At 37.1% G+C, this 54,657-nt stretch carries 57 protein-coding genes (2 of these 57 cut by a window edge); all 57 read left to right on the forward strand.

The window, feature by feature from the left end; translation table 11 throughout:
- A protein-coding gene (locus EUBELI_RS03830) for a DUF5057 domain-containing protein (protein WP_012739043.1) crosses the window boundary here: on the forward strand, nt 1-947 show its 3' portion. Its footprint begins 3,067 nt before the window's first position; 947 of the gene's 4,014 nt are visible here — the last part of the coding sequence; its start codon lies off the left edge, out of view; the stop codon is at nt 945-947.
- A gap of 179 nt (nt 948-1,126) precedes the next feature.
- Entirely contained in the window at nt 1,127-1,723 is a 597-nt protein-coding gene (locus EUBELI_RS03835; RefSeq protein ID WP_012739044.1) for an Rpn family recombination-promoting nuclease/putative transposase, read from the forward strand.
- Nucleotides 1,724-1,862: 139 nt separating this feature from the next.
- The gene (locus EUBELI_RS03840) at nt 1,863-3,410 is read left to right on the forward strand and encodes a YifB family Mg chelatase-like AAA ATPase (RefSeq protein WP_041688035.1); all 1,548 of its coding nucleotides are present in this window, start codon (nt 1,863-1,865) and stop codon (nt 3,408-3,410) included.
- 8 nt (nt 3,411-3,418) lie between these two features.
- Nucleotides 3,419-4,558, forward strand: a complete 1,140-nt coding sequence (gene dprA, locus EUBELI_RS03845) for a DNA-processing protein DprA (protein ID WP_012739046.1) — start codon at nt 3,419-3,421, stop codon at nt 4,556-4,558.
- A 15-nt stretch (nt 4,559-4,573) separates the two neighbouring features.
- Complete coding sequence (topA, locus tag EUBELI_RS03850; protein WP_012739047.1) at nt 4,574-6,649, forward strand: type I DNA topoisomerase; 2,076 nt, start codon at nt 4,574-4,576, stop codon at nt 6,647-6,649.
- 39 nt (nt 6,650-6,688) lie between these two features.
- Nucleotides 6,689-7,459, forward strand: coding sequence for a GTP-sensing pleiotropic transcriptional regulator CodY (codY, locus tag EUBELI_RS03855; RefSeq protein WP_012739048.1), 771 nt, complete (start codon nt 6,689-6,691; stop codon nt 7,457-7,459).
- A gap of 191 nt (nt 7,460-7,650) precedes the next feature.
- Entirely contained in the window at nt 7,651-8,043 is a 393-nt protein-coding gene (flgB, locus tag EUBELI_RS03860; protein WP_012739049.1) for a flagellar basal body rod protein FlgB, read from the forward strand.
- Between the two features lie 28 nt (nt 8,044-8,071).
- Nucleotides 8,072-8,572 carry a flagellar basal body rod protein FlgC gene (gene flgC / locus EUBELI_RS03865; protein WP_041688037.1) on the forward strand — a complete coding sequence of 167 codons (501 nt, stop codon included), beginning with the start codon at nt 8,072-8,074 and terminating at the stop codon, nt 8,570-8,572.
- Nucleotides 8,573-8,614: 42 nt separating this feature from the next.
- Nucleotides 8,615-8,953 (forward strand): flagellar hook-basal body complex protein FliE, encoded by a 339-nt coding sequence (locus tag EUBELI_RS03870; RefSeq protein ID WP_148231339.1) that lies wholly within the window; start codon nt 8,615-8,617, stop codon nt 8,951-8,953.
- 13 nt (nt 8,954-8,966) lie between these two features.
- Complete coding sequence (locus tag EUBELI_RS03875; protein WP_012739052.1) at nt 8,967-10,577, forward strand: flagellar M-ring protein FliF C-terminal domain-containing protein; 1,611 nt, start codon at nt 8,967-8,969, stop codon at nt 10,575-10,577.
- Nucleotides 10,578-10,622: 45 nt separating this feature from the next.
- Nucleotides 10,623-11,657 carry a flagellar motor switch protein FliG gene (fliG, locus tag EUBELI_RS03880; protein WP_012739053.1) on the forward strand — a complete coding sequence of 345 codons (1,035 nt, stop codon included), beginning with the start codon at nt 10,623-10,625 and terminating at the stop codon, nt 11,655-11,657.
- Nucleotides 11,650-12,486, forward strand: coding sequence for a FliH/SctL family protein (locus EUBELI_RS03885; RefSeq protein ID WP_012739054.1), 837 nt, complete (start codon nt 11,650-11,652; stop codon nt 12,484-12,486). Before fliG ends, EUBELI_RS03885 begins: the two co-directional genes overlap by 8 nt.
- Before the next feature lie 39 nt (nt 12,487-12,525).
- Complete coding sequence (fliI, locus tag EUBELI_RS03890; RefSeq protein WP_012739055.1) at nt 12,526-13,875, forward strand: flagellar protein export ATPase FliI; 1,350 nt, start codon at nt 12,526-12,528, stop codon at nt 13,873-13,875.
- An 11-nt stretch (nt 13,876-13,886) separates the two neighbouring features.
- Nucleotides 13,887-14,333 (forward strand): flagellar export protein FliJ, encoded by a 447-nt coding sequence (gene fliJ, locus EUBELI_RS03895; protein WP_012739056.1) that lies wholly within the window; start codon nt 13,887-13,889, stop codon nt 14,331-14,333.
- A gap of 23 nt (nt 14,334-14,356) precedes the next feature.
- A complete protein-coding gene (locus EUBELI_RS03900) occupies nt 14,357-15,115 on the forward strand; it encodes a MotE family protein (RefSeq protein WP_012739057.1) in 759 nt (252 codons plus the stop codon).
- A gap of 77 nt (nt 15,116-15,192) precedes the next feature.
- Complete coding sequence (locus EUBELI_RS13555) at nt 15,193-16,515, forward strand: flagellar hook-length control protein FliK (protein WP_012739058.1); 1,323 nt, start codon at nt 15,193-15,195, stop codon at nt 16,513-16,515.
- Between the two features lie 24 nt (nt 16,516-16,539).
- On the forward strand, nt 16,540-17,097 hold the full coding sequence (locus EUBELI_RS03910; protein ID WP_012739059.1) for a flagellar hook assembly protein FlgD: 558 nt from the start codon (nt 16,540-16,542) through the stop codon (nt 17,095-17,097).
- 5 nt (nt 17,098-17,102) lie between these two features.
- The gene (locus tag EUBELI_RS03915; protein ID WP_012739060.1) at nt 17,103-17,537 is read left to right on the forward strand and encodes a TIGR02530 family flagellar biosynthesis protein; all 435 of its coding nucleotides are present in this window, start codon (nt 17,103-17,105) and stop codon (nt 17,535-17,537) included.
- 105 nt (nt 17,538-17,642) lie between these two features.
- Complete coding sequence (locus EUBELI_RS03920) at nt 17,643-18,968, forward strand: flagellar hook protein FlgE (protein ID WP_041688041.1); 1,326 nt, start codon at nt 17,643-17,645, stop codon at nt 18,966-18,968.
- A gap of 152 nt (nt 18,969-19,120) precedes the next feature.
- A complete protein-coding gene (locus EUBELI_RS03925) occupies nt 19,121-19,333 on the forward strand; it encodes a flagellar FlbD family protein (RefSeq protein WP_012739062.1) in 213 nt (70 codons plus the stop codon).
- Nucleotides 19,334-19,370: 37 nt separating this feature from the next.
- Nucleotides 19,371-20,174, forward strand: coding sequence for a motility protein A (locus EUBELI_RS03930; RefSeq protein ID WP_012739063.1), 804 nt, complete (start codon nt 19,371-19,373; stop codon nt 20,172-20,174).
- Nucleotides 20,174-20,974 (forward strand): OmpA/MotB family protein, encoded by an 801-nt coding sequence (locus EUBELI_RS03935; RefSeq protein ID WP_012739064.1) that lies wholly within the window; start codon nt 20,174-20,176, stop codon nt 20,972-20,974. The genes EUBELI_RS03930 and EUBELI_RS03935 overlap by 1 nt, the downstream gene beginning before the upstream one ends.
- Before the next feature lie 14 nt (nt 20,975-20,988).
- Complete coding sequence (locus tag EUBELI_RS03940; RefSeq protein WP_012739065.1) at nt 20,989-21,513, forward strand: hypothetical protein; 525 nt, start codon at nt 20,989-20,991, stop codon at nt 21,511-21,513.
- Between the two features lie 39 nt (nt 21,514-21,552).
- Nucleotides 21,553-22,536 carry a flagellar motor switch protein FliM gene (gene fliM / locus EUBELI_RS03945; RefSeq protein WP_012739066.1) on the forward strand — a complete coding sequence of 328 codons (984 nt, stop codon included), beginning with the start codon at nt 21,553-21,555 and terminating at the stop codon, nt 22,534-22,536.
- Between the two features lie 2 nt (nt 22,537-22,538).
- Entirely contained in the window at nt 22,539-23,852 is a 1,314-nt protein-coding gene (fliY, locus tag EUBELI_RS03950) for a flagellar motor switch phosphatase FliY (RefSeq protein WP_012739067.1), read from the forward strand.
- A gap of 115 nt (nt 23,853-23,967) precedes the next feature.
- Nucleotides 23,968-24,315, forward strand: a complete 348-nt coding sequence (locus tag EUBELI_RS03955; protein ID WP_012739068.1) for a response regulator — start codon at nt 23,968-23,970, stop codon at nt 24,313-24,315.
- Between the two features lie 51 nt (nt 24,316-24,366).
- Nucleotides 24,367-24,690, forward strand: coding sequence for a flagellar biosynthetic protein FliO (locus EUBELI_RS03960; protein WP_012739069.1), 324 nt, complete (start codon nt 24,367-24,369; stop codon nt 24,688-24,690).
- 21 nt (nt 24,691-24,711) lie between these two features.
- Nucleotides 24,712-25,515, forward strand: a complete 804-nt coding sequence (fliP, locus tag EUBELI_RS03965) for a flagellar type III secretion system pore protein FliP (protein WP_012739070.1) — start codon at nt 24,712-24,714, stop codon at nt 25,513-25,515.
- A gap of 17 nt (nt 25,516-25,532) precedes the next feature.
- Nucleotides 25,533-25,799: a flagellar biosynthesis protein FliQ gene (gene fliQ, locus EUBELI_RS03970; protein WP_012739071.1), complete on the forward strand. Its 267-nt coding sequence runs from the start codon at nt 25,533-25,535 to the stop codon at nt 25,797-25,799.
- 18 nt (nt 25,800-25,817) lie between these two features.
- Entirely contained in the window at nt 25,818-26,591 is a 774-nt protein-coding gene (gene fliR, locus EUBELI_RS03975; RefSeq protein ID WP_012739072.1) for a flagellar biosynthetic protein FliR, read from the forward strand.
- Entirely contained in the window at nt 26,591-27,709 is a 1,119-nt protein-coding gene (flhB, locus tag EUBELI_RS03980) for a flagellar biosynthesis protein FlhB (RefSeq protein WP_012739073.1), read from the forward strand. The genes fliR and flhB overlap by 1 nt, the downstream gene beginning before the upstream one ends.
- A gap of 56 nt (nt 27,710-27,765) precedes the next feature.
- Nucleotides 27,766-29,805 (forward strand): flagellar biosynthesis protein FlhA, encoded by a 2,040-nt coding sequence (gene flhA / locus EUBELI_RS03985; RefSeq protein WP_012739074.1) that lies wholly within the window; start codon nt 27,766-27,768, stop codon nt 29,803-29,805.
- The gene (flhF, locus tag EUBELI_RS03990) at nt 29,806-31,104 is read left to right on the forward strand and encodes a flagellar biosynthesis protein FlhF (RefSeq protein ID WP_012739075.1); all 1,299 of its coding nucleotides are present in this window, start codon (nt 29,806-29,808) and stop codon (nt 31,102-31,104) included.
- Nucleotides 31,104-31,985 (forward strand): MinD/ParA family protein, encoded by an 882-nt coding sequence (locus EUBELI_RS03995; RefSeq protein ID WP_012739076.1) that lies wholly within the window; start codon nt 31,104-31,106, stop codon nt 31,983-31,985. Before flhF ends, EUBELI_RS03995 begins: the two co-directional genes overlap by 1 nt.
- A 13-nt stretch (nt 31,986-31,998) precedes the next feature.
- Nucleotides 31,999-32,718, forward strand: a complete 720-nt coding sequence (locus EUBELI_RS04000; RefSeq protein ID WP_012739077.1) for a flagellar brake protein — start codon at nt 31,999-32,001, stop codon at nt 32,716-32,718.
- A 1-nt stretch (nt 32,719) separates the two neighbouring features.
- A complete protein-coding gene (locus EUBELI_RS04005; RefSeq protein ID WP_012739078.1) occupies nt 32,720-33,910 on the forward strand; it encodes a protein-glutamate methylesterase/protein-glutamine glutaminase in 1,191 nt (396 codons plus the stop codon).
- A gap of 1 nt (nt 33,911) precedes the next feature.
- On the forward strand, nt 33,912-36,029 hold the full coding sequence (locus EUBELI_RS04010) for a chemotaxis protein CheA (RefSeq protein WP_041688045.1): 2,118 nt from the start codon (nt 33,912-33,914) through the stop codon (nt 36,027-36,029).
- A gap of 14 nt (nt 36,030-36,043) precedes the next feature.
- A complete protein-coding gene (locus EUBELI_RS04015) occupies nt 36,044-36,517 on the forward strand; it encodes a chemotaxis protein CheW (RefSeq protein ID WP_012739080.1) in 474 nt (157 codons plus the stop codon).
- 16 nt (nt 36,518-36,533) lie between these two features.
- Nucleotides 36,534-37,160: a chemotaxis protein CheC gene (locus EUBELI_RS04020; protein ID WP_041688547.1), complete on the forward strand. Its 627-nt coding sequence runs from the start codon at nt 36,534-36,536 to the stop codon at nt 37,158-37,160.
- A gap of 24 nt (nt 37,161-37,184) precedes the next feature.
- A complete protein-coding gene (locus tag EUBELI_RS04025) occupies nt 37,185-37,670 on the forward strand; it encodes a chemotaxis protein CheD (protein WP_041688047.1) in 486 nt (161 codons plus the stop codon).
- A gap of 40 nt (nt 37,671-37,710) precedes the next feature.
- The gene (locus EUBELI_RS04030) at nt 37,711-37,968 is read left to right on the forward strand and encodes a hypothetical protein (protein WP_012739083.1); all 258 of its coding nucleotides are present in this window, start codon (nt 37,711-37,713) and stop codon (nt 37,966-37,968) included.
- Nucleotides 37,969-38,034: 66 nt separating this feature from the next.
- Nucleotides 38,035-38,793: a FliA/WhiG family RNA polymerase sigma factor gene (locus EUBELI_RS04035; RefSeq protein WP_012739084.1), complete on the forward strand. Its 759-nt coding sequence runs from the start codon at nt 38,035-38,037 to the stop codon at nt 38,791-38,793.
- Nucleotides 38,794-38,820: 27 nt separating this feature from the next.
- Nucleotides 38,821-40,428 carry a DUF342 domain-containing protein gene (locus tag EUBELI_RS04040; RefSeq protein WP_012739085.1) on the forward strand — a complete coding sequence of 536 codons (1,608 nt, stop codon included), beginning with the start codon at nt 38,821-38,823 and terminating at the stop codon, nt 40,426-40,428.
- A gap of 24 nt (nt 40,429-40,452) precedes the next feature.
- Entirely contained in the window at nt 40,453-40,764 is a 312-nt protein-coding gene (locus EUBELI_RS04045) for a hypothetical protein (protein WP_012739086.1), read from the forward strand.
- Nucleotides 40,765-40,779: 15 nt separating this feature from the next.
- Nucleotides 40,780-41,520, forward strand: coding sequence for a DUF6115 domain-containing protein (locus EUBELI_RS04050; RefSeq protein WP_012739087.1), 741 nt, complete (start codon nt 40,780-40,782; stop codon nt 41,518-41,520).
- Between the two features lie 2 nt (nt 41,521-41,522).
- Nucleotides 41,523-42,062, forward strand: coding sequence for a hypothetical protein (locus EUBELI_RS04055; protein WP_012739088.1), 540 nt, complete (start codon nt 41,523-41,525; stop codon nt 42,060-42,062).
- 151 nt (nt 42,063-42,213) lie between these two features.
- Complete coding sequence (gene rpsB / locus EUBELI_RS04060; RefSeq protein WP_022097321.1) at nt 42,214-42,942, forward strand: 30S ribosomal protein S2; 729 nt, start codon at nt 42,214-42,216, stop codon at nt 42,940-42,942.
- A gap of 95 nt (nt 42,943-43,037) precedes the next feature.
- Nucleotides 43,038-44,120 carry a translation elongation factor Ts gene (gene tsf, locus EUBELI_RS04065; RefSeq protein WP_012739090.1) on the forward strand — a complete coding sequence of 361 codons (1,083 nt, stop codon included), beginning with the start codon at nt 43,038-43,040 and terminating at the stop codon, nt 44,118-44,120.
- Nucleotides 44,121-44,295: 175 nt separating this feature from the next.
- Nucleotides 44,296-45,036, forward strand: coding sequence for a polymer-forming cytoskeletal protein (locus EUBELI_RS04070; protein ID WP_041688049.1), 741 nt, complete (start codon nt 44,296-44,298; stop codon nt 45,034-45,036).
- A 12-nt stretch (nt 45,037-45,048) separates the two neighbouring features.
- Nucleotides 45,049-45,753, forward strand: a complete 705-nt coding sequence (gene pyrH, locus EUBELI_RS04075; RefSeq protein WP_012739092.1) for a UMP kinase — start codon at nt 45,049-45,051, stop codon at nt 45,751-45,753.
- Nucleotides 45,754-45,775: 22 nt separating this feature from the next.
- Nucleotides 45,776-46,327, forward strand: a complete 552-nt coding sequence (frr, locus tag EUBELI_RS04080) for a ribosome recycling factor (protein WP_022097318.1) — start codon at nt 45,776-45,778, stop codon at nt 46,325-46,327.
- A 74-nt stretch (nt 46,328-46,401) separates the two neighbouring features.
- Nucleotides 46,402-47,136, forward strand: a complete 735-nt coding sequence (locus EUBELI_RS04085) for an isoprenyl transferase (protein WP_012739094.1) — start codon at nt 46,402-46,404, stop codon at nt 47,134-47,136.
- Entirely contained in the window at nt 47,137-47,955 is an 819-nt protein-coding gene (locus EUBELI_RS04090) for a phosphatidate cytidylyltransferase (protein WP_041688051.1), read from the forward strand. It abuts the gene before it with no gap.
- Between the two features lie 2 nt (nt 47,956-47,957).
- Nucleotides 47,958-49,100: a 1-deoxy-D-xylulose-5-phosphate reductoisomerase gene (locus EUBELI_RS04095; RefSeq protein WP_012739096.1), complete on the forward strand. Its 1,143-nt coding sequence runs from the start codon at nt 47,958-47,960 to the stop codon at nt 49,098-49,100.
- A 3-nt stretch (nt 49,101-49,103) separates the two neighbouring features.
- Nucleotides 49,104-50,483: an RIP metalloprotease RseP gene (gene rseP / locus EUBELI_RS04100; RefSeq protein WP_012739097.1), complete on the forward strand. Its 1,380-nt coding sequence runs from the start codon at nt 49,104-49,106 to the stop codon at nt 50,481-50,483.
- A gap of 21 nt (nt 50,484-50,504) precedes the next feature.
- The gene (gene ispG, locus EUBELI_RS04105; protein ID WP_012739098.1) at nt 50,505-51,560 is read left to right on the forward strand and encodes a flavodoxin-dependent (E)-4-hydroxy-3-methylbut-2-enyl-diphosphate synthase; all 1,056 of its coding nucleotides are present in this window, start codon (nt 50,505-50,507) and stop codon (nt 51,558-51,560) included.
- 5 nt (nt 51,561-51,565) lie between these two features.
- A protein-coding gene (locus EUBELI_RS04110) for a PolC-type DNA polymerase III (RefSeq protein ID WP_041688053.1) crosses the window boundary here: on the forward strand, nt 51,566-54,657 show its 5' portion. It continues 1,441 nt past the right edge of the window; the window shows 3,092 of its 4,533 coding nt (coding positions 1-3,092); the start codon lies at nt 51,566-51,568; the stop codon falls past the right edge of the window.

The raw sequence follows: 54,657 nt of genomic DNA on the forward strand, positions 1-54,657 counted from the left end.
ATGAGGATATTGGTTCAAAAACAACAACAACTAATAAGATATCGAAACTTAATGATGGTCAGATTACAGAGTTTCCATATTCAATTGCTAATGATGTAGGAGTTGCTACAACCCATAGTCAGTATTTTGCATTAGATCTGGATAATCATTATGCTGATAATACAGCATCTTCAACACCTACAATATATAACGCGGATGGAAGTATGGCCAGCCAGCCAGTTGTATGGTATACTCTTAATTCTGGAAGTGAAGATACTAAAGGTTATTATGATTATAACGGACAGGATGCGATGAGTAATTATTACATATATTCATATGGGAATGTTACATATTCCACAGCTGGACATAGCAGCATAGGTGGAGAAGCTGAGATTCAGTTGTTTGTTAATACATTTACAAGATCACTGCTTTCTGGCAATAATAATCCTGAGGTTATGTATACGGATGACGGTTCAAAGTATGATGAAAATACTACAGACTATAAGAATTATGTAAAGACAGAATTTGATAAGCTCGCCAGAACTAAGCTGAGCTTTAAGTTCAGAATTATTGATGCTGATCTTATATCTAACAGTGATTATATTTCTGATGCATTTATGTATATTTATAATGATGATGGTACAAGAACAGATGCAATGTATGACAGCAGCAAGGATACTTATCTTGGCAAGATTAATGAGGCAACATTGTCGGATGGAACTAAGACAATATCGCTTACAGGTTCTACATCATCTATTATAGTCGGAAAAGAGTATACGGTGGATAATTTCTGGGATGTGCTAACGGAACTTAATTCAACATTGTCCACTAAGATAAATATTGCAAATCTTATGTCTCAAATGAAAAATGGTAATCTTAAAATTGGTATCCTTGCAACTGATGGAAGTGATGGAAAAGGATATGCAATATTGACGATTGATTGTAAGACATTATTTGATTTGGATTAATTATGACACCAGAGGCGTAGTTGCTTCTGGTGTTTTTTTAAATCTACACAAATACTTATAATATATTATATAAATATATATTGACATATGCTTATTATAATGTTAATATACTTACACATTGATAACGCAACGCGGTATACAGAGGGGATAAGCGTTTTAAGAGTGTTCAGAGGAGGCATATGGGGAAGGATAATGGCGTTAGGGCAGTTGATGCAGATGAATTCTTATCTGGAATTAAGAAGGATGACAGATTTCATCCGATAATTAATATCATACTTTATTATGGAGAAAAGGAATGGGATGGACCTGTATCATTAAAAGATATGATGGTTGATATGCCAGAACGTTTTGCCAATTTATTTGCAGATTATGAGATTAATCTTGTGCAGATGCTTGATTCCGGGAGACTTTTGTTTCATAATGAAGATGTAAGAATACTATTTGATGTGGTAAGCAATATTTATAAGAGGAATATAGATTACATATATTCGAAGTATGATGGAACAGAAGTAGATGGTGAATTATTCTGGATGATTGGGAAGATTACATCTAATGAGAATATGCTGGAAATCAGCAGAGATAAGAAAGGAGAGTCGGTTGTTATGTGCGAAGCGTGGAGAGAGTATTATGATGAAGCCAGACGGGATGGGGCTAAGTCTGCAACATTAAATGCAATTATTTTTATGATTAAATACGGAATATCTAAAAAGGATATATTGAAAGAATATTCAGAGAATGATTACAACGAGGCACTTTCTAAGATGGCTGCGAAGTAAAGATTAACCAACCGGATTATTAATATTACTTATATGATTCGGTTGGATATTTTTTATAATATTTATATATGAATACTTGAATAATGTAATATATGCAAGTATATATTATCACGATAGAAATATAATAGGAGGTCGTTTATTGTATAGTAGTGTATTGAGTGGTGTTTTACATGGAATTAAGGCACAGATAGTCCGTGTAGAGGTTGATGTTGGTAATGGAATTCCAAGCTTTGATATGAGCGGATTTTTGAGTAATGAGGTTAAGGAAGCAAGGGAGAGGGTAAGGGTAGCTATCCGTAATTCTGGCTATGAATTACCGCCACAAAGAATTGCTGTTAATATATCTCCTGCAGATATAAGAAAATGCGGAACGGGGTTTGATTTACCAATTGCATTGGCTATTTTATCAGCAAATGGATATATAGATGAAGTTAATCTTGATAATATGATGATTTTAGGAGAATTAAGCCTTGATGGAAGCATTAATGGGGTGAGAGGCGTACTTCCTTGTGTGTGTTCTGCAAAAGAAGCAGGAATTGATAAGGTGCTTTTACCAGAAGTTAATATTAATGAGGGGAATATTGTTAAGAAGATTAGTGTAATGACAGCAGCTAATCTTAAGCAGGCTGTGAAATATATTAATGAAGGTATTGCAAGTCATAGAAGTACAACTAATGATGAAAATAATTATAAAGCGGATATGAAAAATCCCGAAATGGACTATTCAGACATTAAGGGACAATTTGCTGCGAAGAGAGCAACTATGATAGCTGTGGCAGGAATGCATAATATTATGTATATGGGGCCTCCGGGAAGTGGTAAAACCATGATGGCGAAAAGAATTCCAACAATTATGCCAGAGATGACATTTGATGAAAAGCTGGCTGTTACTAATATATATAGTGTGGCAGGACAGTTAGGAGATAATGGCGGGCTTATGGAAGACAGGCCTTTTCGCGCACCATATCACAATGTTACTAAAGGTGCGTTTTTTGGCGGAGGGATAGTGCCAAGACCGGGAGAGATTACTCTGGCAGGCAAAGGTGTATTATTTCTTGATGAGATGACAGAATTTAAACCTGATATACTTGAAGGACTGCGTCAGCCTCTTGAGGATAAGAATATAACAATCGTAAGAATGAACAGAGCTTATACATATCCTGCAGATTTTATGCTTGTTGGTGCAATGAATCCATGTAAATGTGGCTATTTTCCGGACAGAAACAGATGTAATTGTTTTGAACAGGATATTAAGAGATTTATGGGGAAGATAAGCATGCCGTTATGGGACAGATTTGATATGTGTATAAAGACAGAGGAGATAGGATACAGCGAACTGGGAAATAAAATACATCAAAATGATGGTGAAGAACTTAATTCATTTTCTATGAAAGAACATATAATGAAAGCCAGAACAACACAGCTGGAACGGTTTAAAGGAATGGATATAATGTATAATTCACAAATGAATGGAAGAAATATTAATAAATTCTGCAGGCTTGGAGATGAAGAATCGAAGCTTATAGAGAAAATTTTTGCCAAGAAGAAATTAACTGCAAGAGGCTATCATAAAATTTTAAAAACTGCCCGTACTATTGCAGACATAGAAGGCAATGAATATATTACTACTTCTAATATTAGTGAAGCATTTTATTATAGGGGAATTCCAGAAATAACAGTACACTAGGGGGAACATTGAAAGAAGATTATTATTGGTATTGGGTTAATAATATTGCTGGAATATCTAATATGAAACTGAGAACATTATTTAATGCATTTGATACACCAGAACAGATATATAAGGCGTCAGATAAATTGCTTAACAGTGTGTCAGGAATAAAAGAAAAAGATGTGTCAGCAATTATAGAGTCCAGAAATAATGAATATATATACAGAGGTTATAATGATTTAGAAAGAATGAAAATTAAATTCACATATCCCGGAAAGAATGATTATCCTGAGCAATTAATGAATATATATGATTATCCATATATTCTTTATTATAAAGGGAGACTGCCTCAAGCGAATGTTCCTGCTATAGCTATAGTAGGTGCACGTAATTGTACAGAGTATGGGAGGACAATTGCAGATATGCTGGCAAAATGTTTTGCAGATATGGGAATTCAGGTTATCAGTGGGATGGCATTAGGAATAGATGCAGCGGCACAGAGAGGAGCTGTTAATAAAGGCGGATACAGTCTTGCGGTTCTTGGATGTGGAGTGGATGTGTGTTATCCAAGAAGTAATATAGATTTATATACACAATTGCAGAATGCAGGTGGGATAATGTCTGAATATCCGCCGGGTACGCCGCCAAGAGCCGGGCAGTTTCCGATGAGGAACAGAATTATAAGTGGCATTGCAGATGCGTTAATTGTGGTTGAGGCAAGACAGAAGAGTGGCTCTCTTATAACTGCGGATCAGGCATTGGAGCAGAACAGGGATGTTTATGTTGTCCCGGGAAGAATAGGTGATTCGTTATCAGAAGGATGTCTGAAACTTATAAAGGAAGGTGCGCAGATGATTACATCACCGATGGATGTATGTGCTACGGAGAGTATTAACAGATATCTTAATAAAAACATAAAACAATGTGATTTCCCGAATGATTTGAATGATGCTGGTATATTTGAAGGCAATTTAAAAAAATCAGGGCTTGCAAGCCCTAAAAATATGGTGTATAGTCAAATCAATTTGTTTCCGGTAAGTCTGGAGACAATTGTTAATAATTCTAGGATAAGTCTGGTAGAGGCGGAGGGGATTCTGCTTGAGCTGGAGCTTGATGGGCTTATTGAAGAGGTTTCAAAGAATTATTATATAAGGAAGCATATTTGATTTGGAGGGCTATAGATGCATAAGTATTTGGTTATAGTGGAGTCACCTGCCAAGGTAAAGACTATCAGTAAATTCCTTGGAGCTAATTACAAGGTAATGGCGTCACAGGGACATGTAAGGGATTTGCCTAAGAGCCAGATGGGAGTTGACATTGAACATGATTATGAACCTAAATATATTACGATAAGGGGAAAGGGAGATATTCTTGCTGCTTTAAGAAAAGAAGCGAAGAAAGCTGATAAAGTATATCTCGCAACCGATCCCGACCGCGAGGGAGAAGCTATTTCATGGCATCTTGCAGCGGCACTTAAATTAGAAGATAAAGATATATACAGAATTACATTTAACGAAATCACTAAGAATGCAGTTAAGGCATCATTGAAAGAAGCAAGAAAGATTGATATGAATCTTGTCGATGCTCAGCAGGCGAGAAGAGTATTAGACCGTGTTGTTGGTTATGGAATCAGTCCATTATTATGGGCTAAGATTAAAAGAGGCTTAAGTGCTGGAAGAGTTCAGTCTGTTGCTTTAAGAATGATATGTGACAGAGAGAATGAGATAGATGAATTTATTCCAGAAGAATACTGGTCTATGGAAGCTGTTCTTAATATTAAAGGGGAGAAAAAGCCTTTAATTGCAAAGTTCTATGGCGATGAGAATGGAAAAATTGAAATTAAGAATGGTGCACAGATGCAGGATATTCTTGATGAAGTAAAGAAGAGTGATTTTAGTATTGAAAGCATTAAGAGGGGAGAAAAGGTAAAGAAATCACCACTTCCATTTACTACAAGTACACTTCAGCAGGAAGCAGCTAAAACTCTTAATATGTCTACAAAGCGTACAATGAATATTGCACAGCAGTTATATGAAGGCGTTGATATTAAAGGAAGAGGAACAGTAGGTCTTATTACGTATTTAAGAACAGATTCTACAAGAGTTGCAGATGAGGCTAAGGTATCATCCAGAGAATATATAAGCCAGAATTATGGAGAAAAATATATTCCCCAAGAAGCTAATGCCAAGAAGGATGATAAGAAGATTCAGGATGCACATGAGGCTATCAGACCAACTGATCTTAACTTATCACCGGCAATAGTAAAGGAATCTTTACAGAGAGATCAGTTCAGGCTTTATCAGCTTATCTGGAAAAGATTTGTTGCAAGCCAGATGGCACCGGCTGTATATGAAACGACATCAGTAAAGATTATGGCAGGAAAGTACAGATTCAGCGTAGCAGCTTCTAAGGTTATGTTTGATGGTTTTATGTCTGTATATAAGAATGATGATGACAATGAAGAAAATAATACTCTTGCGAAAGGACTGGACGAGAATTCAGAACTTTCATTGGAAGATGTCAATGGAGTGCAGCATTTTACACAGCCACCTGCACATTTTACAGAAGCATCATTAGTAAAGGCGCTTGAGGAACAGGGAATAGGCAGACCAAGTACTTATGCTCCTACAATATCTACAATTATTGCAAGACATTATGTTATTAAAGAGAATAAGAATCTTTATATTTCAGAGCTTGGAAATGCGGTTAATAATATAATGATAACAGCTTTTCCTACTATTGTAGATGTTAAGTTTACAGCTAATATGGAGTCTCTTCTTGATGGCGTTGCAGAAGGAACCGTGGAATGGAAGGAAATTATAAGAAACTTTTATCCTGATCTTAAAGTTGCAATTGATGAAGCGGAGAAGGAACTTGAACATGTTAAGATAGAAGATGAAGTAACTGATGTTATTTGTGATAAATGTGGCAGAAATATGGTTATTAAGTATGGCCCTCATGGTAAGTTCTTAGGGTGTCCGGGATTTCCTGAATGTCATAATACCAAACCGTATCTTGAAAAGATTGGAGTTCCATGTCCTAAGTGTGGAAAAGATGTTATCATAAAGAAAACAAAGAAGGGAAGAACCTTCTATGGATGTGATGGCTACCCTGATTGTGATTTCGTATCATGGCAGAGACCGTCTGAGAAAAAATGTCCTAAGTGTGGCGGATATATGGTTGAGAAAGGCAATAAAATTGTATGTGCTGATGAGACATGCGGCTATGTAGAGAATAAGAATGACAAGGAACAATAACCGGGTGGTTATTATCAGAAGAAGGATGGGAGATTTACAATGAGTGTTCAGCTTCTTGATAAAACAAGAAAAATCAATAAGCTGCTCCACAATAATCATTCACACAGAGTTGATTTTAATGATATCTGTGATGTGCTTAGTGGAATATTAGAGTCTAATGTTCTGGTTATAAGTCAGAAAGGAAAGATTCTGGGAGCAGGATACTGGAATAATATTGATAGAATAGGCGAACTTATAACAGCGGATGTGGGTGGATTCGTTGACAAGATGTTTAATGAAAGACTGCTTGGAGTATTATCCACAAAGGAGAATGTTAATCTTCTTACACTGGGGTTTACCAGTGGCAGTGAAAGAAAATTTAATGCAATTATTGCACCAGTTGAGATTGCCGGAGAACGGCTGGGAACATTATTTATGTATAAATGTATCAGTGATTATGAAATTGATGATATTATTTTATGTGAATATGGAGCTACTGTTGTAGGACTTGAGATGATGAGTTCTGTATGCAATGAGAATGCAGAAGATGAAAGAAAAAAGAAAATTGTCAAGTCAGCGATTTCTACGCTTTCAGCCTCAGAACTTCAGGCAATAAAGGCTGTTTTTGAAGCTCTTGATGGAACAGAAGGTATTCTTGTAGCAAGCAGGATTGCGGATAATACAGGAATAACAAGATCAGTTATTGTTAATGCACTTAAAAAATTTGACAGTGCAGGTGTTATTTCTACGAAATCATCAGGCATGAAAGGAACAAAAATAAAAGTCCTTAACGAAATTGTGTTTGATGAGATAAAAAAGCTTGATGATTAGGATGTAAAATTGTATAATTGATTCAGCTTAAAGAGTAGGTGTGAAGTGATAAAAGGATGGATCCAATTTATTTGGGTCCTTTTTTGTCAAAATACTTGTAATTTTGACATTATAATTTATAATGTATGTAGTGTTTTTATGTTTTGGTAATAGGCATATTTTGCGTTTTAACACTAAGAAAGGAATAATATATGAGTACAGGTGCTTTTGGTTATGTTAATCTGCTGAAATCAGCAGCAGATGCGAGCTGGACAAGAGAAGAAGTTTTAACTAATAATATTGCTAATGTTGATACACCTAATTATAAGAGACAGGATGTTGAGTTCAGTTCTTTCCTTGCGAATGCATTACAGAGGTCTGGAAAGAGCACCTCATCACTGACACAGAGGGTTAATAATGTTAATTATAATGATTTATCCATAAGAACTTATACTGATAACAGTACACTTTCATATAGAACAGATGGTAATAATGTTGATCTTTCTACAGAGAATGTTGAACTTGCGTCAGAGCAGATTAATTATAATGCGTTAATTGACAGCATGAATAATGAGTTTTCAAGATTTAAGTCTGTGTTAAAATAATTGATGGATTCAGGAGGAAAATCAGCTTATGTCAATGTTTACGGCTTTTAATGTAAGTGCTTCAGGAATGACGGCACAGCAGTTAAGAACAGATGTAATATCAGAGAATATAGCTAATGCAGATACAACAAGAACAAGTGATGGAACACCTTATGTTAGGAAAGCTGTTGTGTTCACTGAAAAAACAATGACAGGTACAGCACTTGGAAAGTCTGCATATGGTTCATATGGAACCGGAGCGTATTCCACATTTTCGGATGCGTTAAGACTTGCCAATGGTGGTGTTGTAGGTAACGGAGTTAAAGTTACATCTGTATATGAAGATACATCAACTGATATGGAAATGGTATATGATCCATCGCATCCAGATGCGGATGAGAATGGCTATGTTACATATCCGAATGTTAATACTGTTCAGGAAATGACTGACCTGATAGATGCGTCGCGTTCATACGAAGCTAATATATCAGCTTTCAACGCAAGCAAGTCAATGGCAACAAAGGGACTTTCAATAGGTTCTTCAACATAAAGTGGATAATAATAACATATTAACTGAAAGAGGAGAATGAATATGGATCTTACTAGTGCGATTGGAACTTTAGGCAGTGATTATGTCAATAAAGTTACATCAGCAATGAAAGATAATGCAACACTTAAAACAACAGGTACAGCAGATTCAGATACTACATTTGATGCAATATATGATTCTGTATCCGGACTGCTTAACAGCACTAATTCTTATGTGCAGAGAGCACAGCAGGCAGAAATTGATTATGCTCTTGGTAACATGACTAATACTCATGAGTTAGGAGTTTATCAGCAGGAAGCTAATATTGCACTGCAATATACAGTTGCAATAAGAGATAAGGCATTGGAGGCCTATAACTCTATTATGAATATGTCAATGTAAATAGGGGTTTTTTATGTTAGATAGATTGAAACAGATTCCAGCGCGACTTCTTGAAATATGGAAGAACTGGACAAGAAATCAGAAAATTATAATTGTAAGTGCGGTGGTTGTATTTATAGCAGCTGTTATCGTTATAGCATATGTTTTATCAAGACCTACATATCAGGAGCTTACCAAATGCGAAGATTACAGTGAGATGAATACAGTTACCACGCTGCTTACAGATAATGGATATACATATCAGATAAATAATATGACTGTTAATGTTAAAAAGCAGGATTTAACTAATGCTAAAATGCTCATTGCATCTAATGACATTAAGCCTTCAGGATATTCACTTGATGATGCACTTAACAGTAGTCTTACTACGACGGAAGCTGACAAGAATAAAAAATATGCAAAGTATCTGGAAACAAAATTTGCAACGGATATAGCATCTCTTGATGGAATTAAGAAAGCTTCTGTTACAGTTCATCTTTCAGATGATACTAATTCTTTTTATTCAACGAAAAAAGATACCACTGTTGCTGTTACAGTTGATACAAGTAAGACTGTATCAGATGACGCTGCTGAGAGCATAGCTGTATTTCTTGCAACAGCGGTTGGAAGCAGCACAACTAACGGAATAACAATTATTGATACGACAGGAAAGACTTTATTTAACGGTTCGGATAATTCGGGTTCAGTATCTAACATCTCATATTCCAGCAAGCTTAAGTATAAGTCACAGATTGAGTCTACTGTTGCAGCCGGAGTTAAGAATACCGCTCTTTCAACATCTCTGTTTAATGATGCGACAGTTGCTATTAATCTTGATCTTGACTGGGATACAGTTAATAAGATTGCAACTGAATATACAGCCCAGGAGGGAAGAGAAGAAGGCTTATACGATACTTCATATGAACTTGAATCGACAGGAAACAATGGAGCGGGTGGAACACCTGGAACTACAAGTAATGGCGAGGGTGGAACGACATACGATCTTACAGATGGAACATCAAGTTCTTCTACATATACTGTAAAACAGTATCAGTATCTTCCTAACCAGCTGGTTACTACAACTAATACTGAACCAGGAAAAATAGTATATGATACATCTACTATGTCCGTTACTCTTATTAAGAATGTTGTATATAACGAAGATGATTGCAAAAAGCTTGGATATCTCGATAACATGACATGGGATGAATTCAAGGCGCAGAACGCTGATCCTGTTCAGGTACAGGTTAATGCTGACTGGATGAATATGCTTTCTAATGCAACCGGAATATCAACTAACAACATAACAGTGCTTGCATATAATGTTCCATATTTTTATGATGCTGCTAAGACAAGTGTGTTAAGCAGAGCATCATTCTGGATACAGATTGCACTTGCAGTTGCAATTCTCGGTATACTTGTATTCATAGTTTTAAGAAGTGCAAGGCCTCTTACTGTAGAAGAAAAGGAGCCAGAGCTTTCTGTAGAAGAAATGCTTGCTTCAACTAAAGAGAATCAGCCTACTGTTGATGAAATTGACCTTCAGGAGAAATCTGAGACAAGAAAGGCTATTGAAAAATTCGTTGATGAGAACCCGGAAGCAGTTGCATTGCTGCTTAGAAACTGGCTTAATGATGACTGGTGATAATTACTGGGGATAATTGAAAAAGATTAATACATATGATTGGAGATGATACATATGCCAAAGCCAACTGCAAGTAGTGAGAGAGAAATGGATGGTGTGGAAAAAGCTGCAACATTACTTATTGCACTTGGACCTGAGAAATCAGCTCAGATTTTTAAACATTTAAAAGAAGAAGAAATTGAACAATTGACACTTGAAATAGCTAATACAAGCAGTGTGTCACCTCAGACAAAAGAGAAGGTACTTAATGAGTTTTATGAAATATGTCTTGCACAGCAGTATATTGCAGAAGGTGGTATTTCGTATGCTAAAGAACTTCTTGAGAAAGCTCTTGGCGAGGACAAGGCGAGAGATGTTATTGGAAAACTTACGGCAAGTCTTCAGGTTCGTCCTTTCGAATTTATCAGAAAGACAGACTCTACTCAGTTACTTAACTTTATTCAGGATGAACATCCTCAGACTATTGCTTTGATACTTTCTTATCTTCCGGCATCACAGGCATCTAATGTTGTATCATCACTTCCACCAGAGAAGCAGGCAGATGTTGCGAAGAGAATTGCTATGATGGACAGGACATCGCCAGATGTTATTAAGCAGGTAGAGAAAGTGCTTGAAAGAAAACTCGCTTCTCTTGTGAATCAGGATTACACTATTGTTGGTGGTGTTGATGCAATTGTTGAAATACTTAATTCTGTTGACAGAGGAACAGAAAAGCATATTATGGAAACTCTTGAAGTTGAAGAACCAGAGCTTGCAGATGAAATCCGTAAGAAAATGTTTGTATTTGAAGATATTCTTTCTCTTGATAACAGAGCTATTCAGAGAGTTCTCAGAGATGTTGACAATCATGACCTTGCTCTTGCACTTAAGGGAGCAACGGAAGAAGTGCAGAATGTTATTCTTAATAACCTTTCAACACGTCTTGCTTCTATGATAAAGGAGGATATGGAATATATGGGTCCTGTCCGTATGAAAGATGTTGAAGATGCACAGCAGAAGATTGTTAATATTATCAGAAAGCTTGAAGATTCAGCAGAAATTGTAATATCACGAGGCGGAGGTGACGAGATAATTGTCTAATCTGTTAAAAAAAGACACTATAATTAATAATGATGAGAGAGTTATTGATTATAATGAGCTTATCAGGAAAAAGATGCAGTCTATAATGAAGTCCAGAAATAATGAAATGGATGCAGATGGTTTTATTAGTGGTCTGCATGCTGATATTGTAGAAGAACTTATATCGGATGATAATACAGCAGATTCACGTACAGATGATTCATCAGAGGGAGAACATCAGGCTGCCGCATCATTGGAAAATATTAATGCAGAAGCTGAAAAAATAATAGAAGATGCAAGACTTCAGGCTGAACAGATAATAGCAGATGCCAATAAAAATGCGGCTGCTGCATTTGAAGAGGCTAAACAGAATGGCTACTATGAGGGTAATGCGGCTGCACAGGAAGAGGCAGACAAAAAGCAGGAACAGCTTGAAGCAGAATATAATAACAGGAAGAAAGAGCTGGAGCAGGAATATAATGATCTTAAAGAAAAGGTAGAGCCACAGCTTGTTGAAGTTATTACTGATGTGTTCAGGAAAGTAACGGGAGTTGTTGCAGAAGATAATCAGCAGATTATTTTGCATCTTATCAATGATGTTATGCATAATGCTGATGGAAGCAGGGATTATGTAATAAAAGTATCTCCTGAAGATTATAAGTTCCTGGTTAATAATCAGGGAAAGATATATTGTGCTATGTCAAGAGAGGTTAATATTGATATAGTTGAGGATACCGGACTTGAAAGAAATCAGTGCATGATAGAAACAAATACTGGAATATTTAATTGCAGTCTGGATATTGAACTTAACAATCTTATAAAAAATATAAAGCTGTTAAGCTGTGTGTAGTGACTGAGATTATATATTATTTGATATAAGGAGGATGAAATGCTGGCAATTAATAAAAATAAATATTTATCATTGACAGAAAAATCCTTCTATAAAAAGTTGGGAAAAGTAACTAAGATTGTAGGACTTACTATAGAATCTGTCGGACCAGATGCAAAACTTAATGATTTATGCAGGATTTATTCTGCAGATAACAGTCAGGAATTATATGCGGAGGTTGTAGGATTCAATGATTCAAGTGTATTGCTGATGCCGTTTGATGTTGTAGATGGAATCGGCCCGGGATGTGTAGTTGAAAATATGGAAAAACCACTGACAGTTAAGGTTGGGGATGGAATATTGGGACATACACTGGACGGACTTGGTAATCCTACAGATGGCTCAGAACTTGAATTGACAGATGAGTATCCTGTTGAAGCTGCTCCACCTGATCCTATGGACAGGGAGATAATAAGCCAGGTCCTTCCATTGGGAGTTAAGGCGGTAGATGGACTGCTTACAGTTGGAAAAGGACAGAGAATTGGTATATTTGCAGGAAGTGGTGTAGGAAAGAGTACGCTTCTTGGTATGTTTGCAAGAAATACGAAAGCTGATATTAATGTTATTGCTCTTATAGGAGAGCGTGGCAGAGAGGTCAGGGAATTCGTGGAAAGAGATCTGGGACCAGAAGGAATGGCAAGGAGTGTTCTGGTTGTTGCTACTTCAGACAAGCCTGCACTTATAAGAAATAAGGCGGCAAAGACAGCAACGGCTATTGCAGAATATTTCAGGGATCAGGGCAAAGATGTACTTCTGATGATGGATTCACTTACAAGATTTTCCATGGCGCAAAGAGAAATTGGGCTTGCTTCAGGGGAACCTCCGGTTACAAGAGGATATCCGCCCAGCGTATATAGTGAAATGCCTAAGCTGCTTGAGAGAGCGGGAATGTCAGATAAGGGCTCAATAACAGGATTGTATACCGTTCTTGTTGATGGTGATGATTTTAATGAGCCTATAACTGATACAGCCAGAAGTATTCTGGATGGACATATTGTATTGTCACGAAAGCTGGGACAAAAAAATCACTATCCTGCTATTGATGTGTTACAAAGCATATCAAGATGTATGAGTCAGATTGTTGACAGGCAGCATAAACAGATGGCGGGACGAATGAAGAATGTTATGGCAACTTATAATGAGGCGGAAGATCTTATTAATATTGGCGCTTATAAGAGTGGTTCCAATAAAAATATAGATTATGCCATTTATAAGATTGATACTGTTAATAAATTTCTTATGCAGCAGACTGATGAAAAATTTGATTATGATGATGAAATATCACAGTTATCAGATATATTTGCAGATTATGAAGCATTTGAAAATGGAACTCTTCAGCTTAAGAGGTAACGGAGGCATGAATGGCTAAATTTTTGTACAGTATGCAGAATGTCCTTAATATTAAAGAACGACTGGAGACGCAGGCTAAAACAGAATTTGCAGAAATGAATAACCGTTTATCAATAGAACAGGATACAATGCGGCGTCTTGTTAAGAGAATGAATATGTATGAGCAGCTTGCAAAGGATTCTGCAACACAAAGCATTGATATTGCCGAAATGCGAAGATGCAATGAGGCTATTAAGATAATAAAAAACCAGATAACACAGCAGGCTGTAAGAATAAGGATTGCGGAAAGAAATGTTGATAATGCAATGAAAAAACTTACAGAGGCTGTTCAGGACAGAAAAATTCATGAGAAGCTGAAGGAAAAGGCGTTTGACGAGTTTAAGCTTGAGTTAAATGCACAGGAAGTGAAAGAGATAGATGAGACAGTAAGTTTTAACTATAATAACAAAGATGAGTAATTGTTGTTTGGAGAAAGAGTATTATGGCTAAGAAAAAAGATGTTAATGTTGATGAACTTGATGAAGATTCAGGGAAGAGTGGCAAGCTTATAAGCGTACTTGTTGCAATTCTTATAATTATAATATGGCTTGTTATATTTGCACTGCTTATCAAAATGAATGTTGGCGGTGTTGGAAGTATGTTAAGACCGTATCTTAAGAATGTTCCTGTTATCAGTAAGATTCTGCCGGATCCTACTGATGAAGAGATTAAGGAAGAAACCGGTAACCAGTACAAGAATCTTTCTGAAGCGATAGACAGAATAAAGGAGCTGGAAGCAGAGCTTAAACAGTATACTGATTCTGACAATGCTTCATCGGAGACTATTGCAGAGCTGCAAGCAGAAATAGCACGCCTTAAGGTGTTTGAAGATAATGCACAGTATTATCAGGAGTTAAAGGATAAGTTCGACAGGGAGGTTGTATATACTGATAATGCTCCGGATATATCTAATTATAAAACATGGTATGAAAGCATTGATGCTGAAAATGCTGCCAAGCTATATGAACAGGTTATAAAAGATCTTGAATATTCGAAGAAGGTTAAAGAGTGGGCAGAGACATATTCGAAGATGGATGCAGCGAATGCGGCAGCAATTTTAGAGGAAATGACCGGAGATACAAATTTGGTATCAGATATTCTTTTGAGTATGACATCTAAGCAGAGAGCTGCTATTCTTGCCGAGATGGATCCTGTATATGCGGCAAAGCTTACTGTAATTATGTATCCTGGCAAAGGTTAAGTTTTGAGGGATATGTTCCGATACACATAGAGGATTAGGAGTATTCTGATCTAATATGCAGGAAAGGAGGAAGAATAATGGTAAGTTCAGTTATTTCGGGAATTTCACAGAAAAGTGTGAGTGCAGTTGGTTCTATATCGGGCAGACAGAATTCACAGGATTCTTATGGGACGGATTTTTCTAAGGTTATGAGTGCATCATTGCAGAATGCAGGCCAGGGGGAAAAGGATTCCTTTGGAGTATCAGGCGATAGTGTGACAGAAACTACAGCTGCCAAGCAGAATAATAATGTTGCCAAGCAGGATAAAATAACTACTGAAAATAAATCTGATGCTGTGGAAGCTTCTAATGAAGGTAAGCTTAAAGAAGATATATCAAAGGCGGTTTCTGATATTAAGGATAAGATTAAAGAAGCTATGGATGTTTCTGATGAAGATATCGAAAATGCAATGGAGCAGTTAGGAATTGGTATTGCTGATCTGCTTAATCCACAGAGTGTTACAGACCTTGTGGTTACATTAAGTGGTAACAGCGATTCATTAGAATTTCTTACAGATGCTTCAGCAGTTGCTGCTCTTGAAGATATTCTGAATGCTGTTAAAGAGATTACACAGAATCTTACAGAAACTTATAATGTTGACATTACATCTGTTAAAGATATTGTCAAAGATCTGGACATGACTTTTGATAAGAATACTGTTGACTATCAGGATGACAGGAAGAGTGATGATAATCTGACTGCAGATACTGCGGAAAGCATAACTGATGTGATTGCAGAAAAGACTGCAGTTAAAGGTGATAATGCAGCTACGGATGAAAAAAAGAATGATTCTGATACACATTTGCAGGATAAGAGCAATGGCAGTATCGAAAGAATAGCATCTGATATGACGCAGAGTATTCAGAAGGCTTTTGGTGAAGTTGTGAGTGAGACATCCGGAGTTAATGAGGTTGATATTGTAAGACAGGTTGTTGAACAGATTAAGGTTACAGCAACTCAACAGCTTTCAAGCATTGAAGTTATGCTTAATCCGGAGAATCTTGGAAAAGTGCATGTTGCAGTTACTGCAAAAGAGGGAATTGTTACAGCACAGCTTACGGCACAGAATGAGCAGGTTAAGGCTGCACTTGAAAATCAGTTGACAGCACTTAAGGAACAGTTTAACAATCAGGGCATCAAGGTAGAAGCAGTTGAGATTACAGTACAGAGTCATGGCTTTGAATCTGAACAGAATCTTGAAGGCAACAATTCTAATCAGGCACAGCAGGAAAAGAAATCTCACAGAAAAATTGATTTAAGCAGTCTTGAGGAACTTGATGAATCTGATATGACTTCAGAGGAAATAAGGGCTAAGGATGCTATTGTTAATGGCAACAGCAGTGTTGAATATTCAGCATAATTATAATAAGAAAGGAGAATATGGATGGCTAGTACGATAGGTGCATGGTCTTATGTTAAGAACGATGGTTCATTGTCTACAAAGGATGATGTTAATACTAATATAAGTTCAACAGGTAAGAATAATAGTTCGGGCAATAAGACAACTCTGGATGTTAATGAGTTTTTACAACTTATGGTTGCTGAAATGCAGAATCAGGATCCACTCGAACCAACAGATAATTCAGACTATATGGCTCAGCTTGCTACATTTACACAGGTAGAGGCAACCAAAGAAATGAATACCAATACTTTGCAGGGAATGGCGTCTGATCTTGTTGGAAAACAGGTTATTATGACAACCAATCAGAATAGTGATGGATTCATCGGAGGAACAGTAGATTACTGGGAATCTATTAATGGAACTGTATATCTTGGAATTGGCGGAAAGCTTTATGATATATCAGATCTTGATACAGTTATGGATAAGTCATACTATGATAAATGGAGTGGAAAGACAGATACAAAGACAGATACAAAGACAGATACAAAGACAGATGCAGATAGTAAAACTGATACAGGTAATACTAAGACAGAGGAGTAACCGTTATGATGAATAATATGATTAATGGAAACATTACTTCTATTGAACAAATGACTGATTATATTGGCAGGAATGATTCCTTAAACAATGTAAGCAAGACTTATGAGGGAAAAACATTTGCTGATATATATAAACAGAAACGTTCAATTGAAGAGGTTATTTCTGATAGTGATATTGATGCATCAAAGAAATTGAAATTCTCAAAGCATGCAGGCGAAAGGCTGAATGAAAGAGATATTCAGTTATCGGATGAACAGATGACAAGGCTTGAGGAAGGAACCGAAAAAGCAATTTCGAAAGGAATCAAAGAATCTCTCGTTATAATTGATGATCTTTCTTTTATAGTTAATACAAAGAACAGGACCGTTATTACAGCGATGGATCAGAATAACAACAATGATAATATCTACACTAATATTGATGGAGCGGTTATTATATAGCTGGACCGAAAGGAAGCGGATGTTCCTGACTGCTTGATGGAACGAAGCTCCTCAATATGGTGTCATCAGGATATTACATATGGGCAAATATGGAGGAACAATATTATGATGAGATCAATGTACTCTGCTGTGTCAGGTCTTAAGGCACATCAGACGAGAATGGATGTTATTGGTAACAATATCGCCAATGTTAATACTGTGGCATTTAAGTCGCAGTCTATGACTTTTTCAGAGGTTTTTTATCAGACAACACAGACCGCTTCAGGACCTAATGCTGAATCAGGTAAGGGTGGTACTAATGCAAAACAGATCGGACTTGGTTCATCTGTAGGTTCTATATCAACATCAATCTCAACAGAGGGTGCATCTGAGAGAACTGATAATGCATTTGATTTAAAGATAGGCGGAAGTGCTTTCTTTATTGTAAATAGTGCAGGCAATACTTTCTTTACAAGAGCTGGTAATTTTAAGGTTGATGAATCAGGCGCTCTTGTAACATCAGCTGGTGCTAATGTTATGGGATGGCAGGTAGATGAGACAGGTAAGGCTGTTAAGGATGTTGTTTCAAAACTTTATGTGAACAGTCCGGAATTTGCGTATACATCTCCTCAAAGGACATCTGCTGTTAATTTTACTGGTAATATTAATGCAAGTTCTAAGGATACTATTACAACAACTCTTAATTTTTATGATAGTCTTGGCAATTCTTTCCAGGCTACTGTTAATTTGGATTATGCCGGTGTACAGGGAGATAATACACAGTACACTATGACATGTGTAGGGGTTTCTAAGAATGGCAATCCTACAGATCTTACATTTACAGCATCCGGACCATTATCATTTAATACACTTACAGGTCTTGCAGATCAGTCTAATGCTAATATACAGCTTACATTTTCTAATGATGCGACTTTGGCACAGACTAACGAAAATATTGATATCAGAACTATTGGAGAGAGCGAGACAAGCCCTGTACTTACACTTAGCGGTTCAGGACTTACAATGTATGCTGATAAGACATCAATTAAGGGTAATCTTGGAATAGATGAGGTTGGAAAAGGTAAGGCTGTCGGTAAAATGACATCAGTTGGCATTGATAATTCTGGATATATTGTTGCCAGCTACAGCAATGGAGATACTAAGAATATAGGTCAGATAGCAGTTGCTACTTTCTCTAACCCGGAAGGTCTGCAGAAAGAAGGAGAAAATCTTTACTCTGCAACACTTAATTCAGGTTCATTTGATGGTATTGGTGAAGATGTTACAACATCAGACGGCAGTATTTCATCAGGCGTACTTGAAATGTCAAATGTTGACCTTTCATCAGAATTTACTAATATGATTACAACTCAGAGAGGATATCAGGCTAATTCGAGAATTATAACTGTTTCAGACACACTGTTAGAGGAACTTATTAATCTTAAGAGATAATTTTTAAGTATAAATGCCCCGGAATTAGATGATTTCGGGGCGTTTTTGTCTGTTTTTTCAAAGTATAACTTGCATTAATCGGTATGAAGTGCTTTAATATATTTAGTTGATTTTAACGGAGGTACTATACCTTATCTTGTATCGGAGGTATTATGATTGAAGTAACGAGACTTAATGGGAAGGATTTTGTTCTTAACGCAGAATTAATTGAAGTTATGGAGGAAACTCCGGATACTGTTATTACTCTTACAACAGGACATAAGTATGTCGTTAAAGAAAGTCTTGATGAAATACTTGACAAGATATTTACATATAAAAAGAATATAATCGGCAATATACATGTCGTTAAGACAGAAGCTGAATGATAATATATAGAACATAAGAATTTTGGAAGGGGCAATTATGGATTTAGCTACACTATTGGGAATAATTATTGGCTTTGGCATGGTTGTACTGGGAATTATAACGAGTACGACCAATCCTACACTGAAAGGAATTATGGATACTTTTGTTGATATCCCGTCGATAGCGGTTACTATTGGTGGTTCTTTGGCGGGTATGCTGACATCGTATACATTTAAGACATTTATCGGACATCTTAAGGGATTCAGCATTGCAATGAAAGATCCTAAGCTTGATAATGGACAGGTAATATCTAAGATTATTGAGCTTTCTAACACAGCCAGAAAAGAAGGCCTTCTGGCACTTGAAGAGGTTGCTCAGGGACTTGACGATGAGTTTATGAAGAAGGGAATTCTTCTTATAGTTGATGGTACTGAGCCTGAACTGGTAAGAGGTATTCTTGAAACAGAACTGGTTAATCTGGATACAAGACATAAGAGTACAATTGGTTTCTTTGATAACTGGGCGGCACTTGCTCCTGCATGGGGAATGATTGGTACACTTTTAGGACTTGTTAATATGTTAAAGAACTTATCTGATTCAGCGTCAATCGGACCTAATATGGCGGTAGCACTTCTTACTACGCTTTATGGTTCGTTGATTGCTAACTGGCTCTGTGTTCCTATATCTAATAAGCTTAAGCTACAGAATAATGATGAGTATCAGCTTAGAGAGATTATTATTGAGGGGCTTCTTTCTATTCAGGCAGGAGAGAATCCAAGAGTTATAGAGGAAAAGCTTAAGTCATTCCTTTCACCATCTGCCAGAACAGCGTTATCTGAGCAAGGAGGAGGTGAAGGCTGATGGCAAAACAGCGTACAGAGGATGCACCACCAGCGGCTCTCTGGAAAGATACATTTTCAGATCTTATGAACCTGCTTTTGTGTTTCTTCGTTTTATTGTTTGCAATGTCAACAGTTGATTCGCAGAAGTTTGAAGAGATTGCAGCTTCACTTTCATCAAGCTTTAGTGTTCTTCCACAGGGTGGTTCAGCCTTATCTAAGGAAGGTATTCTTGTAAGTAGTGGTGCAAGCCAGCTTAATGATTTAAGCACTTTTTATAATAATATGGGACTGAATAATGATGGTAATATGTCACAGGATATTCAGAATGCCTATGATGAAATTGAGAAAGAAGGTCTTGAACAGTCAGAAAGTATGGCTCAAGAGATTAAAGATAAGCTTACTGCAAGCGGTGTGGCAGACCAGATAGAAGTTACAGCATACAGCAAGTATGTTATGCTTAATGTTAATGGTGGAATTTTATTTGATTCCGGTAAAGCTGAATTAACACCACAGGCACTTACATTGCTTGATAAAGTGGCAGATGCACTTATAGAGTATGATGATAATGTAATTACTATAGAAGGTCATACGGATAATGTGCCAATTAATACATCGCGTTATCCTAATAATATGATGCTTTCTTTATACAGAGCATATAGTGTTTTTGATTTCTTTGTTTCTGACAAGGGCTTTTCAGATAAAACAATGTCATCTTCCGGCAGAGGAGATGCAGTTCCTATTGCAGACAATGGAACTCCGGAAGGCAGAGCGCAGAACAGAAGAGTTGAAATAAAAGTGTATAATGCAATTAACAGTTAACAGGAGGATAACTCATGAAAAAGAGTATGCTTAATGTGATAACACTTGCACTTGTATTGGTTAATCTTATACTTACGGTGTTGCTCACATTTTCACTTGTATCTACTAATAAAAAGACGAATTCCTTAATTACCAAGGTCGCTCAAATTATTGACCTTGATGCGGGTGGAGGACTTACTAATAATACATCCGGAAGTGGAAGCACTGGCATAGAAAATATTAAATATGTTGATGTTAAGAATAACGACAGTACAGATATTATTGTTTCGTTTGTTGATAATGGAAAAACAAGATATGCTGTTCTTACTGTATCTTTAGGACTTAATTCTAAGGCTAAGGATTATAGTACAGTATCGACTTCAATCGATAACGGTATGAAAGTAATTGTTAATAAGGTTACTAATGAAGCTAATAAGTATACATACAGTACTATTAGTGCGAATAAGACTGCTATAGAGACTAATCTTCTAAAAGAAATGCAGGAATTATTTAAGACAGAGACGATTCAATCGGTTCTTGTTAATATGGTTATTCAGTAATGATGATATATACAATAATTATTAAAGGAGGTGAGGAAGATGGGAGAGGTTCTTTCACAGAGTGAAATTGATAACCTCTTGAAAGCTCTCAGCAGCGGAGAATTAGATGTTGATGAAATGAAGAATACAGAAGAAAAGCAGGTCAAGAATTATGATTTTGCAAGACCTTCTAAGTTTTCTAAAGAACATTTAAGAACTCTTGAGATTATATTTGAACATTTTGGCAGACTTCTGGCAACGAATCTTCCTGCTTACCTCAGAAAATCGGTGAGTGTTGATGTCGTTAACTCAGAAGTTGTTATATATTCAGAATTTTCTAATGCACTTTCTAATCCTGTATTGCTTGGAGTTGTAGGAATGCAGCCGTTGTCAGGCAATATAATTATGGAAATGGCTTCAAATCTTGGATTTGCCATTGTTGACAGATTGCTTGGTGGTGCAGGTAATTCGCTTGATAAAGAAAGAGATTTTTCAGAAATAGAGCTTTCTATACTGGAAAGAATATTTACAGTCTGCGTTAATCTTATGCAGGAACCATGGGAGAATGTAGTTAAGGTTAATCCAAGACTGGAAAGAATTGAAACTAATTCACAATTTGCCCAGATTATTTCTCCGAGTGAGACAATTGCGATTGTAACCATTAATTTAAAGATTGGTGACGTTGAGGGACTTGTGAACATATGTCTGCCATTTGCTACATTAGAGCCGGTAATGGATAAGCTCAATACCAAATACTGGTTTTCTAATATGCAGGAGAAAGATACTAATACATATGAAGATGCAATTGAGACTGTTATTGATAAGGCAATGATTCCGGTAAAGGCAGTGCTGGGAACATCTAAAATCAGTGTTTCAGACTTTGCGAATCTTCAGATTGGCGATATAATAAGGATTGATAAAAAAGTCGATCAGGAACTGGAAGTGTTTGTTGGAAATATTAAAAAGTTTAAGGCTCTTCCGGGATATTACGAAGATAAATATGCAGTAAGAGTTACAGAAGTAATTAGAAAGGAGAGTGAATAAGAATGGATGGAATGTTATCCCAGGACGAGATAAATGCACTTCTTAGTGGAATGGGGTCAGGAGGAGATGATGCTGAATCAACAGGTACAGCTACTGTGACTGACACACCGGATAACAACTCAGCAGAAGACAGTTTTACTCTTACAGAATCAGAAAAAGATGCTGTTGGAGAAATATCTAATATAAGCATGGGAACAGCAGCTACAACACTTAGTTCGCTTCTTTCTCAGAAAGTTAATATTACAACTCCAAAGGTTGAGGTTGCAACATGGGATGATTTATCAAGGGAATATGACAGACCATGTGTTATGATGCAGATTTCATATAAAGAAGGTCTTGCTGGAAATAATGTACTTATTCTTAAGGAAAATGATGTTAAGATTATTACAGATCTTATGATGGGAGGCACAGGAACTGCTAATCCGGATGAACCGCTTTCAGAGTTACATCTGAGTGCAATAGGTGAAGCAATGAATCAGATGATGGGTTCTGCAGCAACATCTATGTCGTCAATGTTTAACAGAAAGATAGATATTAGTCCTCCAGTTGCAAATCTTGTTGAAACTTATAATGAGTTAGATGAGGGAATGCCTGCATTTCTTAATAAACCTTTCGTTAAGGTAGCATTTAAAATGCAGATTGGCGACCTTATTGATAGTGAGATTATGCAGTTATATCCTAAAGAGTTTGCACAGGAATTATTGAATATGTTTACGCCATCATCTGATGACAGCAGCAATTCGCAGCCACAGCCAGAACCACAGCCGGCGTCGCAGGCACCGGTACAACAACCAGCACCACAGGCCCAGCCGGTACAACAACCAGCACCACAGGCCCAGTCGGTACAACAGCCTGACATGAATATGCAGCAGGCAGGTATGATGGGACAGGCAGTGCCACAACAGGGAATGGCTATGCAGCAGGGAATGCCAATGCAGGGTATGCCGTATGGATATGGAATGCCAATGCAGGGTATGATGGGACAGCCAATGCCAATGCAAGGCTATGCACAGCCACAGGATGTCAATGTTGCTCCGGCAGCATTTCAGCCATTTGCTACAGATGTCAATCCAATTTCACAGAAAGAAAACATCGAACTTATAAAGGATGTTCCACTTGAGGTAACTGTAGAACTTGGAAGAACAACAAAGTCAATCAAGGATATTCTTGAATTTGCGCCAGGAACAATTGTTGAGCTTAATAAGATTGCAGGAGAATCTGTGGATGTTCTTGTTAATGGCAAGTATGTAGCTAAAGGCGAAGTGGTTGTTATTGAGGAGAGCTTTGGTGTTCGTATAACTGAAATTATCAAATAAATTATTACAACTTTCTAAAATTTGTAAAAAAACAGTAGGAAAATTGTGATTTTTGTTGTATAATGCATTAGAATGAATTTGGTGAAAAATTTGTTTTTTCGGATAGGAGAAATTTATGGCAAAAAATATTTTGATTTGTGATGATGCTGCATTCATGAGAATGATGATTAAGGATATTCTCACAAAGAACGGATACAATGTTGCAGGTGAAGCAGAGAATGGTGCTAAGGCGGTAGAGAAATACGCTGAATTAAAGCCAGATCTTGTACTTATGGATATAACAATGCCAGAGATGGATGGTATTGAGGCACTTAAGAAGATTAAGGCATCAGTTATTATGTGTTCTGCAATGGGACAGCAGGCTATGGTTATTGAGTCTATACAGTCAGGTGCTAAAGATTTTATTGTTAAGCCATTTCAGGCTGACCGTGTTATTGAGGCTGTTCAGAAGGTTGTTGGATAATAATGTTTGTTTTAGCAGGATTGAATAGTAGATGGGAAGCGTTTTGCACAGTTGCTTACGCTTCTCGTTATTTTTATATTTGTATTAGCGCTTACATATTTTGTTACAAGATGGGCTGGCAGTATGCAGAAGAATAAAATGGCAGGCAGTAACATCCAGATACTTGAGACTATGAGAGTGACTAATTCAAAGTATATCCAGATTATCAAGATTGGCAGCAAATGTTTTGCTGTTGCAGTCTGTAAGGATACTATGACCTTCTTATGCGAGGTTAATGAGGATGAACTGGCATATTCGTCAGATTCAAGAGTAATCAATACCGAAGGTTTCAAGACAATACTAGAGAAGTTTAAGAAAGACAAACCGGATAATTAGTTAGGCAGGGACAGATAGTTTATGTTACGGTGGATTAGAAAGCACAAAAAGGCATTAGTTGGAATATCATCAGGCGTTGGAGTATTTTTAGCAGTTGTTACAATGCTTACATATAGGGTAATGGCTGCAGATACAGATACTGCTTCGGGAAACAGCTTGATCAATATCGGTATATCTGCAGGCGATGGTAATGATATGGCTAGTGTTTTACAGATGCTTCTGGTACTTACGGTTATTTCACTGGCTCCATCGATTCTTATTATGCTTACATCGTTTACGAGGATTGTTATAGTTCTGCATTTTACAAGAGCAGCTATAGGAACGCAGACGGTACCGCCTAATCAGGTTATCATAGGTCTGTCTTTATTTTTGACTTTTTTTGTTATGTCACCTACATTTACAGAAATTTATGACAGTGCTTTAAAGCCGCTATCTAATAATGAGATATCGGTAGAGGAAGCGTATGAAACAGGCGTTAAGCCGCTAAAAACATTTATGCTGAAGCAGACATCTACCAAGGATCTTGATACTTTTTTTAAGATTGCTGGATATGAGGAAGGATCTGTTACATCTGAAGATGATATTTCTATGACAGTACTTGTGCCGTCATTTATTATAAGTGAATTGAGAATAGCATTTATTATAGGATTCCTTATTTATATACCATTTATTATTATTGATATGGTTGTATCTTCAACTCTTATGTCAATGGGTATGATGATGCTTCCACCTACTACGATTTCTGCACCATTTAAGATTCTGCTTTTTGTTATGGCAGATGGATGGAATCTTATAATTGGAAATCTTATAACTACATTTAAGTAAGACAGGGGGAGAATGACATGGATGCTGGACAGGTTGTAACAATTGCAAGGCAGACAATATGGGTTATAGTCAAGACATCTGTACCTCTTTTGCTTGTTTCTATGATAGTGGGACTTATAATAAGTCTTTTTCAGACTCTTACTTCAATCCAGGAACAGACACTTACATTTGTTCCTAAACTTCTTGCTATTATGATTGCGCTTATGCTTATGGGGAACTGGATTCTTAATGAAATAGTTTCTTTTATGCAGATGCTTTGGGGAAGTTTTGGTCAATATGTTTGATGGCAGGTATAGGGTGTTATGAATTTTACTTTTGCTTTAGCACAATTTGAACTATTTGTTTTGATATTAATAAGGCTGGCATCTTTTGTATTTGCTGCGCCTTTTTTTAATATGGCAAATGTACCTAACAGGGTTAAGATTGGGTTTTCATTTTGCCTTACAATTATGGTATATTCGCTATTTCCTGATATGTCAGTTGAATATAATGGAATGATTGAGTATGCAATTATTGTTGTTGAGGAAATTATAGTAGGAATTCTTCTTGGTGCAGTATCATCATTCTGTGTCCAGATTATTATGTTTGCTGGTAAGATAATAGATATGGATATAGGTATTTCAATGGCGCAGCTTTATGATCCGACAACCAGAATGCAGGTTGGAATTATGGGGAATTTTTATTATTACATGATGATGCTTCTGCTTATTATTTCTGGAATGCATCAATATCTTGTTTCAGCTATAGTTGAGACATACAGAGTTATTCCTATTGGTGGAGTAAAATTTGGAGCTGGTATTTATACTGGCATAATCGGGTTTGTGTCTGATTTTTTTGTTATTGGATTCAGAATAGCATTGCCCGTTTTTGCTGCTATACTTATGCTTAACTGTGTCCTTGCTATTCTTGCAAAGGTTTCACCGCAGATGAATATGTTCGTTGTTGGTATGCAGCTTAAGATTTTTGTTGGTATATTTGTTATTTTATTTACGATTTCAATGCTTCCATCAGTTTCTAATTTTATTTTGGATGAAATTGAAAAAATGTTTGCGATATTAGTAAGGGGTATGAGTTAGTGCAGGATACATTACTTTATATGAATCTCCAGTTGTTTGCTAAAGACGGACCGGGCGGAGAAAAAACTGAGCCGGCAACCAGTAAGAAGCTGGATGATGTAAGAAAAGAAGGACAGGTTGCAAAGAGCAAAGAGCTTATAACTGCTGTGTCTCTTATGACATTATTTATAATCATTAAAATATATGTTGGTAATATTGGTACTAAACTGATAGACTCATTTAAGACGATATATGGACTTATGGGAAAGGTTATTGATGACAGTTCTAAAGGAGTGACTGTTAATATGGCTGCAAGTATTGCGAGTCAGGCATTTACCATTATTTTAAATGCGGTTATACCCATTCTTATTATTGCAGTTATTATTGCCATTCTTGGAAATGCATTACAGCAGAGATGGATGGTTACGGCAAAGCCTTTAGCACCTAAGGCCAGTAAAATTAATCCGCTGAATGGATTTAAGAGACTTTTTTCTGTAAGACAGCTTTTTGAACTTTTAAAAGCTATAGCAATGATGTCGATTATTGTTATTATGGTGTATAACTGTGTAAAGAAGAATATGAACATTCTTCTTACATTTTATGATGTTACTCTTTATACGGCTCTTGCAACGGTTGGCAATATAATTATTAATCTTGGAATTCAGATAAGCGCAGTATTTCTTGTGGTTGGATTTGTTGATTTGCTGTATCAGAGACATAAGTTTAAAAATGATAACATGATGACTAAGCAGGAAGTTAAAGATGAATTCAAGAATGCAGAAGGAGATCCGCAGGTTAAAGGTCAGATAAGACGGAAAATGCAGGAAATTTCAAGAAGGAGAATGATGCAGCAGCTTCCTGAAGCTGATGTGGTCATAACTAATCCTACACATTTTGCTGTTGCATTGAAATATGAACCTGATGAAGGAAAAGCGCCTGTGGTTATTGCAAAAGGAGCTGATTATCTGGCTTTCCAGATTAAAGATAGAGCTAAAGAATATAATATAGCGATTGTTGAAAACAAGCCGCTTGCGAGAATTTTGTATCATAATGTAGATATAGGAACAGAAATTCCTCCTGAATTATATTATGCGGTTGCTGAAATTCTTGCATCTGTTTTACGCGCAAATAATAGATAATAGTCGAAATATGTGATATGATATAAAATAATGACTAAATTGAAAGGAGAGAAATAATGAAGATCAAGAAAAATGACCTGTTTATCGGAATATACCTTCTTGCAGCGGTTTTATTCTTCATTATTTCAATTCCGTCATGGCTGCTTGATATTTTACTTGCAATTAACATTCTGGTTGCACTTGTTGTACTTTTTAATTCATTGTTTGCTAAAGAAGTTCTGGATATGGCATCTTTTCCTACAATGCTGTTATTTACAACAATTTTCAGAATTTCTCTTAATGTATCATCGACTAAGCTTATATTAAAGAATGGTTATGCTGGTAAGGTTGTTGATACATTTGGTAAATTTGTTGGAAGTGGTAATCTTGTCATTGGTATTATCATATTTATTATTCTTATTATTATTCAGTTTATTGTTATTAATAAGGGTTCTGAACGAGTTGCTGAGGTAACTGCAAGATTTACACTTGATGCTATGGCAGGAAAACAGATGGCTATTGATTCGGATCTTAATACAGGTGCCATTACTGATAAGGAAGCAGCAGAAAGAAGAAAAAAGTTACAGCAGGAAAACAGCTTTTTCGGTTCTATGGATGGTGCTACAAAGTATGTTAAGGGAGATGCTACAGCCGGTCTTATAATTACAGGTATCAATCTTATTGGTGGTATTGTTATGGGAATGGCGTACGGTGGACTTACGATTAATGATGCACTGTCTAAGTATACTATTCTTACAATTGGAGATGGCTTATGTTCTCAGATTCCTTCATTGCTTATTTCGCTTGCAACAGGTGTTCTTGTTACCAAGGCTTCAAGCGAAGGTGAACTTGGAGATGAAATTATAGGGCAGCTTTTCTCTATGGACAGAGTTCTTCTTATGGTTGGTGCAGCACTTATTCTTCTGGGAGTAACAACACCTCTTCCATGGTATATTTTTATTCCATTGGGTATGGCACTTATAATTTATGGCAGAAAGCTCAGCGCTAAGGCAGGAGAGACAGCAATAGAAGAGAGTGCTGAACAGGAAGAGACAGAAGCTTCAGAAATAAGAAAACCAGAGAATGTTGTTTCTTTACTTAATGTTGATCCTATTGAACTGGAATTTGGATATGGAATTATTCCACTTGCCGATGTCAATCAGGGCGGGGATTTGTTAGACAGAGTAGTTATGATAAGAAGACAGATTGCTTTGGAACTTGGCGCGGTTGTACCTATTATAAGACTGAGGGATAATATTCAGCTTAATCCTAATCAGTATGTTATTAAAATTAAAGGTATTCAGGTTAGTGAAGGTGAAATTCTTTTTGACCATTACATGGCTATGAACCCTGGATATGTTGAAGAAGAAATAACCGGTATTCCTACATTTGAACCATCTTTTCATCTTCCAGCTATATGGATAACTGAAAGCCAGAGAGAAAGAGCAGAATCACTTGGGTATACGGTTGTTGACCCACCATCAATCATTGCGACACATCTTACTGAAGTTATAAGGCAGCATATAGCAGAGTTGCTTACAAGACAGGATGTGCAGAATCTTATCAATAATATTAAGGATAATAATACAACTCTTATTGAGGAGCTTGTTCCTAAGCTTATGGGAGTTGGCGAGATACAGAAGGTGCTTCAGAATCTCTTAGAGGAGGGAATATCTATAAGGGATCTTGTTACAATATTTGAAACGCTGGCTGACCATGCAGCTGTTACAAGAGATCCTGATATACTGACTGAATATGTAAGGCAGGCATTGAAGAGAGCTATTTCAAGCAAATATTTCCTGACAGGTGAAGTAACGAATGTTGTTACTGTAGATCCGGCTATTGAACAGGAGATTATGAATTCGGTCAAGAATACAGAGCAGGGGTCATATTTATCACTTGATCCGGAGAGAAGCAAGAAGATAATTGAAGCTCTTGGAAATGAACTTAAGAAATTAGAGGATATGGGAAAGAATCCGATAGTTATTACATCGCCTATTGTAAGAATGTATTTCAGAAATCTTGCAAAGGACTATTATAAAGACATTATTGTGATTTCATATAATGAAGTTGAATCAAATGTTGAATTACAATCAGTTGGGATGGTGACAGCGTAAATGATAGTTAAAAAATTTCAGGCAGATACAGAGACGGAAGCTATATTAAAAGCGAAGGAAGAGTTAGGCAATGGTGCAGTAGTTCTTAATGTTAAAACATTGAAACAGAGGGGAATATTCCGATTGTTTAAGAAGGATGTTGTTGAAGTTACGGCTGCATTAGAAGAAAAAGATTTTATCAATGGGATTAATAATAAAAAACCAACATTTGATAATAAGAAGGCAGCTAATAGTGGATTTAATACAGGAATTGGCAATATGAAGAGTATTACAGAGTCAAAGCCTGTTATAAATTTAGTGGCTGATGAAAAAATAGATGTTAATGGCAATGCTGCAAATATTGAAAAGAAACTTGATTCATTACATTCTCTTTTAGAAAATCAGATTACCTCATCATCAGCTGTACATAAAAAACAGGATACATATGTGCAGAATACGAATTTGAATGATAAAGATGTAACACCGGGTAAACAGATAGTAAAGGAACGTGAAAATGCAAATTATAAATTTTTGCAGCTGATATATAAGAAGATGATAGGGAATGAAGTTGATACCAAATACGCTGATGAAATTATAAGCGATATAGAAGCTTCATTAAAAAAGGAATCTAATATTGACAGTATTCTTGCAGCTGTTTATCAGAAAATCATACTTAAGCTGGGTACACCTAAAACTATTTCGTTAGGAGATAAGCCAAAGGTTATACTTTTTATCGGACCTACAGGGGTTGGTAAAACTACAACTATTGCTAAAATAGCGTCTCATTTTAAGCTTGAAAAAGAAACTAAAGTTGCATTTATAACATCAGATACATATAGAATTGCTGCAGTTGATCAGCTTAATACATATGCTTCGATTATAGATTGTCCGGTTAATGTGGCTTATTCTGCGGATGAAATAGGTGAATGCCTTGATGAGTTTAAGGATTATGAACTTATACTTGTAGATACAGCCGGAAGATCGCATAAATCTGAGGAGCAGATGGAAGAATTAGACAATCTGATTGAAATGATTGCTTCGAGAGCAGATGAATTTGATCTTGAAATATATCTTACATTAAGTGTGACAACTAAGTATAAAGATTTAGTAAATATTGCGGATAAGTACAGACATATTGAAAACTGGGCACTCATATTTACTAAACTGGATGAAACCTGTTACCTTGGTAACATGCTTAATATGAAGCTGTATACAGGAGCACCACTTTCTTATACAACATCGGGACAGAATGTACCTAATGATATAGAGGTTATAAATGAACAAAGACTTGCTAAGTTATTATTGGGAGGTAATTCGTAATGGATCAGGCAGAAAATCTCCGTAATATAATAAAAAAACAAAACCAGCGGGATGTCGGTAATGCGCGTGTTATTGCTGTAACCAGTGGAAAAGGTGGTGTTGGAAAGTCAAGTGTTTCGATTAATCTTGCAGTACAGTTCGCCAGAATGGGAAAGAAGGTTATAATTCTTGATGCTGATTTTGGTCTTGCTAACATAGAGGTTATGTTTGGTGTGATTCCGAAGTATAATTTAAGTGATTTAATGCTTAATGGAATGGATATAAAAGACATAATAACAGATGGACCAGAAGGCGTTAAATTTATATCAGGGGGTTCAGGAATAGCGAAGCTTGTTAATCTTGATAAGGAACAGGTTAAAAGACTTGTTAATAAATTATCCGAACTTGAAAGTATGGCAGATGTAATAATTATTGATACCGGAGCGGGTATTTCAGCATCTGTAATGGAATTTCTTGTGGCAAGTCCTGAAACTATTCTTGTTACAACACCAGAACCTACATCTATAACTGATTCATATGCATTGATGAAGGCTCTGAGCATGAATGAAAGTTTTAGAAAGAATGAAACTTCAATTAAAATGATCGCAAACAGAGTAACATCAGAAGATGAAGGCAGAAAATTATATGAAAAACTCAATATAGTAGTGTCAAGGTTTCTTGATATTAATATGTCATATTTAGGTACGATTCCAATGGACAATAATAATATAAAGGCTGTTATGAAACAGAAACCAGTTTCACTTATATACCCATCATCAGCTTCTTCCAGACATTTTGTTGAAGTTGCTGAGAAAATTATGAATGAAGAAACGGATATTCCACCTCAGAAAAGAGGAATTAGAGGATATCTTAAATCTGTTTTTGCTAAAAACTTACGATAAATGAGGTGAATGCATGTTTGAACCGCTTGTTATTGGAGGAAAAGTTGAAGCGTATAAAAAGAATACGAGTTTAAAAGAAGATGTCAGGCCTAGAGAACAATTCTTAAGTCAGATAATGGATATTAAGGATGAAAGCATTGTATGTACAATGCCTGTTGATAAGGGCAAACTGATTGTTCTTGAGGTTGGAATGGAATTAGAAGTTTGTTTTTATTCCGGTAAAAATGTGTATAATGCTGATTGTGTAATATCTTCGAGAGGAAAAGAAGGTAATATTTTTACTATGGAATTAAAACTTATTACGCCTCTTAAGAAATTTCAGAGAAGAGAATATTACAGACTGGAATGCACTCTAGAAGCTGATGTCACGATTATTGATGAAGATGAATCAGCACATTTTAAAAAGACAGGCAGTCTGCCGGATGTTCTTTCAATGCCGTCAGAAAAAGGTATAATAACTGATATAAGCGGAGGTGGACTCAGGCTTATTATGAATAAACAGTATGAAAAGGATACTGTTGTTGCAGTGAAATTTACAATTGCAATAGGTGGCAGGAAAAGGGATATGTATCTTCCAGCCAGAATTATACTTTCTTTCCGAAAGACTAATGATGAGAGTGTGTTTGACAACAGGCTTCAATTTATCAATATTAAAAGCGAAGATACAGAGGATATAGTTAAATATGTATTTGAACAGCAAAGGTTTATGAGGCAGAAAGAGAGGGGAATGTAGAATGGCAAAAAAAATCCTTGTAATAGATGACTCTGCACTCATGAGAAGAGTAATATCTGATATAATCAATGAAGGTAATGATTATGAGGTTGCTGCGATTGCAAAGGACGGACTTGAAGGCTTTGATATGATTGTTTCTAACCCTAATCTGTATAGTGCGATTATTCTGGATATCAATATGCCTAAGATGAATGGCCTTGAATTGTTGCAGAAGTTACAGAAAAATCATATTGAACAGACTGTTATAGTAGTTAGTACGGTTGCCAAGGAAGGGGCTAAAGAAACCATTCAGGCCTTGGAGTATGGAGCTTTTGATTTTGTAACTAAGCCTGAGAATTATTTCGAGACTAAGGGTAATGATTTTAAAAGGCGTATTCATGATATGCTTAATATTGCCACAAGTTCAAGAGCTTCAGTGGAAAGAACAAAACCGGCGGTCAGCAGAATAACACAATCAGGCAGTAAGCTGTCATCTTCTCTGACAAGCAGGCTTTCATCAGATAAAAAAGCATCTAATGATGCAATATCTGCGTTAAGAAAAAGAAATGAGGTTTATGATACACTTCCACCTAAAGTTAATCCTGCAAAGTTTACTAATATTAAGAGTGGAACAAGGAAGATTGTGGCACTTGCGTGTTCAACCGGAGGACCTAAATCATTACAACAGGTAATACCAATGCTTCCTAAGAATCTGGATGCCGGAGTGGTACTTGTACAGCATATGCCGGCAGGGTTTACAGCATCCTTAGCAGCCAGGCTTAACGAAATAAGTGATATTAATGTTAAGGAAGGGGCAGATGGTGATGTTATACAGAAAGGCTGGGTATATATTGCACCGGGAGGAAAACATATAAAAGTTGTTAAGAAGGCAGCAGAGTATGTGATAAAGCTTAATGACGAGCCTCCTATAGATGGATTAAGACCATGTGCCAATGTGATGTATAAATCACTTGTACAGTGTAATTATGATGAGATTACATGTGTTGTCCTTACAGGAATGGGAGCTGATGGTACAGAAGGAATAAAAGCTCTTTCAGCAGGCAAAAAGAAAATCCATGTTATTGCACAGGATGAGGAAAGCTGTGTTGTGTATGGTATGCCTAAGGCTATTGCACAGACAGGACTGGTTGATGAGGTTGTTCCTCTTAATAAAATTGCTGAAACTATAACGAAGAATGTGGGGGTATCTTAAAATGGATGTAAGCCAGTATTTAGAGATATTTATTGATGAATCTAACGAACATTTACAGAACTTAAGTGATGGTATTATGATTCTTGAAAAAGAACCAGATAATAGTGATACTATTAATGAAATATTCAGGGCAGCACACTCTCTTAAGGGTATGGCTGGAACTATGGGATATAAGAGAATGCAGAATCTTACACATGATATGGAAAATGTATTCTCAGAGGTCCGCAACGGAAATATTAAAGTAGATTCAAGAATGGTTGATGTGTTATTCCAGTGTCTTGATGCACTTGAACAGTATGTTAATAATATTCAGGAAACATCAGATGAGGGAACAGATGATAATGAACCTATAATTAAGGCTCTTAACTCATTTATTGTTAATAATGAGGATAAGGGTATACTTCCAGAAGAAGCTAAGAAGGAAGACGTTCCTGCTGAGGAAAAGAAAGAAGAAAATGTTGAAGCCGGCGATGGCTCATATGCTAAATATAACAACATGGTGTTTGCTGATTTTGAAAAGAATGCTGTTAATGAAGCTCTTGAGAAGAAAATGAATGTTTTCGTTATCAAGGTGAGTGTTGATGAAAACTGTATTCTTAAGGCTGCAAGAGCTTTTCTTGTATTTAAGAATCTTGAAGGTCATTGCGATATTATTAAGTCAGAGCCGTCAGCACAGGATATTGAGGATGAGAAGTTCGAACTTGATTTCAGTATAGTTGTAGTTACTGAAGAAAGTTATGAATCTATTATTGGAATAATTAAGAATGTATCAGAGATTAAAGATGCTGCAGGTGAAGCCATAACAACTCCTTTTGCAGAAGATGATGAAAAGGAAGAAGTCAAAGAAGAACCAAAGCATGAAGAAAACAAGAACCAGTCAGAGACAAAGCCGGCTGCTGCATCAGCTACAGCAAAGAAACAGACTCCGGCAGCTAATAATAACAAGTCTGGCAAGACGGTAAGTCATACGGTCCGTGTAGATATTGAAAAGCTTGATGTCCTTATGAATCTTGTGAGCGAACTTATTATTGCAAAGAACGGGCTTGTATCTGCAAGTGTAACAGAAGATGGAACAACATCTGTTAATCAGAAATTCGGTGAGCAGATTGAGTATCTTGAGAGGGTAACGACTAACCTTCATGAGTCTGTTATGAAAGTAAGAATGATGCCTATTGAGAGTGTATTTGCAAAATATCCTAGAATGATAAGAGATCTTAATAAGAAGCTTGGCAAGAAGATGGAACTTTACATGTCTGGTGAAGAGACTGAACTTGATAGAACAGTTATTGATGAGATTGGAGATCCAATCATGCATCTGTTGAGAAATTCTGCTGATCATGGTCTTGAAAGTGCTGAAGTGAGAGCGGAGAGAGGAAAGCCAGAGGTTGGTTCTATATGGCTTGATGCTTATCAGGAAGGTAACAATGTTGTTATTGAAGTAAGAGATGATGGTAATGGTATTGATGTAGAAAAGGTTAAACAGAAAGCTGTTGAAAAGGGAAATCTTACTCAGGAGCAGGCAGATGTACTTACAGAGAAAGAAGCTATTGATCTTTTATTCAAGCCAAGCTTCTCAACATCTGATAAAGTTACAGATGTATCAGGAAGAGGTGTTGGACTTGATGTTGTTAAGTCTAAGATAGAAGCTCTTGGTGGTGATGTTGAAGTCAAGACTACATATGGCGAAGGAAGTACATTTAGTATAAGGCTTCCTCTTACACTTGCTATTATTCAGGCACTTATGGTTAAGGTTGGCGAAGAAAAGTATGCGATAGCGCTTGGCTCTATTGAAACTATTGAAGATGTACCAGTAAGTGAAATTAAGTATGTTCATGCTAAGGAAGTTATTAATCTCAGAGGCAATGTAATTCCTCTTATAAGATTAAGAGAACTTCTTGATGTACCGGGTGAACCTGAAGAATCAGACAATATAGTTATAGTAATTGTCCGTAAGGGAGATAAGCTTGCAGGTCTTGTGGTTGATAATCTTATTGGACAGATGGAAATTGTTATTAAGTCACTTGGTAAATACATTAATATTAACAGAATGATAAGTGGTGCCACGATTCTTGGTGATGGTTCTGTTGCCCTTATTATTGATGCCAATACACTTGTATAGAGGAGGAATATGTAATGGAAAATGTTAATGTTATAGAAGATAAGAGTGCAGAGTCAACAACTTCTGTACAGTATATTGTTGTCAAAATAGGCAATGAGCAGTATGGTATTGATATTAAATATATTGATAATATTGTCAGAAGCCAGAGCATTACAAGAGTCCCTAAGACACAGGCATACTATAAGGGTGTTATTAACTTAAGAGGTGAGATATGTCCTATAATGAGTATGCGCCTTAAATTAGGACTTGCAGATGATGAATTAACAGATAAAACAAGATTTATAATTGTAAAAGTAGAAGGTGCATCTATTGGCGTGATTGTAGATCAGGTTAAAGAAGTTGTTACTCTTGAAAGTGAAGAGATAGAGCGTGTAAGCAGGTCAACAGGTGATGATGCGGCAACTAATTATATCAATGCAATTGGAAAAAAAGATGGGGAACTTATTTCACTTTTGGACATTGTAAGTCTTGTTGTAGAGAATGATTAATGTAAGAGGTGAAGGTATGTCGAAAATCGATTTAAATCAGCTTAATGATATACAGTATGATGTTCTTAGAGAAATAGGCAATATAGGCGCAGGTAATGCTACAACAGCATTATCACAGATGCTTAATCAGAAAATGGATATGTCTGTTCCTAAGGTTGCACTTGTGCCATTTAATGAAATATCAGATGTTATGGGGTCTGAGGATCAGACTGTTGTTGGTATTATGTTAGGCTTTGAGGGGGATGTGGAAGGAATGATGATGTTCCTTTTTGACACAAAATCAGCACATCACTTGGTCAATACTCTTATGATGAGAGATAAAGAGGATGGAGTCGAAGAAGGAGCAGAATTTTCTGATATGGATATGTCGGCTCTTAATGAGATCGGAAATATTGTTTCCGGCTCATATCTTACAGCAATATCCAAGCTTACTAATCTTAAAATGATATCAACTGTTCCAGAGATGACAATTGATATGATAGGAGCATTACTTAGCGTACCGGCTTCTGAATTCGGTAAATATGGAGATAAGCTTTTACTTATACAATCCCAGTTTGGAGAACTGGATTTTGTTAATGGATATTTCCTTATGATTCCTGAACTTAATTCATATGACAAGTTGTTAGAGTCGTTAGGTGTGTAGGATATTTTTGAAAGAGTTATGATTATGGGAAGTATGATAAAGGTAGGCATGGCTGATTTAAAGGCATGTAAATGCCCTGATTCTCTTACAACATTGGGATTGGGCTCATGTGTAGGCGTTGCATTATATGATCCGGTAACAAAAGTGAGTGGACTGTTGCACTGTATGTTACCGGATAGTACCCAGTTTAGAAATAATACCAATGTTGCTAAGTTTGCAGATACTGGTATAGATGAACTGATAAAACAGATGAAATCTTTAGGAGCTAATGACAGCAGGCTTGTAGCTAAGATAGCCGGTGGTGCACAGATGTTTGCAAACAGGACTAATAGCGAAGCTTTAAGAGTAGGGGAACGCAATGTTATTGCGGTAAAACAAAAATTAAAAAGTCTCAATATAAGAATTCTGTCACAGGATTGTGGTGAAAATTTTGGTAGAACAGTGGAGTTTTATTCGGAGACAGGTGATTATGTTATTAAAGCAGTAGGTAAACCGCAGAAAGCTATATAATTTATTATATGAACATGCTGATTGAATAATTGGAGGCTTTATGAATAAATTTAGAAATTTGCCGGCTCTGATTACATTGCTGGCAGGATTTATAACCAGTGTTATCATGATTGTACATAGATATTCACTGGTTAATTTTATGTGGGTACTGATAGCAGTTATGGCTGGTTTTTATATTTGCGGGGTACTTATTAGGTTTGCACTTAATAAAGTGGTGCAGAATAAAGAAGAAAAAGAAAATACTACAGAAGCTGAAGAACAGGAACAGAAAGAGGGACAAGAATCCGTAGAAGAATAATAGTGGCGCTAAAGCCAGATTTATGTTATTATTTCTACATATTTTATTATTTTGGGGGCACTGACCATGGATGAGGCAGGCAGGGATAAACTGTGGAAGAATTATATATCAACCCATAGCAATGAGTATAGGGATGAATTGATAGTTGAGTACGCACAGCTTGTTAAGCTGGTTGCTGGAAGACTTAATATGTATCTTGGGTATAATGTAGAATACGATGATCTTGTAGGTTATGGAATATTTGGGCTTATTGATGCTATTGATAAGTTTGATTATGGCAAGAATGTAAAGTTTGAAACATATGCCAGTTTAAGAATAAGAGGTGCAATTCTTGATCAGATAAGAAAAATGGACTGGATACCGAGATCTTTAAGACAGAAGCAAAAACGCATAGAAGCTGCAATGACTAAGATAGAAAGCGAAACAGGGCATATTGCAAGTGATGAGGAGCTTGCTGCTGAATTAGGAATAACACAGGATGAATTGTCAGACTGGCAGGGGAAAATGAAGGCATCTAACCTTATATCACTTGATGAATATACAGAAGCTGGAAGTGAAGTTAAAATGGAATCGGTTGGTAATTCACATTTTGACCAGCCAGAAGATGCCATGGAAAAAGAAGAACTTAAGAAAATGATGGTAAAAGCGATTGACTCGCTGACAGAGAAGGAACGTAGTGTTGTTGTTTTGTATTATTATGAAGAAATGACATTAAAAGAAATAAGTCTTACACTTGAGGTTTCCGAGTCAAGAGTATCACAGCTACATACCAAAGCACTTAATAAAATGAAAAAATTATTAGGTGATTATGTATTTACTTTATAACATATAATTTTAAAAGGGGATTATGGCATGATAGATAACTGCAGGACTGGATATTTTCAATTTGATGCTAGACAAGACGGACTGTATTTTATAGTTTTTCCTCCAAAGGATGGAAACAGACCGGTAAGTATTGATGATGTATTGTACTACATTGAAAAGAAGAAGATAAATTGTGACACTGTAAAACTCGGTGAGGCTGTTAAGGCAGGCTGTAATACAGAAACAGAAGTTAAAGTATCTGAAGAGATAGTTCATCCGTATGCTGAATTTGTCGATTACCGTATAAGTGCAGACTGTATGAGAGCAGAAGCGGTTTTTTATCCGCCTTTTGTAGGAGCTGATATGCTCACAATGGAAGAAATCGTAAAAGATTTACAGTATTTGGGCATTAAACATGGTATAGATAATAACAGTATTGAGCAGATGCTTTCGGTCAGGGAATATGGTAAGGCATATAATGTAGCTGCAGGAACTGCACCACGGGATGGACAAGACGGATATATTGAATATAAGTTTAATACTGAATTGAAGCCGCGCCCAAAGATAAATGATGATGGCACTGTGGATTTTCACACGCTTGAGAATATTAATCATGTTAACAAAGGCGATGTTGTAGCTGTGCTGCACAGAGAGGACAGAGGAGATGACGGCATAGATTTATTAGGGCGAAGAGTACTGCCTAAAAAGGTTAATCATGTGGTGTTCAGACATGGTAAAAATCTTGTTCAGTCAGAGGATGGTAAAGAACTCATATCACAGGTTAGTGGGCATGTGGTATTAGAAGGCGATAAAATATTTGTTTCAAATGTACTTGAACTTGTTAATGTTGATAATTCTACAGGTGATATAGATTATGACGGAGATGTAGTAATAAAAGGCAATGTGGTTGCTGGCTTTACTGTGAAGGCAGCAGGTAATATAACTGTAAGTGGAATTGTTGAAGGAGCTACGGTTATTGCTGGTGGTTCAATTACATTTAACAGAGGAATCCAGGGTATGACAAAGGCTGTAGTAAAGGCTGGCGGAAGTATTGTTTCCAAATTCATAGAAAGTGCTGAAAGCGTATCGGCAGGTGGAAGCATTGAGGCGGATTCTATCCTGCATAGTAAAGTTACATCCAAGGAAACTATAAAGGCTTCGGGAAAGAATGGTCTGATAATCGGTGGGGATGTAAAAGCAGTATATATGATTGAGGCTAAGGCAATAGGTAATACAATGGGAACCAATACGACAGTAGGTGTTGGCGTTAATCCTGCGATGAAGAGAAGAGTGGATGAATTAAAGAACAGCCTTGATAAGCTTGGAAATAATAAAATCCAGTTGGATCAGCTTCTTTCTGCTATTAGAAAAAAACAGGAACTGGAAGGCAGTCTTGATGCGGAAAAACATGAACTCCAGACTAAAACAATGCGTAATGTCATAATGCTTGAGCAGGAGATAACAAAACAGAAGAAAGAACTTGAAGAATTAAGAAAACAGATAGGCGAAGAAAAGCGGGCATGTATAAAGGTTTATGATGCAGCATATGTAGGAGTTAAACTGGTGTTCGGAGATCAATGTATGTTCCTTAAAAAGAAATATGATTATTGTCAGTTTGTTAAAGAAGGAGCAGATATTAAATGCGTTGCAATTTAGAACGCATTTGAATGGAGGTATCATATGGTTATTAAGCCGATAGAATTCGCGATGATACAGCAGCAGAACAATGTTTCTAAATCACAACATAATATAGAAACAAGGCCAATGGCTGAACAACAGGCTATAACACAGCAGGTTGAAAAGAATGCAGAACATAATTCACAGCAGGTTAATAAAAAAGACAATGCTGATAATGAGAATGCCCATTATGATGCAAAAGATAAAAGTAATAATGAATACAGTAATGACAGAGAGCACTCTCGTAAGAAAAAAGACGATGGCAGGGTTATTATAAAAGGTCAGGGCAGTGCGGATTTTGATGTTAAGATATAATATTTGGAGGAAGTAATGAACGCAATTGAAGTGTTTCTGATAATAGCGGGAATAATCTGCGTTATAGTCAGTGTTGTAATGAATTTTTCAGAACAGAGTGAAAAAACAGAAAATATTATTCCAACTGATTTGACGGATGAACAGAAGAACAAGATAAAGCAGCAGGTTGATGGCATAATTGAAAATCAGGTTAATGGTTTGTCAGAAAAGACAGAAGCAGCTTTGGATAAGATATCAAATACTAAAATTCTGGAAATGAATGAGTATGCGGAGAGTGTTCTTGGAGAAATTAACAGAAACCATAATGAAACAGTATTCCTGTACGACATGCTTAATGAGAAAGCTAAGGAAATAAAGACAACAGTTAAGGATGTTAATAATGCTAAAAAGCAGGTGGAAAAAATTCATGCTGAGGTAAAAGAGTCTGATGATATTGTTGTAAATATGCATGATAAAACAGATAATGATGCAAAAACAGCATATGAAAATGATGGATATGCTGATAAAGATACCAAGGATACAGCTAAGGAAAGACTGACGGCACTTGTTAAGAAGAATGATGATAAGATAAAATCCTCTGATGGCAGGAAGAAAGTGAACAGACAGGCTGAAAAGCTTGCTCCTGAGATGTCTAATAATGAGAAAATTCTTAAGCTTAACGAAAAGGGTATTGCTGTAAAGGAAATTGCGAAACAGCTTAACTTAGGAATAGGAGAAGTGAAGCTTGTCATTGACCTTTACAAAGGTGGTAAGTAATTATGAAATTTAAATATTATATGAGAGGATTTGGTGCGGGGCTGATAGCTGCCACAATAATACTTATGATTGCTGGAAAGGTTGACGATAATAACAAATCACTTTCAGCAGATAAGAAGCAGACAGACAGTACCGGTTCGGTGATAGCGTTTACTACTGAAAGTTCTACAGAGGATAAAAGCCAGAGTGAAACAGAAGAACAGACTGAAACACAAAAACAGGAAAATACGAGCACTAAAGAAATAATTATATCAGAAACAAAGGCTACACATGTTGCTGAAGAGAATACTACGCAGCGTCCAACAGTCAGGATAACGACAGGAGATGGGAGCGGAGAGACTGAACTTATATTTTCAGGGGTGTATACAGCTGCACAGGCAGCAGATATATTATTTGATGCAGGTATCATAACTGATAAGACAGAATTTTATACATATATGTATACAACAGGATATGATAAAAAAATGCGCGATGGCACATACAGACTTAAACCTGGAGATTCATATGAGACAATTGCCAAAACAATTACTCAGACAAAATAAAAAAACACTTGCAATATATTGCATGTATTGATATAATACACTTCGTGTGAAAAAACATGCAGGTGGATTTTACGGCTGGTGCCGGTTTACGCGCCGGTGGCCGGAAAAGAAGAAGCCCGCAAAAGATTAATTAACCAATGGAGGTATCAAAATGAGCGTAATTTCAATGAAACAGTTACTTGAGGCAGGTGTTCATTTCGGACATCAGACAAGAAGATGGAATCCTAAGATGGCTGAGTACATCTACACAGAGAGAAACGGAATCCATATCATCGATTTACAGAAGTCTGTAGGTAAGGTTGATGAGGCTTATAAGGCAATCTCTGATATCGCTGCTGAAGGCGGTACAATTCTTTTTGTAGGAACAAAGAAGCAGGCTCAGGATGCTATTGCTACAGAGGCAGAGCGTTGCGGAATGTTCTATGTTAATGAGAGATGGTTAGGCGGTATGCTTACTAACTTCAAGACAATCCAGAGCAGAATTGCAAGACTTAAGGAAATCGAGACAATGCAGGAAGATGGAACATTTGATGTTCTTCCTAAGAAGGAAGTTATCAACCTTAAGAAGGAACTTGAGAAGCTTCAGAAGAACCTTGGCGGTATCAAGGAAATGAAGAGACTTCCAGATGCAATCTTCATCGTTGATCCTAAGAAGGAAAGAATCTGTGTTCAGGAAGCACATGCACTTGGTATCAAGTTAATCGGTATTGCAGATACAAACTGTGATCCAGATGAATTAGATTATGTAATCCCTGGTAATGATGATGCTATCAGAGCTGTTAAGTTAATCGTTGCTAAGATGGCAGATGCAGTTATCGAAGCTAATCAGGGTGAAGAAGCAGCTCCAGCTGTAGAGGAAGAAGTAGCTGAGGAAGCTTAATATTTAAGTTTTGACTTAAGTTTATGTATGCTTCAGCCTGACATATTATCAGGTTGAAGCATTTTTTAAAATTATTTTTATTGGAGGATAATATAATGGCAGCAGTTACAGCAGCAATGGTTAAGGAACTTAGAGAGTCTACTGGCGCAGGTATGATGGAGTGTAAGAAGGCTCTTACAGAGACAGATGGCGATATGGAAGCAGCTGTTGATGTTCTTAGAAAGAGCGGAGCAGCTAAGGTTGAGAAGAAGGCAGGAAGAATTGCAGCAGAAGGTATTACAAGAGTAGCATCTGAAGGTAATACAGCAGTTGTAGTAGAAGTTAATTCAGAGACAGATTTCGTAGCAAAGAACGCTACATTCCAGGAATTTGTTCAGGCAGTTGCAGATAAGGCACTTAAGGCTTCAGTTGATAAGGCTGGAGATGGCGAAGATGTATGCGCTATCCTTGATATGCAGTCAGAACTTGAAGAGAAGACTCTTACAATCGGTGAGAAGCTTTCTATCAGAAGATTCCAGAAGATTACAGGTGACTGTGTTGCTTCATATATTCACGGTGGCGGAAGAATTGGTGTTCTTGTTGCAGCAGATGGCGCTTCTAATGATGCAATCAAAGAAGCACTTACTAACGTAGCAATGCAGATTGCAGCTATGAACCCACAGTACCTTAGCAGAAACGATATGTCAGCAGATGAACTTGCTAAGTTAAGAGAGATTACAGAGAAGAGTGCATTAAATGATCCAGCTTCTCTTCCAAAGCCAATCTTAAACAAGTTAATTGATAAGGCTATTAATGATAAGGTATGGAGCGATGCTGATATTGCAACATACGAAGAGCATAAGAGCAACATGCAGTACTTATTCAACTTCCTTTCAAAGGAAGCAGCTGCACAGTTAGCAGAGCTTGCATTAGCTGATGAGGCTAATATCGTAGCAGATAAGATTTTCAACGGATTAGTAGAAGGCCGTGTATCTAAGCAGCTTAAGGAAATCTGCCTTATGGATCAGGTTTATGTTAAGGCTGAGGATGGAAAGCAGTCAGTTGCTAAGTACCTTGCAGAAGTTGCTAAGGCTAATGGCGCTTTCACAGTTAAGGGATATGTTCGTTTTGAGACAGGTGAAGGTCTTGAGAAGAAAAATGAAGACTTTGCAGCAGAAGTTGCAGCTCAGTTACAGTAATTATAATTACTAAGTTTATTAAATCTCCGGATGTCTTATGGCAGACCGGAGATTTTTTGTGCGTATAGTACGAAAAATTTGTCATAACGCTTCTAAAATTGTCTGTGATATGCTATAATCTTTCCAAACTGTAATGTTTTGTGGAAACCGCAGTATTAATATGGAGGATGATTTAATGGGATTTTTTAAAGATTTTAAAGAAGATCTGTCTGAGGCAGTTAATGGACTTACAGATAATGAGTTAGAAAATGAATCAGATGAAAGAGATGATGATTTAATGGTTAATACTCTTGACGATCCGGAACTTGCAAAGATGGCAGAAAATTATAAGAAAGAAGCACAGGAATCTGAAGACACAGATAATAATGCGGTAGGAGAGGTTCTTCAGAAAGGAACAAAGTCTGTTACCATTGATGACATTAAAGAAAACGCTCAGAATGCGGATTATATAGCAGATGAGACAGCGGTTATTACAGAAGGTCTTTCAATTAGTGGAGACCTTGATTCATTAGGATCAATAGATTTGTTTGGAACAGTTGAGGGAAATGTTACATGCAGGGGAAAGCTCACTGTAAGTGGAACAATTTCTGGTAATACCAAGGCTAATGAAGTATTTGCCAATGATGCACAGATTGATGGTAATATAGAAGCTAATGGTTCGGTCAAGATTGGTCAGGGAACTGTAGTTGTAGGAAATGTTGTTGCAGCTTCAGCAGTTATTGCTGGTGCAGTAAAGGGTGATATAGATGTACATGGTCCAGTGATTATTGATTCTTCTGCTGTTATAGTTGGTGATATTAAGTCTAAGTCAGTACAGATTAATAATGGAGCAACAATTGACGGACGTTGCTCACAGTGTTATGCAGAAGTTAATATGGAAAGTATATTTGACATTAAAGGAAAAAAGAATAAATAACTGGAGGCACGTATGGATAACATTAAAAGAGTAATACTTAAACTTAGCGGCGAGGCTCTTGCTAAGAAAGAGGGCGGCTACAATGATGAGCTTATAGAGAATATTGCTAATCAGGTTAAGACAATAGTTGATAAAGGAACAGATGTTGGTGTAGTTATTGGTGGTGGTAACTACTGGAGAGGCCGTTCTAATGATAATATTGACAGAACTAAGGCTGACCAGATAGGTATGCTTGCAACAATTATGAACTGTATATATGTTTCAGAGATATTCCGTTCACAGGGACTTAAGACTAATATTCTTACACCATTCGAATGCGGAAGCATGACAAAGCTTTTCTCTAAGGACAGAGCTAATAAGTATTTTGAGAAAGGCATGGTTGTATTCTTTGCAGGTGGAACTGGTCATCCATATTTCTCAACAGATACAGGTATTGTATTGAGAGCTATTGAGCTTGATGCAGATGCTATTCTTCTTGCCAAGGCAATTGATGGAATATATGACAGTGATCCTAAGATTAACCCAGAGGCTAAGAAGTATGATACAATCTCAATCAACGAAGTTGTTGAGAAGAAGCTTGGAGTTATTGATATGACAGCTTCTGTTATGTGTATGGAGAATAAGATGCCTCTTATGGTATTCGGACTCGAAGAAGAGAACAGCATAGTTAATGCTTTATCAGGAAAGTTTAATGGAACAGTAGTAACTGTTGATTAATATAATATTAATGGAGGATTTTATGGAAAATATTAAAGATATTGAAGGAAGAATGCAGAAGTCAGTTGACAACTTAAAGGAAGAATATGTAACAATAAGAGCCGGAAGAGCTAATCCACATATTCTTGACAGATTAAGAGTTGATTATTATGGAACACCTACACCAATCCAGCAGGTTGCCAATGTTTCTGTACCAGAAGCAAGAATGATTCAGATTCAGCCTTGGGAAGCAAGCCTTATTAAGGATATTGAGAAAGCAATTCTTGTTTCAGATTTAGGACTTACACCTAACAATGATGGTAAGACAATCAGACTTGTGTTCCCTGAATTAACAGAAGACAGAAGAAAAGAACTTGCTAAGGATATCAAGAAGAAGGGTGATAATGCCAAGGTTGCTATCCGTAATATCAGAAGAGATGCCAACGATGCAATAAAGAAAGAGAACAAGGCAGGAGATATCTCTGATGATGAAGCTAAGAATTCAGAGGATGAAATTCAGAAGATTACTGATAAGTATATTGCTATGATTGATAGTGCTATAGACGATAAGACAAAAGAGATACTTACAGTTTAAGAAAATGTCAGGGCTGTTGGATATTTTACAACAGCCTTTTTGTAATTGAATGAATTGCGAGAGGAATCATAGATATGGATACATTTAACGAGAGTCTCGGATTAAAGATTCCGGGGCATGTTGCCGTTATTCTTGATGGTAATGGAAGATGGGCTAAGAAAAGACATCTCCCAAGAACAATGGGACATGTGCAGGGAAGCAAAGTTGTTGAAGATATGCTTTATGTCGTAGATGAGCTTGGTGTAAAGTATTTTACTGTATATGCTTTTTCAACAGAGAACTGGAAACGTTCAACAGAAGAAGTAAGTACTCTTATGGGAATCTTAAGAACTTATCTTAAGGATTGTGTTAAGAAATCCATGAAGAATAATGTGCGATGCAGGGTTATTGGAAGAAAAGATGAACTCAGCCAGGATATTATAGACAGTATCAATAATCTTGAAGAGAAAACCAGGAATAATACAGGGCTTAATTTTACTATAGCCATTAATTATGGTGGAAGAGATGAGATAACAAGAGCGGTAAGAAAGATTGCCGGCAAGGTATCAGAAGGAAGTCTTAAGCCTGAAGATATAGATGAAGATACAATAAGTAATAATCTTGATACTTGGGAATTGCCAGATCCAGATTTACTTATAAGAACAAGCGGTGAGCAGAGATTATCTAATTATCTGTGCTGGCAGCTTGCTTATACAGAATTTTATTTCACAGATATTTATTGGCCTGATTTTGACAGGGAAGAACTTATTAAAGCATTTGAGAAATATAATAAGACGGAAAGAAGATTCGGCGGAGTTAAGGAGGAGTAGATTATGCGTACAAGAATTATGAGCGGAGCTGTGCTCATAGTCATACTTTTCACATGCCTGTATTTTGGAGGCTGGGTTACATTCGGGTTCAGTCTGTTTATTTCACTTGTTGGAATGTATGAGCTTATTAAAGTTAAGAAGCTTGAGAAGACAGGACTAGCAGTTGTAGGATATATGGCGGCAATTACTTATTATTTTATTCTTTTGCTTAATGATCCGGCATATATTTTACTGCTTCTTGTAGCTTCATGCATACTTATGATGTCAGTATATGTATTTACATTTCCAAAATATAAGACAGAAGATGTTATGTGGGTATTCTTCAGTATAGTGTATGTTGCTGTAACACTTTCTTATATCTATCAGGTAAGAATGCTGCAGGACGGAATATATATCGTATGGCTTATATTCGTGTCTTCATGGGGCAATGATACATGTGCATATTTCACAGGTGTATTTCTTGGAAAGCATAAGATGACTCCAAAGCTTTCACCTAAGAAGACTTACGAAGGTGCAATAGGAGGAGTTGTCGGTGCGACACTTCTTGGCTTTGGATATGGATTTGCCATAAGCTCTAAGATGTCAGATGTACTTGTGCATCCTGTATATACATTTGCAATAGCCAGCTTCATAGGTGCATTCCTGTCTATATTCGGAGACCTGGCTGCATCTGCTATTAAGAGAAATCATGATGTGAAAGACTATGGAAAGTTAATACCGGGACATGGCGGAATTATGGACAGATTCGACAGTGCTATATTCACTGCACCTGTTGTTTACTGGTCAATAGAGGTTATTAACAAAGTCTTTGGAGGTTGATAATGAAGAACGTTTCTATACTTGGTTCAACTGGTTCAATTGGAACACAGACATTAGATGTTATTAGAAGAAATGCTGATATTAATGTAGTTGCACTTGCAGCAGGTACAAGGGTTTCTGACCTTGCAGAACAGGTCCGTGAATTCAAGCCACAGCTTGTATGTATAGGTAAAGAAGAACTTGTTCCAGAGTTAAAGACTCTTATCGGTGATATGGATGTTAAGATTGTAAGTGGTGACGAAGGTCTTATTGAGGCTGCAACAATTGAGAGTGCAGAAATTGTTGTCACAGCGGTTGTAGGTATGATGGGAATTACACCTACAGTTGAAGCTATCAAGGCACATAAGGACATTGCACTTGCCAATAAAGAGACACTTGTGTGTGCTGGTCATATTATTATGAGTCTTGCTAAGGAATGCAATGTTAATATATATCCTGTTGACAGCGAACATTCAGCAATATTCCAGTGCCTTAACGGTGAGAGACGTGGTGAGATAGAGAAGATTCTTCTTACAGCTTCTGGTGGTCCATTCAGAGGAAAGAAAAGAGCTGACCTTGAAAATGTACAGTTAGAGGATGCACTTAAGCATCCTAACTGGGCTATGGGACGCAAGATAACAATAGATTCTTCTACTATGGTTAATAAAGGGCTTGAGGTGATGGAGGCACAGTGGCTTTTTGGAGTACCTGCCGAGAAGGTTCAGGTTATAGTCCAGCCACAGAGCATAATCCATTCAATGGTTGAATTCAAGGACGGAGCTGTTATGGCACAGCTTGGAAGTCCTGATATGAGACTTCCTATACAGTATGCTCTTTATTATCCTGAAAGAAGAAAACTTAACACAGAAAGACTTGATTTCTATGAACTGGCTAAGATTACATTTGAAAAGCCGGATATGGAGACTTTCAAGGGACTTAAGCTTGCTTACGAGGCAGCAGCACGCGGGGGAAATATCCCGACTGCGCTTAATGCAGCTAACGAAGTAGCTGTAGCAAGATTTTTAGACAGAAAGATAAAATATCTGGATATTCCGGATATTATAGAATACGCCATGAATGAAGTGGATTATATCAATAATCCAACAGTAGAGCAGATTCTCTCTACACAGAAGATAGTAACAGACATGATAGAAAGCAGGTGGTAGGAGTTGGTTCTTAATGTTATTCTGGCGATTCTTGTACTTAGTATAATTGTTATTGTCCATGAATTCGGACATTTTATAATAGCTAAGGCTAATGGCATAACTGTAGTTGAATTCTCAATCGGATTCGGACCGAAGCTGATACATTTCAGAAAAGGTGAGACGGAATATTGTATTAAAGCACTTCCTTTTGGTGGTGCATGTACGATGCTTGGTGATGAGTTCCTTGAGATGAGTGTTATACAGTCAGAAGAAGATGATGACGAAGAGCTTACAGATGAAGAGAAGGAAGCTAAGAAAAGAAAGCTTGCTATTGAAAATGGCTATGACATGGAAAAGTCATTTGCAAGCAAATCAGTCTGGGCAAGAATTGCGGTTATAGCAGCAGGACCGGTATTTAATTTCCTTCTTGCTTTCGTGTGTGCAGTAGTTATTGTCGGAAGTCTTGGCTATGATCCATGTGACATTGATGTTGTTAAAGATAATTCGCCAGCCACAGAAGCAGGGCTTCAGGAAGGTGATGTCATAACTAAGGTTAATGGACATAAGGTAACATTTTACAGGGATTTTTATTTCTATAGGGCTTATAATGCAGATAAGACTCTTAATATAACATTTACAAGAGACGGTGAAAAGATGACAACAACTGTTACTCCGCAGCATATTAAGCAGCAGAAGTATCAGGTTGGAATTATGATGAATGAGAATTGTCTCATAAGTTCTGTTACCAAGGATTCTCCGGCTGAAAAGGCGGGACTTAAAGCTAATGATGTTATCAAAGCAGTTGATGGTACTGCAATGGAGAATAGTTCAAATGTGACAGAAGCTATTACATCAAGCGGCGGCAATAAGGTTGTATTCACGGTTGCAAGAGATGGAAAAAATGTTGATGTGACAGTTGAGCCTAAGATGGTTGAAGTTGAAAGCTATGATACAGGCTTTGTTGTATATGGAGACAGGGTAAAGACTTCTCCTATTGGCACTCTTAAGTATTCAGTGAAGGAAGTCGGATACAGTGTCAAGACTGTAATTCAGAGCCTTGGTATGTTATTTACAGGAAAGATTGGGTTTGATTCATTGTTAGGACCTGTCGGAACTGTCAGCACAATGAGTGAGATTGTTGAAGAAAGTAAGGCAGATGGTGCATTTTATGTATTCCTTAATCTTATGAATCTTGCAGCACTTATCAGTGCCAACTTAGGAGTAATGAATCTGCTGCCAATTCCGGCACTTGACGGAGGCAGACTTGTATTCCTTATAATAGAGGCATTAAGAGGCAAGCCGGTTAAGAGAGAGCATGAGGGAATTGTTAATTTCATAGGTATGATACTTCTTGTCATACTTATGGTTGTTGTATTGTTTAAAGATATAATGGCATTGTTCTAATACAGAAAGGACACAGGGGTTATGTACAGAGATAATACTAAAGTTGTTAAGATAGGAAAATGTGTTATAGGTGGTGGCAATCCTATTCTTATCCAGTCAATGACTAATACACATACAGAAGATGTTGCTGCAACAGTAGCGCAGATTAAGGAGCTTACTAAAGCTGGTTGTGAAATCATCAGATGCACAGTTCCAACTAAGGAAGCTGCACTTGCAATCAAAGAGATAAAGAAGCAGATAGAGATACCTCTCGTTGCAGATATACATTTTGATTACAAGATGGCTATTATGGCAATGGAGAATGGGGCTGACAAGATTAGAATCAATCCGGGTAATATCGGCGGAACAGACAAGATAAAGGCTGTTGTTGATGTTGCAAGGGAAAGAAATATACCAATCAGGGTTGGTGTCAACAGCGGTTCACTTGAGAAAGACCTTATTGAGAAATATGGCGGAGTAACAGCAGAGGGAATAGTTGAGAGCGCACTTGACAAGGTTAAGATTATTGAAGACTTAGGTTATGATAATCTTGTTGTCAGCATCAAATCTTCTGATGTAATGATGTGTGTTAAAGCACATGAGCTTATTGCAAAACAGACTAATCATCCGCTTCATGTTGGAATTACTGAGTCTGGAACAATATTCTCAGGAAGCATTAAGTCATCAATCGGACTTGGCCTTATACTGAATCAGGGAATTGGTGACACAATAAGAGTTTCTCTTACAGATGATCCTGTAAGGGAAATAGAGGCTGCGAAACTGATACTTAAGACTCTTGGCTTAAGAAAAGGTGGAATAGAGGTTGTTTCATGCCCTACATGCGGAAGAACAAGAATTAATCTTATAGACCTTGCAGGAAAGGTTGAGAAAATGGTTTCAGGGTATGACCTTGACTTGAAGCTTGCTGTAATGGGATGTGTAGTTAACGGACCGGGAGAAGCAAAGGAAGCTGATCTTGGAATTGCAGGCGGTGACGGCTGCGGAGTACTTATTAAACATGGAGAGATTATTAAGAAGGTTCCAGAAGAGGAACTTCTTGATACACTCAGGTATGAACTTGATAATTGGAATGAGTGATACATATGTACAGATTTTTTGAAGTGTTTAAGACGCTGAAGCTGCCAGAGGATCTGGCGGTGTATTTTGAGAATGTTGAAGTAACTAAAGTCTCGAAAACATCGACCAATTCTCTGGCACGCGTTTATATAAAGAGTGACAGGGTAATAGAAAAACCAATAATATTCAAGGTTGAGGATGCATTAAAGAAACAGATATTCCGTATATCCAACATGGATGTGCGGATTATCGACAGATATGTTTTGTCAGCACAGTATACGCCACAGACTGTAATGGATATATATTATGACAGTATCCTTGCAGAGCTGGAGAAATACTGGACACTTGAATATAATCTTTTAAAGAATTCCAAGTGGGAGTTTGAAAAAGAGGATATGCTTGTATTTACGATTGAGGACAGCTTTCTTGCACATCAGTATGCTGATACACTTACAGATTATTTTAAGAAAATATTCCTGAACAGATTCGGGTTTGAGATAGATGTTGAGTATCAGTATGCCAAGAAGAAGGAAAGTCAGTACGAGAGAGAAAATGCATACAGGATTAATCTTCGTGTCAAAGAAATTGAGAATAATATGATGGCGGCAGCAGAAGATAATGCCGACGGCAGGGATGATAAGAAGCTTACTTCTGAACAGAAGGCAGCAAAGAAAGCTGAGACAGCAGCCAAGCAGAAGGCGGCTAGAGCAGCATTTTTTGCAAGCGATAACAGAGGCAGGGAAGAGCTTAAGACATACAGCAGAAAGCCTGCTAACGAAGATGTTTTATATGGAAGAGATTTTGACGGTGATGTAACACCGATTGAACAGATAGATACGGCAATCGGAGATGTTATTATCTCTGGTATGGTCCGTAATGTTGAAATGCGTGAAATCCGTAACGAAAGAACTATTATTATGTTCAATGTCACAGATTTTACAGACACAATTACAGTAAAGGTTTTTGCAAAAAATGAGCAGGTACCAGAGCTTTCAAGTGTTATCAAGAAGGGTAATTTCTTAAAGATTAAGGGTAATGCTACATTTGACAAGTACGACCAGGAAATATCAATTGCCAATGTGTGGGGCATAAGAAAAGGCTCTGATACAAGACAGGTGCGTAATGACCTCGCACTTCATAAGAGAGTTGAGCTGCACTGCCATACTAAGATGAGTGATATGGATGGTGTGTCTTATGTATCTGATATTATCAAACAGGCAATCAGATGGGGACATAAGGCAATTGCAATTACTGACCACGGTGTTGTGCAGGCATTTACAGATGCATTCCATACGATGAGCGACCTCAAAGGCTCTTATGCAAAGAAGGGTGAGAAGCTTGACTTTAAGATAATATACGGAGTCGAGGCTTATCTCGTTGATGATACCAAGCAGATAGTAACGAATCCGAGAGGACAGAGCTTTAACGATACATATGTTGTGTTCGACCTTGAGACAACGGGATTTTCTGCGGAAGTTGACAGAATTATAGAGATAGGTGCAGTCAAGGTGTGCAATGGTGAGATAGTAGACAGATTCTCTACATTTGTTAATCCTGAGATTCCTATTCCATTCAGAATTGAGACGCTTACGCACATTAATGACCAGATGGTTATGAATGCACCTAAGATAGAGGAGATTCTGCCTGAGTTTCTTGAATTCTGCGAGGGTGCTGTAATGGTTGCACATAATGCGGAATTCGATACAAGCTTCATAATCAATAAGGCAGAGAAGATTGGTATAAATGTGGATACTACCATTATAGACACAGTGCTTCTTGCGCAGTTCCTTATGCCAAATCTTCATAATTATAAGCTGGATACGCTTACAAAGCATCTTAATGTTGTACTTGAAAGCCACCACAGGGCGGTTGACGATGCTGCTGCGACTGCAGACATATTTGTCAAGATGATTAAAATGCTTTACGACAGGGATATTCCTGACGTTGATAAGCTTAATGAGGAAGGCAAGATGGATGAGAACGCCATCAAGAAGCTTCATCAGTATCACTGTATAATTCTTGCTTCTAATGAGATGGGAAGGATTAATCTGTACAGACTTGTTTCTGCATCACATTTGCAGTACTTTAACAGATTCCCTAAGATACCGAAGAGTCTTGTTAACCAGTACAGGGAAGGTCTTATTATAGGAAGTGCGTGTGAGGCAGGTGAGCTTTTCAGAAGTCTTGTAAATGGTCGTTCAGAAGCAGAGATAGCGCGAATAGTTAATTTCTATGACTATCTTGAGATACAGCCAATTGGTAATAACAGGTTCATGATTGAGAAAGAGGATTGCTATGTCCAGAATGAGGAGGATTTGCGCAATCTGAACCGCAGAATAGTAGAACTTGGTGATAAATTCGGCAAGCCTGTTGTGGCAACCTGTGATGTGCATTTCTTAAATCCAGAGGATGAAGTGTACCGTAGAATTATCATGGCAGGAAAAGGCTTTGATGATGCGGATAATCAGGCACCGCTGTATCTTCATACTACTGAAGAAATGCTTCATGAATGTGATTATCTAGGAAGCGACAAGGCATACGAGGTTGTTGTAACCAACACTAATAAGATTATGGATATGTGTGAGGAGATTGAGCCTGTAAGACCGGATAAATGTCCTCCGTTCATTGAGAACTCTGACCAGATGCTTCGTACGATCTGTGAAAATAGAGCTCATGAGATATATGGTCCGGAGCTTCCACAGATAGTAACTGAGCGATTAGAGCGAGAGTTGAACTCAATTATCTCTAACGGATATTCCGTTATGTACATAATTGCACAGAAGCTTGTATGGAAATCTAATGATGACGGTTATCTGGTTGGTTCAAGAGGTTCGGTTGGTTCTTCATTAGCAGCAACAATGGCGGGTATTACCGAGGTTAATCCGTTAAGCCCGCATTATCTGTGTCCAAAATGCTACTATAATGATTTCTATTCAGATGAAGTCAAAGCATTTGCCGGAGGCGCAGGCTGCGATATGCCTGATAAGATATGCCCAAAATGCGGAGCGAAGCTTAATAAGATGGGATTTGATATTCCGTTCGAGACTTTCCTTGGTTTCAAGGGAAACAAAGAGCCTGATATTGATCTTAACTTCTCCAATGAATACCAGAGTAAGGC

It is taken from the genome of [Eubacterium] eligens ATCC 27750 (genome assembly GCF_000146185.1).
In the GTDB taxonomy this organism is placed as follows: domain Bacteria; phylum Bacillota; class Clostridia; order Lachnospirales; family Lachnospiraceae; genus Lachnospira; species Lachnospira eligens.

What these genes read in the sequence shown, in the direction of transcription:
- flgC (WP_041688037.1), top strand. Translation starts at nt 8,072, where the DNA reads ATGTCAATGTTTACGGCTTTTAATGTAAGTGCTTCAGGAATGACGGCA.
- frr (WP_022097318.1), top strand. Translation starts at nt 45,776, where the DNA reads ATGGAAAATATTAAAGATATTGAAGGAAGAATGCAGAAGTCAGTTGAC.
- EUBELI_RS04095 (WP_012739096.1), top strand. Translation starts at nt 47,958, where the DNA reads ATGAAGAACGTTTCTATACTTGGTTCAACTGGTTCAATTGGAACACAG.
- codY (WP_012739048.1), top strand. Translation starts at nt 6,689, where the DNA reads ATGAGTGTTCAGCTTCTTGATAAAACAAGAAAAATCAATAAGCTGCTC.
- flhF (WP_012739075.1), top strand. Translation starts at nt 29,806, where the DNA reads ATGATAGTTAAAAAATTTCAGGCAGATACAGAGACGGAAGCTATATTA.
- EUBELI_RS04040 (WP_012739085.1), top strand. Translation starts at nt 38,821, where the DNA reads ATGATAGATAACTGCAGGACTGGATATTTTCAATTTGATGCTAGACAA.
- EUBELI_RS04015 (WP_012739080.1), top strand. Translation starts at nt 36,044, where the DNA reads ATGGAAAATGTTAATGTTATAGAAGATAAGAGTGCAGAGTCAACAACT.
- pyrH (WP_012739092.1), top strand. Translation starts at nt 45,049, where the DNA reads ATGGATAACATTAAAAGAGTAATACTTAAACTTAGCGGCGAGGCTCTT.
- flgB (WP_012739049.1), top strand. Translation starts at nt 7,651, where the DNA reads ATGAGTACAGGTGCTTTTGGTTATGTTAATCTGCTGAAATCAGCAGCA.
- flhA (WP_012739074.1), top strand. Translation starts at nt 27,766, where the DNA reads ATGAAGATCAAGAAAAATGACCTGTTTATCGGAATATACCTTCTTGCA.
- EUBELI_RS13555 (WP_012739058.1), top strand. Translation starts at nt 15,193, where the DNA reads ATGGTAAGTTCAGTTATTTCGGGAATTTCACAGAAAAGTGTGAGTGCA.
- EUBELI_RS03995 (WP_012739076.1), top strand. Translation starts at nt 31,104, where the DNA reads ATGGATCAGGCAGAAAATCTCCGTAATATAATAAAAAAACAAAACCAG.
- EUBELI_RS04055 (WP_012739088.1), top strand. Translation starts at nt 41,523, where the DNA reads ATGAAATTTAAATATTATATGAGAGGATTTGGTGCGGGGCTGATAGCT.
- EUBELI_RS04035 (WP_012739084.1), top strand. Translation starts at nt 38,035, where the DNA reads ATGGATGAGGCAGGCAGGGATAAACTGTGGAAGAATTATATATCAACC.
- topA (WP_012739047.1), top strand. Translation starts at nt 4,574, where the DNA reads ATGCATAAGTATTTGGTTATAGTGGAGTCACCTGCCAAGGTAAAGACT.
- fliQ (WP_012739071.1), top strand. Translation starts at nt 25,533, where the DNA reads ATGGATGCTGGACAGGTTGTAACAATTGCAAGGCAGACAATATGGGTT.
- EUBELI_RS04010 (WP_041688045.1), top strand. Translation starts at nt 33,912, where the DNA reads ATGGATGTAAGCCAGTATTTAGAGATATTTATTGATGAATCTAACGAA.
- EUBELI_RS04025 (WP_041688047.1), top strand. Translation starts at nt 37,185, where the DNA reads ATGGGAAGTATGATAAAGGTAGGCATGGCTGATTTAAAGGCATGTAAA.
- fliM (WP_012739066.1), top strand. Translation starts at nt 21,553, where the DNA reads ATGGGAGAGGTTCTTTCACAGAGTGAAATTGATAACCTCTTGAAAGCT.
- EUBELI_RS03935 (WP_012739064.1), top strand. Translation starts at nt 20,174, where the DNA reads ATGGCAAAACAGCGTACAGAGGATGCACCACCAGCGGCTCTCTGGAAA.
- fliY (WP_012739067.1), top strand. Translation starts at nt 22,539, where the DNA reads ATGGATGGAATGTTATCCCAGGACGAGATAAATGCACTTCTTAGTGGA.
- fliJ (WP_012739056.1), top strand. Translation starts at nt 13,887, where the DNA reads ATGGCTAAATTTTTGTACAGTATGCAGAATGTCCTTAATATTAAAGAA.
- EUBELI_RS04045 (WP_012739086.1), top strand. Translation starts at nt 40,453, where the DNA reads ATGGTTATTAAGCCGATAGAATTCGCGATGATACAGCAGCAGAACAAT.
- EUBELI_RS04005 (WP_012739078.1), top strand. Translation starts at nt 32,720, where the DNA reads ATGGCAAAAAAAATCCTTGTAATAGATGACTCTGCACTCATGAGAAGA.
- tsf (WP_012739090.1), top strand. Translation starts at nt 43,038, where the DNA reads ATGGCAGCAGTTACAGCAGCAATGGTTAAGGAACTTAGAGAGTCTACT.
- EUBELI_RS03870 (WP_148231339.1), top strand. Translation starts at nt 8,615, where the DNA reads ATGGATCTTACTAGTGCGATTGGAACTTTAGGCAGTGATTATGTCAAT.
- EUBELI_RS03835 (WP_012739044.1), top strand. Translation starts at nt 1,127, where the DNA reads ATGGGGAAGGATAATGGCGTTAGGGCAGTTGATGCAGATGAATTCTTA.
- EUBELI_RS04030 (WP_012739083.1), top strand. Translation starts at nt 37,711, where the DNA reads ATGAATAAATTTAGAAATTTGCCGGCTCTGATTACATTGCTGGCAGGA.
- EUBELI_RS04000 (WP_012739077.1), top strand. Translation starts at nt 31,999, where the DNA reads ATGTTTGAACCGCTTGTTATTGGAGGAAAAGTTGAAGCGTATAAAAAG.
- EUBELI_RS03915 (WP_012739060.1), top strand. Translation starts at nt 17,103, where the DNA reads ATGATGAATAATATGATTAATGGAAACATTACTTCTATTGAACAAATG.
- EUBELI_RS03900 (WP_012739057.1), top strand. Translation starts at nt 14,357, where the DNA reads ATGGCTAAGAAAAAAGATGTTAATGTTGATGAACTTGATGAAGATTCA.
- EUBELI_RS03875 (WP_012739052.1), top strand. Translation starts at nt 8,967, where the DNA reads ATGTTAGATAGATTGAAACAGATTCCAGCGCGACTTCTTGAAATATGG.
- EUBELI_RS03920 (WP_041688041.1), top strand. Translation starts at nt 17,643, where the DNA reads ATGATGAGATCAATGTACTCTGCTGTGTCAGGTCTTAAGGCACATCAG.
- EUBELI_RS03925 (WP_012739062.1), top strand. Translation starts at nt 19,121, where the DNA reads ATGATTGAAGTAACGAGACTTAATGGGAAGGATTTTGTTCTTAACGCA.
- EUBELI_RS03955 (WP_012739068.1), top strand. Translation starts at nt 23,968, where the DNA reads ATGGCAAAAAATATTTTGATTTGTGATGATGCTGCATTCATGAGAATG.
- EUBELI_RS04050 (WP_012739087.1), top strand. Translation starts at nt 40,780, where the DNA reads ATGAACGCAATTGAAGTGTTTCTGATAATAGCGGGAATAATCTGCGTT.
- EUBELI_RS03910 (WP_012739059.1), top strand. Translation starts at nt 16,540, where the DNA reads ATGGCTAGTACGATAGGTGCATGGTCTTATGTTAAGAACGATGGTTCA.
- EUBELI_RS03940 (WP_012739065.1), top strand. Translation starts at nt 20,989, where the DNA reads ATGAAAAAGAGTATGCTTAATGTGATAACACTTGCACTTGTATTGGTT.
- fliR (WP_012739072.1), top strand. Translation starts at nt 25,818, where the DNA reads ATGAATTTTACTTTTGCTTTAGCACAATTTGAACTATTTGTTTTGATA.
- EUBELI_RS03930 (WP_012739063.1), top strand. Translation starts at nt 19,371, where the DNA reads ATGGATTTAGCTACACTATTGGGAATAATTATTGGCTTTGGCATGGTT.
- fliP (WP_012739070.1), top strand. Translation starts at nt 24,712, where the DNA reads ATGTTACGGTGGATTAGAAAGCACAAAAAGGCATTAGTTGGAATATCA.
- fliG (WP_012739053.1), top strand. Translation starts at nt 10,623, where the DNA reads ATGATACATATGCCAAAGCCAACTGCAAGTAGTGAGAGAGAAATGGAT.
- EUBELI_RS04020 (WP_041688547.1), top strand. Translation starts at nt 36,534, where the DNA reads ATGTCGAAAATCGATTTAAATCAGCTTAATGATATACAGTATGATGTT.
- rpsB (WP_022097321.1), top strand. Translation starts at nt 42,214, where the DNA reads ATGAGCGTAATTTCAATGAAACAGTTACTTGAGGCAGGTGTTCATTTC.
- fliI (WP_012739055.1), top strand. Translation starts at nt 12,526, where the DNA reads ATGCTGGCAATTAATAAAAATAAATATTTATCATTGACAGAAAAATCC.
- EUBELI_RS04085 (WP_012739094.1), top strand. Translation starts at nt 46,402, where the DNA reads ATGGATACATTTAACGAGAGTCTCGGATTAAAGATTCCGGGGCATGTT.
- EUBELI_RS04070 (WP_041688049.1), top strand. Translation starts at nt 44,296, where the DNA reads ATGGGATTTTTTAAAGATTTTAAAGAAGATCTGTCTGAGGCAGTTAAT.
- ispG (WP_012739098.1), top strand. Translation starts at nt 50,505, where the DNA reads ATGTACAGAGATAATACTAAAGTTGTTAAGATAGGAAAATGTGTTATA.